Genomic DNA, 42,816 nt, shown 5'->3' on the forward strand with positions numbered 1-42,816 from the left:
AAGCGGCCCTGTTCCAGCAAGTAAAGGCCTTCATCCACCCTTTGCAGCTGCCTTTTAAAAAACATTCCTGAAACGGCTCCATAAATCAGCCCTGCCGTCATGACCAGACTTGGCAGGAAAATGACGAAGGGCAGCCCCATGACCACTTTCTCCCATAACAAGCCCCAGTCGGACAGCGGGAAAATAAAGAAAACCACCGCCGGCAAAAGAAGCGAAAGAACGAAGGAAACACCTAGGGCACTCAAGATCTGGCGTGTCACGATGCTCATACCCGCTTCACCTCTAAATCCCCAACAAGGATGGACGTGATGATATGCACTTTATGGTCCGCTTCATCGAAGCCCGCTGTTTGAAAAGAATGGATTTGATTAAAGACCCTCGATTCAGGCTTATTTTCAAAAATCCGTGCTCTCCCCGCCATGACGGAATGATGGACCCTTATTTCGATGCCATACGGGATGAGGACCGTGATATTGCCAATGATATTCCTAAGGGAAATGACGGCATCCCCTTTCGGCAGGATCGTCCGGCTCAAATCAATGACCGTATCACCGACCCCGCTTTGAACATTCACGGAATTCCATTCGTATACCTGCTCACCCGTTTGTTGATGGCCGAACAACTTATTTTGAAAGAGATGCCCACTTTTCAATAACGGCTCCTTATGGACTTGTTCTTCGTCAATCCCTTCATTGGTGATGATCGGGTTGATCCAATCGGGATTCTTTTTCGACTGATAATATAAAAGTAAGAAATAAATGAGAATGGCGAAAAGGAAAAACTTAAAAACGAACATATTCAAAACTGTGATGATCAGTGAGATCAGTCCTGTAAAAAATAAAATCTTCCCGATTGTCCGCTTAGTGAATTTCCTGCCCAAATAGATTAAGACAACCGAAAAAGCAAGCGGAAACAGTAAGCCTCCACCCTTGAAGGAAATCTCCAAAAAAAGCAAGACGATTCCGATGAGGAAGATCCAACCCATATAATCCGTTTTCATTTTGTTCAACATCGGCCCGCCTCCCTTGTAATTGATCATGATACTCTTAAAAGGCGCAGTCAACCGCGCCTTTTAAGAATACCACGAATCGATTAGGTTCTAACAGAGCGTTTTCCCTCATCCTGCGCATTTGGAGGATAAGGGATCACAGCCATGCATGAATAATATTTACGCTTCTTTCTGTTCCAATTCCTTTTCAAGCTGGGCGATTCTCGCATCGATGGTATGCCGGTTATAATCGGTATCGACTTTATGCTCGATGCGGTCAATATAGTGCTCCATCTCTTCAAACATCGCTACCGGTTTGGCCTCCGTGCGGCCTGCATCCAACACTCGATTGATCCGGTGGTTTGCCCGGGCAATATTCTCCCTGCCCATCAATTCCATCCGCTTTAAATGCATATCCTTGAGCTTATGCTTCATTTCTTCATATTTACGCTCCAGCTCAGCCAACTGAACCTCCGCACTCTTATGCGCCTCCATCAAGCTTTGCGCACGATCTTCATAGTGCAGGCTTTCCTTAAGGGCAAATTCCATTAAATCCGTTTCACCGGACTGCTTCGCAACCTCGGCTTGGTTTTTGCGTTTTTCAGCTAAACTTTGCGCTTGATTATATTCACGCGTAAACTCTTCTTTCAGAAGATATTGACGCTCAAGCAGCTTGCCGACCTTCTCCGTCTCCTGCTCACACTGCCGCAAATATTGATTCAGCATGCCAATCGGATTCTTTTGCTCCTTCTTATCAAGCAAATCATGAAAGTCCGCCGAAATCGTTTGTTTCATTCTAGAAAATAAATTACCCATTACCTATCCATCCCTTCTATTAGTTCTTATTCAAATCTTTCCACTCTCTTTCAAAATTGGAGAATGGATCATTTTCAGTTGATGCATTTTCATCATTGTCATTCCATTTTTTATAGACGAGGTAAAGTACATAAGCTGCCACCAATCCCAAAATCGCCGGAATATGGGAAATAGAAACAATCAGCACGATTACGCAAACTGACCCCCACGCGACCTTGGCCCCTGTCGAATCGGACTTCATGAACTGCTTGAACCCAAAGTATAAAATCGCCAAGCAAATCGCCAAACCGATCAATGGACCCACATTCGCCAGCAGCACGAACAATGCAATCAAACCTACAATAAACAAACCAAATTTCTTCATCGTTTTCGTCCTCCTTTCCATGTATATATCTTATCTATTTTTCCAAATTCGTATAATGAGCCTTAGCTATATTTTCATATAAGACCTAAGGCGTAGCGTATATAAGTCCCCCAACACTGAGAAGGAAAATTAAGCTGGTCCACTCACCAATTTGGCGGTCTTACTCGCGAATTCGGCGCCCGGCTCGTTTTTTGTGCTGCTTTCTATTGAGTTTGGGCACTTTATTCGTGAGTTTGGCTGGTTTTCTCGCGATTTGGGCGCTCGGCTCGTTTTTTGTACTGCTTTCATTATTGCCCGGCGATAAAGACAAAAAATCTTCCGGTTGTATTAAACCGAAAGATTTTTTGCGTTATCCATTATACATATAGGCCTTCGACGTAAACGGAGGTGATGGTTTGAGCGATTTCTTCGACAGAGCTTTGATGCTCGTTCCTAACGATTTCCCAGAGGTACATTTCATTTGTGAAAAACCAGCCTTTTGCAACAATCTCATGGTTCAATTCGGCTCTTGCCAGTCCTTTTTGCTGTGCATAGGCGACGTCCTTTGATATTCGCTGGGTGAATTTCAGGCGGATGGCTTTCCATTTATCTGAAATGGCGGCCGACATTCCTATGGCCTGTTCGAAAACCTGGAGCATATTGCGTTCAGCCTCTGCCATTAATAAAAAAGCCTTGGCTTGGTTGTTTATGATTTGTCTCGCTTCGTCTTTTGATTTCGGAAAGAAAGAGGTCTCGGCAATGTCATAGAATTGCCCCATCACATTCTCCATTAATACTATTAATAGATCCTCTTTTCCTTTAAAGTGCACATAGGCCGTTCCATATCCGATATTCGCCCTTTTGATCATCTGGGATATGACTGCGGCTTGATAACCTTCTTCAAGAAAAATTTCTTTTGCAGCTTCCAATAGCTTTTGCCGTGTCATCATCGAGCGTAAATGCCGTTTATCCCCTATTTGGCCATCAATCATGCATGCCCATCCCCCCTTATATCTAGCATAAAGGATTTCCATTAAAATAAAAACGTTTGCAGTAAATTGAAGTATTTGTTAATTATTTTAATTTTCTGATTTTTTTATTGACATGATGTCATATTCTTTGCTACGATTTTCCTAGAAAGATAAGTATTTTTATATAGGAGGTCACTATGGTTACAACATACACGTTGGATTACGCGAAACAGCTGGATGAACAAGATGCCCTTCATGCATTTAGGAATGAGTTTTATTTAAAGCCTGATTCCATCTATATGGACGGGAACTCCTTAGGTCTGCTTTCAAAAAGGGCTGAGCGCACTCTTTTGGAATCTTTATCGGATTGGAAGGAACATGGGATCGACGGGTGGACACAGGGAAAACATCCATGGTTTTTCATGGCTGAGGAACTGGGGGCAAAAATGGCCCATTTGGTCGGTGCTTCCTCCGATGAGGTCATCGTAACCGGCTCGACTACGGTGAATCTGCATCAGCTCGTGTCCACCTTTTATAAGCCTGAAGGATCCCGCACAAAAATCCTGGCGGATGAGCTGACCTTTCCGACAGATATTTACGCACTCCAAAGCCAGTTGCGCACTCATGGGCTCGATCCGGAAACCCATCTCATCCGAGTGAAGAGCCGGGACGGCCGATTCCTTGAAGAGGATGATATCATCGAAGCCATGACCGATGATATCGCTCTCATCATCTTGCCGACGGTCCTGTATCGCAGCGGCCAAATATTGGATATGAAACGTCTGACCGAGGAAGCCCATGAAAGAGGAATCATGATCGGATTTGATGGATGCCATTCGATTGGTGCGATTCCGCATTCGTTCAGGGAATGGGATGTTGATTTTGCTTATTGGTGCAATTATAAGCATTTGAATGGCGGCCCTGGCGCCGTTGGCGGCTTGTATGTAAACCGTAAACACTTTGGGACGATGCCTGGATTGGCCGGCTGGTTCGGCTCAAGTAAAGAAAAACAATTCGATATGGAGCATACGTTAACTCAAGCCGATTCCGCTGGTGCCTACCAAATTGGGACACCGAATGTGTTAAGCTGTGCCCCTTTAATCGGATCCTTGGAAATTTTTATGGAGGCAGGAATTGAAAACATCCGGGGAAAATCTCTCAAAATCAATCAATATTTAATCGACTTGGTCGAAAATGAGTTGAAGGACATGGGGTTTTTCATCGGGACGCCTAGAGAAGAAGCTCGGCGCGGCGGCCATGTCAGTTTAGAGCATAAAGAAGCTGCACGCATTTGCAAAGCATTGAAAGCTAACGGCGTGATACCGGATTTCCGGGCGCCTAACATCATTCGCCTAGCTCCGGTTGCGCTCTATACCTCCTACGCGGAAGTTTGGGAAGTCGTCCGAATCCTCAAAAAAATCATGACAGAAAAACAATATGAAAAGTTTAAAAATGAACGTGAAGTCGTGGCATGACAATAAAGCCTGGGGGACGCCCTCCCCCAAAGGTTTGATTGGCTTTACATAAAGAAAGGGGATGAAATATGGAGAACAACAATATACAATTGAATAGGAAAGATGATCCAGAAAAAGGATTGAAGCGATCATTGGAAACCAATCAGCTTTCGATGATTGCCATGGGCTGTGCCATTGGGACGGGTTTATTCCTTGGCAGCGGGCTTGCCATTCAAGCGGCAGGTCCAAGTGTATTGCTCAGCTATGCACTGGGGGCTTTCATTGTCCTGCTGTTGATGGGCTGTTTGGCAGAAATGACAGTGGCTCATCCCACTTCCGGATCGTTTGGGGCCATTGCTGAAACGTACATGAATCCCATGGCGGGTTATCTTGTTCGCTATTCTTACTGGATTAGCAATGTCTTGGCTGTTGGCGTGGAAGTTAGCGCAGTCAGCGTGTATATGAAATATTGGTTCCCTGCCGTACCGGGAATCGTATGGATTTTTCTGTTTGCAGGTGTCCTTATTTATGTAAATGCCACTAGCGTAAATACCTTCGCTACATTTGAATATTGGTTCTCCTTTCTTAAAATAAGTGCCATCGTTGGTTTTATCCTCCTTGGAGCCTATGTACTACTCGGTACATCAGAGCCACATATAGGACCGCAGAACTTCGTGAATGAAGGAGGTTTTTTCCCATTTGGCTGGTGGGGAATGTGGGTAGCCGTATTCATTTCATTATTCAGCTTTCTTGGAACCGAAATGATAGCGATTACATCAGGCGAAGCAAAAGATCCCGATGTAGCCGTTCCGAAAGCATTAAAAGCTACGGTTTTTCGTTTATCCACTTTCTATGTCCTGACAATCGGGATCATGTTGATGATCGTTCCATGGAAAACAGCTGGAATCGAGGAAAGCCCCTTCGTAAAGGTGATGGAGATCTTGAACATCCCCGGTGCTTCCGGAATCATGAATTTCATCATTTTAACGGCCGCGCTATCTGCCATGAATGCTCAGCTCTATGCTTCGACACGCATGATGTTTTCGTTGGCGCGGCGGGAAAATGCACCTAGCATTTTAGGGAAATTAAACAAAAGGAACGTTCCGGCAAATGCACTGGCTGTCTCGACAACGGGGATTTTCATTGCTGCAGGCGTTCATGCTTTACTTCCAGGTTCCTCCTATGCCTTCATGATGGGCATTTCCATGTTCGGTGCCATTTTCACTTGGTTCATGATCTTCATTTCCCATTTGTATTTCAGGGTGCAATGGGATAAATCAGGCGGCCGTAGGCTACCGGTAAGAATGATCGGCTTTCCCTATCTAACCATTTTAGGTGCAGGCCTTTTATTCTGCCTGATGATTACGACTTGGTTTACGGATTTCAAAATCATGCTCCAATTCGGGGTTCCTTGGCTGTTATTTTTATCTGTTGCTTATTTCGTTTCGAAAAAAAGAAATTCGATTCAGCATCCAGGACAGGAATCTCCCAATAAGAAGATAACTTAGAATGACATATCACCGTCTTTGTATATGAAAAGTGAGGGGATTAGCGGAATGAAGAATATGAATGACAAGGAACAAAACGGGTCTGGACTAGAAAAAAATATCCAAACCGATTTTCAAAAATCGATGTCTTACGGGGATTATCTCCACCTCGATCAGATTTTATCGAGTCAGCATAGGTGCTCCGACCATCATGATGAAATGCTTTTTATCATTATCCATCAAACGAGTGAGTTATGGATGAAACTCATTTTACATGAATTGAGGGCTGCCACAGAGTGCATCCGACATAACAATCTGGAGCCCTCGTTTAAAATGCTGTCACGTGTTTCGAGAATCCAACAGCAGCTGATTCAGTCATGGAATGTCCTTGCAACCTTGACCCCGGCTGAATACATGGAGTTCAGGGACAAACTGGGACAATCCTCAGGATTCCAATCCTATCAAAATCGCCTGATTGAATTTGCGCTGGGAAACAAAAATGCCCATACGCTAGCAGTCTATCAGCACGAGGCCGACCTCTATGAGCAAATGCAGCAGGCCCTTCATGACCCAAGCATCTATGACGAGGCGATCACCGCTCTTGTCGCGCGTGGGCTGCCTGTTGATCAAGACGCCATCAGTCGCGATTGGTCGCAAAAATATGAACCGAATGCCAGTGTCGAGGATGCTTGGCTGACCGTTTATCGCGATGTCGAGCAATATTGGGACTTATATGAGCTCGCAGAGAAGTTAGTGGACATCGGCCACCAGCAACAATTATGGCGCTTCAATCATATGAGTACCGTCGAAAGGATCATTGGCAACAAAACCGGAACCGGTGGATCATCCGGTGTTACGTATTTAAAAAGGGCTCTCGACCAACACTTTTTCCCAGAACTTTGGAGCTTAAGAACGAAGCTATAAGAAGAATAATGCTGGAGGTAACGCATGAGTACATGGATTGATATTTCACAGCGACTGGATGAACAAGTCGCAACTTGGCCGGGCGATACACCATTCTCATACAAAGTAAGCTGGAGCAAGGAAGAAAGCGGATCGGTCAATGTAGGCCAAATCAGCATGAGCGTCCATACTGGTACACATATCGATGCACCGTTTCATTTTGATAATGAGGGAAAACGGGTGATTGAATTGGATCTCGATTTATATATCGGGTGTTCCCGTGTCATCCACTTACCTAACAGGACGAACATAGGCGTCACTGATTTGGCCAATCACGACCTGCAAGGCGTGACCCGGCTGTTAATTCGGACGGATGCTTGGAAGGATAGGAGCGTATTTCCGGAAACCATTCCCCCTATCCAACCGGAATTAGCCGCTTATCTTTCAGGTCTTGGCATTCGGCTTCTTGGCCTAGATTTACCTTCGGTCGATCCATTGGAAAGCAAAGAGCTGTCTGCCCACCATGAACTTGCCGGCCATGGAATTCACATTCTTGAGGGCCTTGTTTTGGACGGGATAGATCCCGGGAATTATGAATTGGCTGCCCTTCCCCTGCCATTGGTTCATGCAGATGGAAGCCCGGTTCGTGCTGCATTGAAAAAAATCCCTTGAATGGGATCATCCGAAAAAACGGAAGTGGCTCCCGGATCATGCGGGAGCCATTCTTTTTATGACTGTCGCCGACGGGTATGGACATAAATTTTTTTGAAAATCCAGCCTTTGATTATCTCGGCTCCACATGTATAGTTAGAACTACTAAAATAACTTCAAGGAGTGTTCTTAATGTTTATAAAGCTAACAAAAGAGCAACAAGAATTAATGATAGCCGATATCCAATATTTTTTTTCGCAAGAAAGAGATGAGGAAATAACTGAATTCGCTGCAGAACGAGTATTGGACTTCGTTAAAGAATCGCTCGCCCCCCATTTCTATAACGCCGCCGTCCATGATGTCAAACATGTTGTCGAACAGCAATATTCTTCCCTTGAAGATGAAATATTAACGCTCGAACGACCGATCAAAAGATAAGCGATTTCACGAGCCTTGATTTATTGAAACTCGCGGGTAAATGGCGCCATTCTGTCATATGCCCCTTTTTCCGGCAATGAACAAAAGCGCGGGTAAACGGCTGAAATTCATAAATAAAATGCCCAATTGATGAATATTTTCCTTTCGTCGCTCCCTCAACTGTGTTTGTTTATGTTATAATCTTCTGAATTCAACAACGAGAATGGAGGTCCGTATATGGATAACTTTTATTTGTTCGTGCTTATGTGCATTCTTCTCATTCTTTTGCCTGGTCCGGATACGGCAATAGCCACTAGGAATACGGTTACCGATGGGACGAAGGGTGGGTTTAAGACGATGCTGGGCACTTGCTGCGCCCTGCTCATTCATACTTCAGCAGCCGTGTTTGGTCTTTCTGCGATCATCGTGAAGTCGGCTTTGTTGTTTTCCGTCTTCAAATATGTGGGGGCCGTTTATCTGGTCTATCTAGGGATCAAAACGTTATGGGGATTAAAGAATAATCAAGCCGACAATGGCACAGTGGTACCCGCGAAAAGCAGGTATGAGAGCCATTCATGCTTCAAGCAGGGGTTTCTTACCAATTTACTCAACCCTAAAGTGGCCGTGTTTTTCTTGACGTTCCTGCCTCAGTTCGTGGATCCGGGCAATAAGACCTTTTTGCCGTTTTTGATCATGGGGATAACGTATACCGTTTTGACGGCGCTGTGGTTCATTTTTTATATCTATCTGTTGAACCAGATCAGCACTTTTATGAAAAAGCCGAGGACGCAGGCGATTTTTGAGGGTTTGACTGGAACCGTTCTGATTGGTTTTGGGATAAAGCTGGCACTGGAAAAAGCTCATAATTAATTGGAGCTGCACATCAATTGGGACATCTGTCATAATTGGTGTGCAGTTTTTTCTCCATTTGAATGGGGGATATTTTTATAATTGCTATCGATTCAAACGCTTTGCCAAACGGAGATTGCGGCATCATCGGTCATGACGCTTTCCGTTTTCCCCTTCCCCTCTTCATATTGCCTTTCATTCAACGTATCCATTCACAAAAAAACCGATCGTTTCAAGTTCATGTTCCGTTAATTCCCGTTTTGCCTCTTTTGCCAATTCCCGCTCGATTTTGGCTCGATCTCCTCGATGCTCGACGACAGCTCTGGTGCATTGTTTCATTAATTTTAGTTCAGCCTCCATTTCCTGCTTCGTGCAAGGCTGATCATGATGGGAAAGTATATATGTATCGGCATCATAGGCTTCAATGTTCTCGACGAGCCTCGAGGCCTGTTCAGCGGTATAATTCCATTTTTCCGCATAAAGATTGGCGTAAAAGCAGTCTCCAAGAAATAATGTTTTTTCCTCTGGAACATAAATGATGCAGGAATCCTTGGCATGATCACCGCCGACGTGTTCAATGATACAGGTTACATCGCCGAGATCGATCGTCAGCTTTTTTTCAAACGTGATATCGGGCAGCGGCATGGAAATTTCTCGATTTCTTCCAAGCTCCAGCTTGATGGCATCCGCACAAAATGGTATCTCCGTGCCTGCTTCAACCCGCTGGTCAAGAGCTTGATCTTCCCAAGAGAGCGGCTGCATTTCCTTAATATGCTGATAGGTTTTTTCGTGACAAATGACTGGAATTCGGATATGCTCCAGTCCGAATACGTGGTCCCAGTGGGAATGGGTCAATACAAGCAAATCCCCGCTTATATCATGTTTAAGCAATTCGTCCTGAAAGAGCTGTGCGTGCCCCACGGAGTTACCGGCATCGATGAGGAGCGTTTTCTTGTTTCCCGTGACGGCGGCAAGAACCGGCCGATCCGTTTTTTGGACCGGTGTCAGGTAGACGATATGTTTCGAAAGGTGCTGTAAAGTTTGCATGATTGTTTCTCCTTCGGATAGATAGTGTGGATGGAAGCCTAAGTATACCAAACCCGTGCGATTCCAAGGCATTAAATGAACCTGTTGCAATATACCGTTATTTTCGAGAGAGCGTTCAAAAAGGTGGCTTTAAAGTAGGATTCATCCTTTTTTATGTCTTCCGGTGGCTCGATATATTTTTTATCAGCAGCAACTAGTGTACTATCCGCAATTTTAGAATCGATCGCCTCAATTAGCTGGGAGGCGAATGGTTCACTATCAATGATCACCATCGATTCCGTATTTAAAAAGGCAGATCGTGAATCCAAATTGAAGGAACCGACTGCACTTAACCTTCGATCATATACTACTGACTTCCCATGCAATGAATACAGCTTCGAATATTCATAAAGCCTTGCCCCCGTCTCAACGATACGATCCCTAAGCCCTAAATAACTGGAAAAAGCGATTACATTTGGAGTCGATGTCACCGAATTGGTCAATATCGTCCACTCGGCTTCAGCATCCAGTCGATTTGGCACGTACTCCTCCAACATGTCGGCCGGAACGATATAAGGGCTCTGGATGAATACCGATCGCTTCGCCTCCGCTGCAATATCCACTAATGATTTCCACACAAAAGGATATTTATAGAAACGCTCGATTGGATTATGAAGGAAAGAAACTTTTTGCGTAGTGGCTGTTGACGTGTTCCAATCGTTGGTCGGATGAACGAAATCGGCATTCGCATGCCAGGCCTCACGATATTGACTGGATAATCTCGCCCTCATCTTTTTTCCTTTTTCCGTTTGTTTCTTGGAAAGATCCGCAAAAACCTCGCTCGTATATGGATGATTCCATAATTCATTCAAATAGCCCTTCATATCAACGATGACACTGTCTTTTTCTTGTTTCGCATTAAAAATCAGGACATCGCGGTCGTAGACAAAATCCTTAGGCGGCTTGCTTGCCAAATACTTATCGGCAATATTCCTGCCCCCGATGATGGCTAACTTGCCGTCCACTGTCATGATTTTGTCATGAAGCCGATTGTGCCAGGTCCATGGCCTGAATGGCTTGAAGGTTTCGTAGTACCTTAATTCGATATTTTCATGTGATGACAATGCATAGCGGGAATTCCGCAATTCACCCCTCAGGCCATGGCAAATTCCGTCCAGGAGGATCCGGACCTTGACGCCGCGATCGGCTGCTTCGATCAAAGCTCCCAGAAGCAGTTCGCTCGTTTCCCCTTTTGCGATGGAGTAGTAGGCAACATCGATCGATTCCTTCGCTTCCTGAATCATTTGCATGCGGGCCAGTCCTGATTCATATCCGTCTTCAAGAAGCTGCACACGATCGACGGTTGATCCTTTTGTTCCCATATAGGTACTTATGTGATCCGTCATCCTGCCAGCTTCTTTTTCCTTGGGAAAGCAGAAAATGACCACTGCCGCCACCACTACATAAAGAAAATATACTAAAAGAACAAGCAAAAACCCCTTCCATGCCATTTTGGCAGCCATTGACCATCCCCCCTTACCCGATATGTTACTACTATTCGTAATAAGCAAGGCTGCTATTCAGTTTAAATAAATAACCCTTCCTGGCGGCTGAAATGCCGGAAACTTGGACATTTATTTTTCTTTTAAATGTGACAAAGTCGTGAACATGTAAGCAGTTGCATACTATTATATAGAAGGAGGGATTTTATGAATAACAAAATAAGCATCTTCAATTATTGCTTCCCATTAGGTGTGTCAGAGGTGTTCTTCTTATCCAGCTTTTATCTTTCCATCCTAGACGTCTCTCTATTTGCTTTAGCTTTACCATTTTCCGCCTTGTTTCTCCTGATATCCGTGTACCTATTCCTTCGAACGAATAAAGCGGCCAAAGCTTTACTTGACCAAGAAGAACGAAGAAGGGAGATTCATGCCTTTTACCATCAGTCCTTCGGGATTTTTGCGATCATTTTCGCTGCGTTACTTTTTGCTTCCTTAGCTTATATTCCCCTAATGGAAAACGGAGGACACTTCTACCTTCTTTATTGTTTACCCATGGCGTTATGCTGCTTGATTCCTGTAGTCACATCTTATAAAGGAATGAAACAAAATAAACTGGAAATCGATCGCAATGCAACGACGAAAATCTAGATTTTTCCAAAAAAATCGTCAAGAGCGGGAGGGACAATCAACCTCACTGCATTACTTGGTGAATAGCAACAAAGAAAATAGACATAAAAAAAGACACTGGTTTAACCAGCGTCTTGACTGAACAGCAAACTGCATAACGAGCGGCGGCTTTCCGAAGTGAGTCAGTAGCCACTAAGATCATGAAAGTAACCCAACCCTCCACGCATCTTTCCGGATGGTGTGCAGGGGGTTGCTTTTTTTTTATACCAAAACTGCTTATTGCTCCACTACTCGGCCATCTTTATATATGTTGAACCAGCCGATCGTACCTGTACCGCCTTGATCGATCCAATCCTGGTTGGCGGCTTTAAATAGGTAATACGCTTTTCCTTTGCCATCTTTCAGCAATCTGCCGTCACCGCTGAATACGATCTTGCTCCCTAGCTTTTTCTTGCCTAGCGCAATTGCATCCTTATCCGTGAACTGTTTTCTTTCGACCTTATTTTCATCCAAGGCTGCCCATGTCTTCGGCCCGACGATACCATCCGAGCTCAGATTGTGCTCCACTTGAAATTCCCTAACGACATTTTGCGTTTGCGTACCGAAGATGCCATCAACACCCACAGTATATTTAACATCCTTAAGGCTTTGCTGCAGGTCGGTTACATAGCTTGAGCGCGAGCCTTTGCGGAGGGTCGGACGCGTTTCCGCCTTCGTTTCGATTTTCTGGACTTGGCTATCCTTTGAAGCTGCGTGGGTAATTGATGCAGCCCCTGTACCTAGTGGCGCCGCCATCAAGGCAACGGCAGGAATCATGACCAATAATTTTTTCTTCACTGTCATATTACCTCCATTCATATAATCATCAGCTGATTTTCCGACTATCTTTCTATGGAGCACATTCATTATAACGTATGCGATTGATTTATTGGGTTTCAATTACTTATTTTTAATAAAATGGTAATAAGTGTTCACGAGAGCCGAAGGTCTTCTGACTGATAGTCAAGCGTTGACCTCGATTACCAAAGTATCGAATAATTGGCCATCGATATAAACCAATATCGCCCATTTACCTGCTTCCGGCAACACCACGTTAGTGGGCAGGCTGGCATCCGCTCCATTAATTTTACCGCCGCCAATCCCGTTCCTTGACCAAACTCCTTCACTGTAAACAGGACTGATATCCTTCGATTCTTTATGATAGCCGACAAGAGACAATTGCCCCTCATCAATCCCCCAAAAGTGCCACAGCCATTTTTGGATTTCGTTTGCCTTTAATTTAGGGCCGATTATGCCGACCTTGTTCTCATTTCCTGACATGGCGCTGCCTGTATCCGTGTTAAACTCAGCGGCCGTCATTTCCCAATCGACCTCTTCAAAATCCTCTTCCGCAACAAAACCGGGAGCATCATTGGAAAGATTCTGTTTAGGGGATTGTTGGGACTCCTGAACATTGGTTGCGGTACAGCCACTTACACCCATTAAACATAACAATAATAAAACCAGCCTTTTTTTCCCGCTCACAAATAAATTCCAGCCCTTCTTTATCGTTTCATTTTGGACGCCGGCTGTTGACCTTCTTAGCAACCTAGCCCTATTGGTAAATTATAACATACAGAAATGATAGACGTTTCATTCCATAAAAAAAACCGAAATCAACGATTGATTTCGGTTTTACATGAACTCATGAGTGCACTTGCTTCGTTTTTTTGACTTCAACGACGGCCTTTTGATCGATTTTTGTAAAAATGCGCTCGACCTCCGTTTTATCATGCAACAGATGCTCGCGGTTTTCATTTAACAGTTCTTTATACGATTTTCTTCTCCTAGACATTCTTTCATTCACCTCTCAAACGATTGAACTCTCTCTGCAGGACAACCATCGGCAGTTCGTAGAGCTGTTTATTATATTTCTTGAATATGCCGAATTTCAGAAGTTCTTGGATAAGTTCTTCTTTCTTCCATTCTCTCTTATTATTTAATTGGGTAATCATCAATCACCCTCCTTAATAAATAGGCAGTCTTTCGGTACTTATGGTTATTTTGCATCCGATTCCAAACGAGAAACCGCCATTTCTTCCTTTTGCTTCCCCAACTAAGAGCCCGATTTGCAAATTCTTCACATTGCCTTACCCGATCGTATGCAGGTGCTTCCTGGTCGATTTTCAATACACGATCATAAACAGCAAATCCACATTGCTTCATCTTATCGGAGAGGATATTGATGGCACCGCAAGGCTTTGGCTGGCTCAAGTCACCTGCACCGAATAATGCGACCTTCACTCCATGAAAATCGGCTTGATCGAGCTCTTCATAAAATTCGTTTGCCTCATATGGCAAACCTTCTTGATTCCATGTATATAAACCGATGAAGGACAAATCAAACTCCTTCAACGTATCCACTTCTACCGTATCCAATCTTTCCATATATACTTCACAGCCGACAGCCAGCATTCGATTCTTTATGTTTACAGCCATTTTCTCGGTATTACCGGATAAACTGACGTAACCAATGAATACCTTCATCTATATCGCCCCCTAATTGAGAATAGCTTTCATTATACTTCTACTATAAGTGAAAATGATTCTCATTGTCAATTATATCTATCTTTTATTCACTTAAAAAAGGTTGGGTGCTAGTTGTACTCCTTGCAAAATTAGGCCTACACTGAATTAACTCTCATTTACATTTCAAATTCTTTTGCCATGATTCAAAAAGAACCCACATAAAAAGAAATAGTCCTATGATAGGACTATCCCTCTCATGTTGTTATTGACTCATTCCCTCTTCTGTAATTTCGGTCGTCACTTCGGTTGTATATTTCACGTTTGGAAAGGTTTGTCTCCATGTTTTCCCAGACCATTGTCCTCTATGTACCCGACGAAATGATTCACCCATTCCAATTGCATCCAATTCTTCTTTTTGGAGCTCGGCAATTAACTGGTTCACTTCTTCTTTAAAATATTGGCTTATTCGTTTTTCCAATGTACCAGGCGCCCCGAGATTGACGGTGAGACCATCCACTTGGATATCTAGCTTAACCGTGACCTTCGGATGACTTAAGTCTCCGTTACTTATGTACCTTACTTTACTTTTCAAAGTTCGTGTATACACGTGTTTACGTTCATTCAAGTCCAATTTCATACTGAATAATTTCCCTCTTTTTTGCTTAAGCAGTTGCAGGGTATTGCTTTTATTTACGGGTAGGATATGTTTCATTTTATAATCTCGAAATAAGACATTCCCGTTAAAGGACAATTGTTGGTCTTCTTTAATAAGCAGGGGCAGTGCAGGGTCCGATGCATGGCTGGACGTCCTGTAATCCACCTCTTGAAGGTTTGTAAAGCTAGCAAATGATTTATTGAATCTTGGTGTCAATAAACTGATGATATAGTCGTTAATTTTAGGCTCATCCATATACTTTCCTTTAATAATGTTTACAGCATCCCCTTCTGTAACCGCCATCATCATATTCATCGATAAACGGGGATTGTACCTGAAGTATTCCGTTATTTCCTTCATGCCTTTTTCTTCGGCATACTTTTGGCTGATTAGACCTACCTGCAGCTGGGAAGGAACAATCATCTTATCTATCTTCATCGATAGCTTATTCAAAGCGCCTGCAACGGTATCATCTGTGACCTCATATACTTTGTTCGATTCTTTATTTCTTGTAATCACCTGGGGAACGAGTATCGAGACTTTCGTTTCTTTTGTTGATTCCATATAATCAAAAGAAATAACTTGTACCAGGGCATAATCTTCGATAGCCGGTTGCTGAAACTGCGTGCAACCGGATAATTGAACAAGACATGTAAGCAAGAAGGTGATACTAATGAAATGTTTCAAGATTTCAGCCTCCTAATTACGAGTAAAAACAAAGGGATAATAACCAATACCAAATGGAAATATATTACCGATTCTGCGATTTTCCCTACTGCTTCACCCGAACTTCCTGGCAGACAAAGAAGGATAAAAACCATTCCTAAAGAAGCGAGCACTTTCGTATTTTCATTTTTTTCATTCCTCGTTATTTGATCTAACGCATTCTTCGCAATCCAACTGTAGGTGGCAGTCGTTCCTACAATTAGAAGGAGCCATAAATTAATGAAGAGATTATCGATTCTGACGACAAAGGAAAATTGAATTTCTTGCATGAAAGTGACTAGAGGATATTGACTATGCCGTAACTCCCAATCAGAGTAATGGATGACGGATGCGATGGTAACAAAACAATACATGGATACGACAGCCCATAAAGCGATACTCGTATGTTTGAATGCTTTTTCCTGATTGTTAACAAAGGGATAAAAGAAAAGGATGAATTCAAAACCAATAAAAGAAAAGTAGCCTTTAGGGGATGCAGCCATTAAATCCGCGACCGTGAAGTTAAGGAGCGGCAGCAGGTGTGTAAAATCCCCTTTATTAAACCCGGTAATTAGAAAAAGTATGATCCATATCGATAAAAAGAAAGACAGAATATGATATTGAGCTAGTGAAATAATAGTTCCTTTACTGACAATTGAAAAAGTGACAAAGAGAAGGGCCGTTATGATCCAAAATGTGGGGTTAGATTGAAATGTCAGTAAGTTCACTAAATGAACATACGATTTCATCACTCGAAAAATGACTAAAAGGGCATAAATATAAATCATGAAATTGATGACGTTACCTGCCACTTTACCCAATAACAACGTATTCATTTCAAATAAGGTATGATTGGGATAGTATTTGAGCAGCTTGAAAAAAAACAATAAGAGAAGTTGTATCACGATTCCATAGACGAGCGGCATGACCCATACCCCATAGCCTACCCGGCTTACATCATGAGGAAATGTAATCAACCCGACTCCTGTGATGGTGTTAATTAGTAAGAAAATAACATGTACAGCATTTAGTTTTTTCTGATTAATCATTTCCATTTCACCTTTTTGTTCTGAAGCTATTTTTTATAGAATCATGCTTTGGTACCCTCAACACGCCTTTATTCGTATACCCTTTCCCTTTATCAAATCCGGTGGAAAGAAGTGGCGATCCCAAGGATTTTAATTGGACTAGATGGGATAATAAACAAGCTAAAGCAACCATCTGTCCAAACAGGCCGAACAGCCCAGCTAAAAGGATGAATCCATATTTAATCACTTGAAAGCCATTTCTCAGTAAGACATTGGATGGTAAGTAAGAGAGAAGTGTTGAAACAGCGACTAAGATAATCGTGATATTGCTAACTAAACCAGCTTCCACGGCAGCTGTTCCGATCACGATCCCTCCGACGACGCCAATGGTTTGTCCCACTTTAATGGACATACGGGCAGCAGCTTCTCTTAACACTTCAATGATGATTTCCAAAATCAGCACTTCAAGCACGGGCGGGAAAGGAACCTTAGCCCTTGAAGTAGCAATCAAGCTAAAAAGCTGCGGCGGCAGCATCTCCGGATGGAACGTTAAAAATGACACATAAGAAGACGTGATGAAAAGCGTAATAAAAAAGCCAAAAAGGGATAAGTGGCGAAGTAATGTAGCCGTCATTGAACGATTGTATTCATCGTCAGCTGCGTTCACCAAATCCATGAAGGTGATGGGGCCAACCAACGCCTGGGGTGCTCCATCGAGCAGCAACACAATCTTCCCTTCGAGTAATGAACTCATCGATGTGTCCACTCTTACTGTGTTAAGCAGTTGGGGAAATGGTGACCAAGGCACCTCTTCTATCATTTGTTGCAAAACGGAAGCCGAAGTGATTCCTTGTACGTTAATCTGATCCAATGCACGCAGCAAATAGTCAAGATTATCACGCGATACTTGGTTGTCCATATATAAAACAGCATACTGTGTTTGTGTTTCTTCTCCGATCGTACCTATAATGGTTTTTAATGAAATGTTTTTTATTTTTCTTTTAAGCAAAGATAAATTCGTCTGTAATGATTCATTAAATGCATCATGCGGCCCCAAAAGAGAGGATTCGATGGCAGATCCTTCAATACTGCGCTGAGAAACACTGTACGTTTTAAGTTTAATCAGTTCTTCACCATCAGTAATAAGTGTGAAACCTTCCAATACAGCTTGAATGGCATCACTGATGGATTCAGTCGACTCTCCAGAGATATAGACATCCTGCAGACCCTTCCATACTTCACCATCATGGAACTGAAGCGGTCGGATCACCCATTCTTCTATTGTTTTTTGTTCTGTCAAAGAATTCATATAAAATAGGCTAATTGATTTTTTATTGAGAAGGACTTCTTTTCGTACAATGTCGTCATTTCCTTGAAAAGCCGCCATTAAAAGATCCATTTTCACCATAAACGACACCTCCATATAAGCATAACCATGGACTTACAATTTGATACGATTTATATCAAGTGCGCGGACGGTCGGATTATCGCGGTAAAAGGACGGATTATCACCATAAACGGACGATTTAGCACGGCGAGCCGCATCATTTTTATATGAATCTAATTTGCACCTTTTATATCCAAAGAAAAAAGGTTTGCAGGGATTGGCATTGCCTTCCCTGCAAACCTTTTGATAAAGCTTCCTTACATTTCGGCGCTCTCGCTGACGGGCTCATTCTTATTCATTCTCTGTTTCTTTGATTTTTTGAAGTACAGCAATTCATAGATACATGGAATGACGATGAGTGTGAGCAGTGTAGAAACTGCCAGCCCGCCAATAACAACGATGGCCAGGCTTTGTGAAACGAGGCTTCCCGTTTCGGCCTTTTTATATAAAAGAGGCAGCATGGCACAAATGGTGGCTACTGCCGTCATGATGATCGGACGGAATCTTGTAGCTGTCGCTTCAATGATTGCATCACGGATGATCATACTATCTTCGTTTTGCCTGACTCGATCGAGAAGCACGATCGCGTTAGTCACGACGATTCCTATCAGCATGAGTGCACCCAAAAGCGCTGTAATATCCACGGATATCCGACTGATGACCAATCCCAGCACTGCGCCGATTGCAGCGAACGGCAATGAAAATAGAATCGCGATTGGTGCCTTCATTGACTTGAATGTAATAACCATGATTAGAAAGACAATGCCTATCGATAGTAACATCGTCAGGAACAAATCGGAAAAATCATCCGTCTGCTGAGCACTTGCTCCCCCGACATAAATATCTACATCCTTGGGAATATTAAGGCCCTTGGTCTCTTTGTCTCCAAATATCTCAGCATTGACCTTATTTGAAATATCAGACAGTTTAGCCGGATCTACCGTTGCCGTCAATCGGAGATACGTTTCTCCATCTTTATGGAACTGTGTCGTGGCACTCTCTTCGCTCGTCAATGAAGCGACTTTTGAGACTGGGACTAAACCGCCATCTGTCATAATGGGAATATTCTTTAAGTCATTGGGATTTTTCGGATCCAAAATAGGTTCAAGTATTACCGGTGTCTGCTTATCCGCAAGTTTCATATTGCCAATCGGGGTTCTATTCAGCATGACACCCAGTTGTTGGCCTATTTGTTCTGCGTTTCCTTTGGCCGGATCTACTTTGAATGAGTAAATGGTTTTCTTTTCATCCTGGTTCGTTGCAACATCTTCTATTCCCTTAATTTCTTGAATGTTTCCTTTGATCTTATTGGCGGTCCGCTCCAAATCCCCCACATTCTTGCCAATGACATCGATCGTTATGTTCGTCTTTGAAGCCCCCATCATGAATGAGGAGGCGCTGGCTGTAAGCTTTGCCTCGGGATAGTTTTCTTTTTGCTTGTCGATTTCCTCCAATATTGCATCCATGTTTGCTTCATCTTTCACTAAAATACCGAAAGTCGCTTCCGTAGGCGATGTGACGGCGCCGTATTGAGCCGCTTCGGCAGAGTTTCCTAATTGCATGAACACATTATCCACTTCGCTCAAATCACGCATTTTTTCCTCGAGTTCAATTGCCTTCCCTTTTACTTGATCAAAGGGCTCATCATTTGGATAAGTTAACGTCACGGATACATAATCAGCTGAAGAATTATCGATCGCCCCTTTTGGCATCGTAAAATATGTACCAATCGAACCGACGAACAAGAGCAGCGCAATAATCAAGACAACCCATTTATGGTTTAATGACCAAGTGACAAGCTTCGTAAAATGCTTAGCCGGTCGATGTTTTGGAAGCTTCGCCCGTTTCAGCAATCCCGCACTCATTAATGGAACGACCGTCAATGCGACGATCAAAGATGCCAGCAAAGAATACGTGACGGTTAAAGCGAAGGGAAGCAGGAATTCCTGAAGCCCGCCATTCAATAAAGCGACCGGTAAGAAAACGGCTACCGTCGTAAGCGTTGAAGCCGTGATTGCCACTCCGACCTCTTTTACCGCATCCATTACCATTTGGACCGATATCTTCTCCTGCTGCATTTTCCGGAAAATATTTTCAATCACAACAATGCTGTCGTCCACCAAGCGTCCAATCGCTACCGCAACACCGCCCAGCGTCAAGATATTCAGCGTCACCCCCGACAATGAAAGCAAAAATAAAGTAAAGCCAAGTGATAACGGAATCGATACGATCGTAATGAAGGTAGAACGTACATTTCGTAAAAAAACCATGATGACGATCGTGGCGAATAGTGCACCGAGCAGCACTTCTTTAACCATCGAATGGACGGAGGTCTCCACCATATCCGCTGTAGATAAATAGACGGTCGATTTCTGTTCCTTGTACTTTTCATTGATTTCCTTTGTTACCTTTTCAACTTCTTTACTGATTGTGACAGCATTGGATTGACTGTCCTTGATGATGCTGATATCAATGCTTTCTTTTCCGTTAAAACGGCTGATGAGGTTACCATCCTTCGCTTCTGCCACTTTTGCTATTTCTCCAAGTGTGACATCTGAAGTGACCTTCAGCGCTTTTACTTTTTCTATGCTCGTTACATCACCGATGACCTTAATATTACTTGTCTTCCCATCGATCACCTTCTCACCAACGGCTAGAGCTGCATCCTGTCCGTTCAGTACGCTCATGACATTTTGAATCGAGACGTTCTTTTTAGACAATTGTTCATTATCGACCTTGACAGAAAGAACCGATTGGGAGATTCCAAATGTCTGTACATCCGAAACTCCTTTAATATCTTTATATAGAGGCTCCAGTTCCTTCTTCGTAAGATCCAGGCTTTCAGCTGTCAAGCCATCCTTGAACGTCACAGCTATGAACGAAATCGGAATCATGGATGTATTTAACTGGGTAACGGTAGGCTTTGTCATACTTTGCGGCAATGCCACACTGCTTAAAGCCTCTTGAACATCCAGTTTTGCCTGTTTCATATCCGACCCTGATTCAAAGGTAAGATCGATTTTTGAAAATCCATCGCCAGTGGTCGAGTACATGGCACTCTTTCCTTTTACTCCCGTAACCGCGCTTTCAACCGGTTCGGTAACCTGCGCTTCCATCGTTTTCGAATCCGTGCCCTGCCCCATCGTGATAATCGTAACTTGTGGATTATCGGCAGAAGGTAAAAATTCCATCGGCAGTTTAAAATAACTGATGATTCCGATCATTAAAATAAAAATGGTTACCAATGAAACGGCAGCCTTGTTCTTGAACGACCACTTTGTAAGAAATTCCACGTACACATCACCCCTGATATCATAGTCAACTAAATTATTCCAGTTTGTATATTACCATATATTACTAATGTTGACTAAGGGTTTTTATAACAATTTACCTAAAATTTAATATTCATTAATGAAAAAATACCTACTTCGAATCGATTCGTTGACACCTATCTCTCACAATTTCAAACAATCCATGATATTCATTTCACAAATCACATCGCCCAAGATTTTCACATATAAAATAAGCATCACCAACATTAGTAAGGAGGAGATTGAACGTGAATCCTGGTTATGTTCCAGATAACAAGAACCTAAAAAAATCAAGTGGTACTCCGAATCTCTTTTTTGACTCAAGAGATAATGTTTTTTTCGAGCGCAATCCAAATAATATCGCTTATGAAGTCACCTCGACGCAGTTACCGGCGATGGTCGGCGGGGCTTTTGTGGACCTGTATCTAACCAAGGGACATATACGGGAACCTCATTGGCATCCGAATGCCTGGGAGTTGGATGTCGTGGTTTCCGGCGAGGCCCTGATCACCATCGTTGATCCCGACACGAAGAAATTGCATAACTATGTAGCCAAACCTGGTCAGGTCGTCTTCATTCCGATGGCTTGGTGGCATTGGATCAGACCCGTTTCACAAGAACTGCACCTCCACCTCTTTTTTAACAATGATCAATTCGAAACGGCGGAAGGATCCGACATGTTGCGTCTGACGCCGCCAGAGGTGTTCCAGCTTTCCTATGGCGTCAATGCCGAGAAAATCGCCGATTCATTGGCGCCCATTAACGAGTCGGTGGTCATCGGCCCCCCTGCCAGCCATACGAAAAATCAGACTCCACACTATCCGGACCGGAACGAACCAACATACACGGAAAGACCCCATGGAAAAGGGGAAAGTATAACGATTAATATCAATGATAAACCGATCGATTACTAATGGAATATATTCGGTATGGCAGTGTAGGACTACAACAGAAAAAAGGCTGCCGCTGCAGCCCTCAACTTTTTGGCCATCACCTGAAACCTCTGAAGAAAAGCAAAATGATCGCCGAAATGATCAAACCGATAAATAATAAAGGCCCGATCCCTGAACTATACACGAAGTATACCGTAATATGGCGAAAGGCCATCACTACAAGGTAGAGGAATAGCAGGATGCACAAAATGATGACCAGAGCGGCATTTTTATTCCGATACAACGTAACCAGCCCCAATTTACAAGCATTATTTACAAGAAGGGAAACAGCAGCATTCCGTTAAGAAATGATATGCCTCCACCATTTTGTACTATTCTGTAAAAATGAATGATTTCAGCTTTGCTTCCCTTCAATAAAAAAAGGGCTGCCGCAGCAACCCGTGTTCATTCATTACAATCTAGGATCTACAGGGTCCGACTCCATGGCCAGCGTCCCCAAGACACATTCATGCACCCGCTCGATCGATTCACCTTTAACATATCGTTGAATGCCCTCGATTCCCAGGGAGAATTCTCTCAGAGCCAATTTTTGCTTTTTGCCCGTATTCCTGTTTTTCAGCCTCTCCAGGTTTGCCGGAAGCAAATAGTCCATGCCATAAATGATGTTCAGATATTTTCTTCCCCTTACTTTAATTGCAGGCTGCAGAAGCTTGCCTTTATTTCTTGCCATGAAGAATTCAGGCTTGATGACAATCCCCTCATGGCCCTCGCTGGTGATATCCTCCCACCATTTAATGACCTCTTCTTCACTCGCTTCATCCGTGATCAATTTATATTCGGTTTCGACGAATAAACTTGAACACTTTGCGAACTCCCGGTTTCTCTCCATATGCCAAGTATGGGGCTTATCGAAGAAGGCTTGATCACTATGGGCGAGCACATGGAATGGTGCGATTTGGATCGAATCCATATCCTCAATGTCCCAGCAATATTTTTGAAAGACTTCTTTGAATGTATGGGCGTTTTCCAGTTTCAGCTCATACTCCTCCAGCCAGCCTTGTATATCGGCATTTTCCAGAGACGCTGCCTCCAGTTTGCCCTTTAGCATCGTGCGGTCAAGAATCGCATTTTCGGATACATGGGCATATTGACGGCTGATGAGCTCTTTTGCCTTTAAGTTCCATGGCATGATTTCAGCATCGAGTAGGAGATAATCCGTATCATATGTTTCAAAATAGCCGCTTTCATGCAAATCTTGGTTGATTTTGAAGAGAAGTTGTTCCTCCGTCTGAACGTCGAAGAAACGTCTTCCCGTTCTCGTATGGATAACTCCCAATGATTCAAAGCCGGTATAGGTTTTTGATGCTTCCTTATCCCGGAATAGGAAAAGGATGGCACGGCTGCCCATATGCTTCTTTTCCGCAATCATGGTTTGGATCCCATTGCTTCTATAATAGTCGATCGCCTCTCTTGGATGTTCCAAATAGTGAGCGGCTGAAGATGGACTCGGTGTCGGGCTCATCGTCGGCGGGATATAGATCAATTGTTCAATTGGTATCGTATGGTGGGACAGCTTATCGATGGCGGATTTTACGATGTCCTGCTGGACCTTGATCTCACCCATTTTTTCTGTCAAGACCGAATAGCCGTTGATGAATCTCCCGATATTAGGCGGATTCAGCCTGTTTCTTTCCCATTCTTTCAAAGGGTTTTCGTCATCGCCGGAATGGTTTTGACTCGCTTGTACGGATATGACTTCCCCTTCCGGATAGCGGAAGGCGGTAAGTGCCCCGCCAAAGACGGCACCTTGATCAATATTGATGGTATTGTTAATCAAAAGCGGCTGCGGCTTGGGATCGTGGCCCCAGACGATAAGCGTGCTTTTCTTATGGGAAATATACCAATCCTTGCGCACGGGCTTTCCTCTTTCATCGAAACCATCCGTATCGCCATACCGGCAAAAGTCGCTTATCGCTTCGGATTGTTTTCCGATGAATGCGTCCTTGATTCCGGCATGCACACAAATCACGGTCTGCACACCATTCTTGGTGAACACGTAATGCGAAGGAGCCTGCAATAGGAATTTTTTAAGCGCCTGCTTCGTTTCCGCCGTTTTTTCGCTGCCATGCTCTTCTTCGTACCTTTTGAAGTCTTCTGCCACCTTTTCATCGCCATGATGTAAGGTGACGTTTCTTCCATCCAGCCATCTGGCAATCTTCCAGCCGTGATTACTGTCAATCATGTAGGCAACGCCCTTTTGAACATGTTCATGGAAAAAGAGCATCGTTCTAAGCGACTCCGGCCCCCTGCTCATGACATCTCCCACTGAAACGAACTTCCGTCCATCCGGATGCAGATAAAGACCTTCCTGATTTTTTTGATAGCCAAGCTTATCAAGCAGGAGGATCAACTCTTCATGGCAGCCATGAATATCTCCGATGATATCGATACCGTGCCCGATGTCTTTCTCAAGAGGATTCGTATTCCTGCTGACCTCTATGTTTTCTGCTTCCTTAATCGTGTAGATTGATGAAAAGTCTTCTTTTTTCAGATTTCGCTTTTCTCTTTTGAACGTTTGGCATTGCTGTTTGATACGCCTTTTTCCCCTTGGATGCTCTCTTCCCTCATCCCTTGCAAGCAATATTTCTTCAGGGGTATCGAGTACAATCGCCTGAACGGGTACATGATGCTTTTGGGCGATCGCGATATATCGCTTCCGATCGTCTGGGTGAAGATTGGTTGCATCGAGCATGGTCAATTTATTCAAGCGGCATCTAGACTCAATGACGGCATCCATCATGAAAAAAGCTTCCGCTGAAATCATTTGATATTCGTCCATCAGGCTGTCCGCTTCGTCCTTTGCCCGATCACGCCAATCAATGAATTCGATATCACTGACCATAATCCTGAAATCATCCGAACTTATGACCTCCGAGGGTACAATCTCTTCTTTTTCGATCATGCTTTTTAATAAAGTTGTTTTACCGCTATTGGATGGACCAACCAACAAGACAATTCCTGCATATGGCAATACGATAGGCATTATTCGTCCACCTTCCTTTCAAAAATGCACATTTGAGTCGGACAGCCTTGTGTGACATGATCATCACCAATTCCTTCGAAGCGAAGGTCGTAGTAGCCGCGATGATTCCGCGCTGTACACCATTGCTGAAATTCCGCCCTTGTCCACTCGAAACGATGATCCGTATGTCTAAGAACGTCCTCCATATCGTACACCTCATTATATTCCCGGTTTGGCGTTGTAAGGATCAGGGCTTTCGGCTGATAATCGTGTAAGATCGTATCCATCACCTTAGGAAGGCGGTGCTCGTCGATATGCTCGATGACCTCGCATAAAATGATGACATCCTTGTCCTTCAATCTTTCATCATAATAAAAAAGTGAGCCCCATAGTGTCTCGGGCACGACAAATTTCTCTTGATCCTTCACTTTATCGAATCGACCTAATGCTTTGAGGGATGCGGACTGGGATGGCTCGACGGCGAGGATTTCCTTAATCCCCTCGACAAACCCGAGCCGTACGGAAAGCTTTCCTTCGCCTGATCCAAAATCGACCACGGTTCTTGAATTCATTTCACTTACCGTATCAACGATTTTTTCATAGCGAAGGTCATTCAACCGAACCTTGCTTTCTTTTTCAGCTATCTTCTTTTCAGGTTTCTTGTTCTCGACAATGCTGTATACTTCCTTGAATCTAAGGGATTGGCGATAGATAAAATCGCGCATGGGATGATTCTCTAGCCAGCCTTCACCATATCTTTCAAGTTTTTCGATTTCCTTTTCGTCAATGTAATAATGCTTGTAATCGTCGATGACCGGAATCAAGACAAACAAATGCCTCAACCCTTCCTGTAACGTCTTCAGGCCCTTCAAGGAGATAAACCTTGCCGAACTCTTATCCTTCATATCGAAGGAATATTGGATTTCGGGACGCGAAATTTTAACTTCATAGCCAATCGGCTCGAATAGATCACATAATTGCTGGTCAGAAAGAGCAGAAACGACCGGGCCGAAGTCGAACTGGAACGCAAACGGCTGTGTCACCCATTCTGCGTATTCCTCCTTCGGCTGTCCATTCAATGCTGTCCCCAGTGCAGACCTGATCAATGAGCAAAAAATGCTGCTAACCGCAAATTCGCGATCATTTATGTAGTGGGTGATATCATACGAATTAGCATCGCTTTTCACTAATTCCAAGGGGTCGGGAGTAACAAAGATGGTCGCCTCCAATTCCGTTTCCGAGCACTTACTATAAAAAAGGCGCACTAAATGCCCTTTATGATTTCTTTCATAAAGGTTATTCGGGTTCTTCGACAATAAGTAAGAGATTGCCTTAACATTGTCCCCTGTCGCCATAATCGTTAACTGCATGTAAAACACTCCTTTCAAAAAAACAATCCATCAACTTCCAAATTCATCGCTTTCTGCAAAAAACATACTAGCAACCTTAATCTTACCATAAAGTGAAGGTGTGTTTCCGATATGTTGGCGTTTTCCGTGCCTCAAATGTAAGGACGACTAAACGTACAGGAAAATGATAGATTGTCAGATTGACCACCCATTTGACTAGAAAAAAAACAACATAAGCACCACCGACTAAAGAATCGGATCTTTAGACCTATTGTTTGGACAGCACCCTAAATTATTATCGAAAATTTAATAGAGACGCTTACGTAAAGCGATGAGAACTTTTCCAGCGATGAGGTGAAATGTTTGAAGAAAAAAAATATATTCATTGTCGGAATATTATTTTTTGTGATCTTTGTAGGGCTTTATATGTATAGTTCTTCAGGAAAAATATCGGGGAAGTCTGAGAATGGCATGTGGAAAGCAACCTACAAAAAACTTAGAGATCCTAGTGAAGGGTATGGATGGGTGGCTTCTATTAAGCAGAGCAGCAAGAATAAAGATGCCATAGTTAAAAAGGTGATTTTCCAGGAAGATGATAAAGTCTTAGTTAAGGTAACCGACTTTGCTCCTAGTAAAAGAGAGGATGGTAAAGTCAACAAAATTAACCCTTTAGACTACCCTGACTTTTACCAAGCAGATGCTCCTAAAAAGGGATTAACCTATAGAATTTCCGTAACATGGGAAAAGAATAACAAACAACACACGGATACATTTATTCTCGATTAATTTAGAAAGAAGGAGCAGGTCAGGTCCTGCTCCTTCTTTTTTTGTATCGTCCATCATCAGGCTTTCAGCGTTCACTTCACATGTATCAGTTCAAACCGCTCACAAACGAGGAGCATATCTTCTTTAAAGGTGTGGCCGATTTTGTGCAGTTCTTCTTTAAAAAAATGTTCATGTGCATTCCACCAGTATGTATACGTTCCATCGCCTTCACCTTCTGCAATCGCGAACTCCTCACTCACTTCATTCATCGGCAACTTTTCGACATTCACTGTTCGTATGATCGCTAAAGGAATTTCCTCGCTGCTTAAAATAATGCTATAATCGCCTACGGAAGGCAATGGTTCATTTTCCTCTTCATAAAAAATATGACCGGAGCACGTTGCCGTTTTTATCCCGTCGATCACCAATTGAGCCAACTGATCGGGATCAGCGCCGAATTGCCACGCACTGACTGACTTTGGCATTTCTGCGCCTTTCTTTTCCCAAAATTCATTCCAATATAATTCCGCTTTCTGATTCATTTTATGAGCTTCCTCCTTGATTCGCATGGAAGTTATCCTTCCTGCATTCGTTCCCATTCACTTAGATACATCCGTGTCATGATCTTTTTGCGGTTTTCCAGCTTGCAAATGAGCTCCAAGCTATTGCCGTCCGGATCATTGAAATGGATTTTTGCATGCGCATATTCCCCATGAGGCATCACGAAAGGCTCGACCGGTTCAAAGCCAAAAGGCCTCCCTCGGCTTATACCCCTTGCCTTCCAGCCATGCGACAGAGCGTTTCAAATCTTCCAAGGATACTTGAAAAGCAATGTGGCGCAATGAAGGATGATACTCAACCTCCGCTTTCTCCGTTTCCCATAGACCGAGCCAGCTTTTATCTTTTTCAATCCATAAAAAAGCCAAATCGTCCGCCACCTTGTGATCCAGCTGCAAGCCAAGTGCTTCATAAAATGCTATCGAACGAGTCAAATCACGCACGGGTAAATGCGCTTCATATAATCCTTTTATCATGCAATCACCCCCTTAAAGCTTCAGCTTCAGCCCTTCATGAGTGGCCGTGAATCCTAAGCGTTCATAAAAACGCAGCGAATCTTCCCGCTTTTTATCTGTCGTCAGCTGAATGATAGAACATTCACGCGCTTTCGCACGCTCGATTGCATATTGAATCAACTGGCTTCCAATGCCCTTCCCCCGCTCTGAAGCTACTGTCCTCACCCCTTCGATCGTAGCTCGCCAGCCGCCTTGATGCGTAAGATATGGAGTGAAGGTAATCTGTTGCACCCCGACGATTCGCCCATCGAGGCAGGCAACGATCAATTCATTGTTCTGATCGGAATCAATGGATTGAAAGGCATCGATATAGCTTTCTGGAAGCGGGTTTTCATATCGCTCCCGCTCCTGACCTAATACATCGTCGGCGAGCATTTTCACGATTTCGCTTAAGTCCGTCGTTTCTGCATTCCTGAATGTGACCATATGATCCCTCCGTTCAGTTATAACTTCTGCTAATGGTCCGCCGTTCCCTCTTTTTCCTCCTCTCTTCCATAAAAAAAGACTTCTGCACTCCGTAATTTGCAGAAGTCTTTATAATTGATCACTCGTTTAATAGGCGCTCCACCCTGCATCCGCTGTAATGACGGTGCCATTGACGAAGCTTGAATCCTCAGAAGCCAGGAACAAAGCGATTTTCGCGATTTCCTCAGGTTTTCCATTGCGGGGATTGATAGCCATTCCCAATTGCTGACGAGATGCACCGAATCCATTGATATTCGTCATGCTTGAGCCGATATTGGTTTCAACTCCACCCGGTGCTATCGCATTGCAGCGTATGTTCTTGTCCGCGTACATGAAGCCCGTGTTTTTCGTGAAGCCCACCACTGCGTGCTTCGATGCCGTGTATGCTCCCCCTGCACGAGCGCCATGTAGACCGCCGGCGGAAGCGATATTGATGATCACGCCTGTTTGTTTTTCCAAAAAGATCGGCAGCACCTTTCTGGTCGCGCGCATGACGCTCGTCGTATTGATGGCAAAAATCCGCTCCCATTTAGCATCTTCAATATCACCTGCCGGTTCCATGCCATCCATGATGCCGGCGTTATTGACGAGGATATCGACCGTACCGAACGTACCAACCGTCGTATCGATCAAATGCTGAATATCTTCTTCCAATGCCACGTTCGTTTTAATCGCAAGTGCCGCCCCGCCAGCCGCTTTAATTTCTTCGACCGTTTCATTCGCGCCATCTAGGTTCACATCCGATACGACGACTTTGGCACCTTCTCTTGCATAAAGCTTTGCAATTTGTTTACCCATACCTGAAGCCGCACCTGTGACAACGGCAACCTTGTCCTGTAATTTCATCTAATCTCCCCCAATGAATGATTGTTATAAAAATGTAACTTAGTGTACAGATGTTCATTAACTACCTTCCTTTATAGTATAATTAGTTTCCATAACGTTATTCAATCAGCAAATGCAGCTCAAGATGTTGAACAATGAACAGTCAGGATGCATTTTGATCATTAACGGAACAAGGGGTGTTGAAAATGACTAATCAAAACATGGGGATTGATAGAAGAATCAGGAAAACCAAAAAGACATTAAAGGCTTCCCTCATATCGTTGATGCAGAGGAAGGATTTCAGGGAAATATCGATTACAGACATCGTAGAGCTCGCCGACCTGAATCGCGGTACCTTCTATAAACATTATCAATACAAAGAGGAGCTGCTCGAAGAAGTGATGGAGGACGTCATCGCAGACTTGATCATCTCTTACCGCGAGCCTTATAAACATGTCGATGTGTTCACGATCAATGAGCTCACGGCTTCAGTGATCAAAATATTCGAACATGTCGCTAACTTTGCCGACATTTATACACTCGTCCTAAAGTCGAACGCATTGCCGACTTTACATGATCGAATTTGTGAGGAATTAAAGAAGCTTCCATTGGAGGACCTGGAGGATTATCGGCCGAACCCTAAAATTAATAAAGAACTTGCCTCCAGCTACCAAGCCTATGCCATTTTGGGCATGATCATCGAATGGGTCCACACTGGCTTTGAATATAGTGCAGACTATATGGCGGAACAATTACTTGAGATCATCACGAACAAACCAGTTGATGCTGTCTATAAAATAAGCAATACATTTAAAGAGGGCGGACAGGAATAAGAGGCATGCACCGGGCACCCCTCTTGTTCCTTCCAATACTAGACACGAACCTTTTTTCCGACCATGAACGATAGAAAAGCAAATAAAATGAGGAAAAAGGATAGAATCCCGTATGCTGCCCCCTCAAATCCCCTAATATGGACATATCCGATATAAAATAAAATGAAGGCAGCCATCATTGATACGGTCCCTGGCAGCTTTATTATGAAGGGCGAAAAACCTCTTTTACGAAGCCACCAAGTGAGCGTCAAAACAACCATTCCCGGTATGAAAGCGATCAGCAACGGCACTAAAATCAGCATGAAATCCACTCCCCTCCTCCAGTTTAACATATTTTACCTTCTAGCTGTCATAGGCCTATGGGCGGCCATCCATTCCCTTTTATAATTGTTGCTGATTTTTCACAAAAATGGAATAGCTGCTAGGATCATGGAATCCCAATCGATCTGCCAGCTTCATGGATGCAAGATTTTCAACTTTGCAATCCCAGCGAGGTATCATCCCATTTTTTAAGCAATGATCAATAAAGGCTTGGGCCGCCTTCTTGGCTACACCCATTCCCCTATATTCGTCATTGGTGTAAATATCGATTTCGGCATAAACCTTTCCCCTGAAAATCGACGTGCACTCACCTGCCAGTGCCGCATCCCCCTTCATCACGGAATAGCCAAATCCCTTTTCCAGAAAATGTTCTGCCGAACCCCAAAAACGCTCATAGTATTCAAGGTTGAACTCACGGCTGCTCCTTATCGTTGCTTCATCAAGTCTGTGTACAGTGAATGATTCCTGCAGATGAATCTCTTCGACATCGTACTCTTCGGGATGAAAGGTAAAGGAATATCGGCTGCTTTGTTTCAGTTCTTTATTGAAGCAATCCAAGATACGCCCGTCCCAACCACCATTCCCTGAAAAAAGCGTGAACCGCCTTCCTTCTTTCAGCTTGCTGCTGCAAAACTTCAAAAAGTGCTTATGGAACTCATCATTCGAATCCGCCCCGCCAACAAAATACAAACCCGAATCCGTTCCCACAAAAATCGTTCTGGGCGAATCGGAATCATCGGCATAAACAAATCCCGGAATGAACCGTTCCAGGACCGAGAAAGCAAATGTCGGGCATGGTTCCTTACTTTTATATAGGTAAGGCAACAGCTTTCCAAATTCACTTTTTTCTATCTTCTGCAATCGTCTTCCCCCTCCTTCGGCCTTCATGCCATTTAATTCGTCCTTACACACCCTTTTTTCGGCCGTCTCACCCTTTTTTTCGACCCTCACGCCATATTTTTCGGCCGTCTCACCTTTTTATTCGTCCTTCTTCTTCAGCCTAAGGGTGTTGACCGTTGAGAAGTAGTCGATGACAAATAGGCGGAATTGCTGGGCTGTTGGGGTGAAGTAGCGTTTTTCCGACCAGCACAGGCCGATTGTCCTTTGGCACATCGGCTCGGTTATCCGGATTTTATGTGATGAGGATCCCGTTTGATGCAGCCAGGTGAGTTCGGATACGAAGGCGACGCCCAGTCCTTTTTTGACCAGGTCGGAGATGACAGCCGGTTCATCGCCTTCAAACGCGATGTGCTGGACAAAACCGGCCTCCAGGCAAAATTGGTCGGTTAGGCTGCGAAATCCGAAGCCTGTGTTCATGCTGATGAACGGTTCATCCTTCACTTCATGCAGTTCAATACTTTCCCTGCCTGCCAATCGGTGATCAGGTGGCACGATCAAGTATATTTCTTCAGTGATCAAGGGCTCCCACCTAATATCTGCTCCTTCAATCGGGACGGACGAAATGCAATAATCGATTTCTCCTTCAATGAGCAGCTGCTTCATGGAAGTTATCGATTTCAGGAATTGCTGAAAGCGGACATCCGGATATTTGGTTAGAAAAGTGCCCAATAAATCAGGCAGGACCCTGGGAATGGTGACGGCCAGCGTGATGTTCTTTTGGCCTTGATCGGTTAATTCCTCGATTTCACGCCTGCCTTCATTCAGTTCGGCAAAAGCCCGGTCGACCCTGTTCAAGAATTTTCTCCCGGCTGCATTGAGCCTGATTTTCCGGTGTTCCCTATCGAATAGTGATACTCCCAAATCTTCTTCAAGGCGAGATATCGTTTTACTAAGGGAGGGCTGGGCTATTTGAAGCTTTTCGGCGGCCTTCGTCATATGTTCAAGGCGCGCTACGGTTTGAAAATACAGAAGCTGCAATAATTCCACTTTCCCCACTCTTTTCATATAGATTTAAATCTATTATTACATAATGAATTATGTATTATACAGCATTAAAAAAAGCCCTTATGATGAAATAATCTTATTTAGTTGGAAAGGGCAGGTTCGATAATGAAAGGTATACAACTTGTATTACATGATATTAAAGCAATGTGGATGCACAAACACGGGAGAATCGCGTTGATCTTCCTTTTGGTCGTTCCTTTGATATACTCAGGTTTCTTCCTGGCAGGCTATTGGAATCCTTATGGACAGTTAGATCAGCTCCCCGTAGCTGTGGTCAACCAAGACAAAGGCGCGATGATGGACGATAAGCCGATCGAAGCGGGTGAAGACTTCGTCAAGGAATTGAAAAAGCAAAAAGAATTGGACTTCCACTTCATCTCGCAAGAGGCGGCTGATACCGGCCTTAATAAAGGCACCTATTATATGGTCGTGACGATTCCGAAGGATTTTTCCGAAAACGTCACGACATTAATGGATGAAAAACCGGAAACGGCCAAGCTTTTATATACGGTCAATCCTGGCAAGAACTTCGTTGCCTCACAGATCAGCACAACAGCGGTTGAAAAGATGACGACAAAAATCAATGCAAGCATAACAAAAGTCTATTCGGAAGGCATCCTCTCGAAGTTCCAGGATGTTTCAAAAGGCTTGGCCGACGCCGGGGTTGGGGCGGAAAAGCTTCATCAAGGAACGGTGGCTGCGAAAAGCGGCAGTGAGAATTTATCGGACGGCATTCAAGCTTTGAATAGTGGTGCCGAGAAGCTGCAATCGGGAAGCAACAAGCTTGTGGATGGGCAAGATGCCTTGGCTAACGGGGCCGACGGGATCTCGGACGGTTCCCAGAGCTTGTATTCCGGGATGAAGCAGCTTTCGACTGGACATCAATCATTGGAAAATGGGATGAACGATCTTAACCGAGGGGTGAAGAACTGGTCAGCCGGTAATGAAAAATTAAGCCAAGGCCAGGACCAGGCAGCCGAAACGGCGAATACGCTAAAAAAACAATTGGCTGAGTATGGCAAGAGTCATCCTGATGCAATAAAGGATCAAGACTTCAAGCAGATTCTTGCCCTATCGGATGGATTATCCAAAGCAGCCGCCACGTTACAGTCCGGACAAAAGCAGCTGGGCGAGGGCGCTGCCAAAGTGGCTGATGGGCAAGATGCGATTCAGGCCGGGATGAAAACCTTCGGCAATAAAATGACACTAGTCCAGTCTGGAGCTAAGCAATTACATGACGGGTCTGTTGATTTTGCCAGTGGGTTCTCGCAATGGTCAAACGGCTTCACCAGTTTACAGGGCGGAATCGATTCACTTGCAAGCGGAAGCAACAGGCTCGCACGTGGCTCGATGGATTTTCAAGACGGACTGGCTTCATTGGAAACCGGATCGAAGCAGTTATCGACGAAGCTAAATGATGCCGCCGACAAAACCGCCAGTTTGCAGTATGATGATTCGACCACGACGATGTTCTCTGAACCTGTTGAATTGGTCCAATCCAATCTTTCCGAGGTTCCTAATTATGGAACGGGAATTGCACCCTATTTCCTGTCTTTAGCCTTTTATGTTGGAGGCATCATGGCTTCAAATATCTTGCCGCTCGGCCGCAGACAGAATCTCAAGGTGACCGGAACGGTCCATTTTACGAATAAGCTGGGGCTTGTCTATGTAATCGGCTTGATCCAGGCACTGCTGGTGGATGCAGTCGTCCTACTTGGCTTCCACTTGCATGTCGCAAGCGTCCCTGTATTCATCCTATCAAGCATCATCGTTTCCTTTACCTTCATGACGTTCATTCTCATGCTGGTCACCGTATTCGGCGTGGTCGGGAAATTCGCAGCCGTCACCCTTCTTGTAATCCAATTGGCTACCTGCGGCGGAACATTCCCAGGTGAGTTGGGCATGTCATTATTGACGCAAATCGGTCAATTTTTACCTATGGCCCACTCCCTTCAGGAGCTTCAAGAAGTCATTTCATTAGGCAACTGGGAAAACCTGCAAACACAAATAGTGATCTTGCTTGCTTATCTCGTTATTGCAGCGGTCATCGGCTGGATAACCAGTCATATCCAGCATGCTAAAGTGGCTCACGACGATGTGACCTCATGATCTAAGAAGGTACCGTGTCGTTCCCAACAAAATGGCACGGCTCTTCGCCTTTTTGTATAATGGTCATAAAGTGCAGATGGAGGGCGAGTGGAGATGCTAGTGCAGCGATACGAAGTGAAATCATTGAATATGGGGAAAACGGAAACCTACCAATTCGGAAAAAAGGTGTACCGATCCGCAATTAAAAAGGAGCCAGTGAACGGTCCAGTATTTTTAAGCAAGGTGGGTTTTGCTGGAGATGAACAAGCCTATGAACATCACGGCGGGGAAAATAAGGCCTTATGTTTATATCCGTTAGACCATTATGAACATTGGAGACCTGCTTTTCAAAATATGGTCGATACCGCCCTTTTTGGCGAAAATCTCACCGTCAGCGGCCTGACGGAAGATATAGCCCATATCGGTGATATTTTTTCAATTGGCGAAGCCCTTGTCCAAATATCCGAGCCGCGTAATCCCTGCTATAAACTTGCGGCCAAATATGAGGTGCCCAGCTTGATCGTCCAAGTTAGAAATACGGGCTACACAGGATTCCTGCTAAGGGTGCTGAAGGAAGGGATGATCTCGCCGCATGACGCGATGGAATTGATCGAGCCCCATCCGCAGCGGGTTTCGGTCGCTTTGGTCAATGACGTCAAATTCCATGACCGTTTCAATCGTGATAAAGTGAACCGGGTGTTACAAGTCAAAGAGTTATCTGAAACCCTTCACCTTGCCATTAAAGAACAATTCGATTCCGGACGGAAAAATGGCTGGGGATGATGGCCTGGAACTTTTTTGAAACGGCATGGAAAAAGCCCCCATATGGCTGCCGAAGCAGATCATATGGGGGCTTTTTCACATTAAGCGGTTTGTTCTTTTTTCTCGGCTGGCTTTTCTTCAGCCGGCCAAGCACGCTTGATGAATATGGTCAAAATCAGCGCCACGCCCGCAATGAAGGTAGAAACAAGGAAGGAGAAGTTAATTCCATCCAGCATGGCCTGCATCCCGATTTGGGCTTTCATTTGTGCCATAACCTCAGCGGAGGGCTGGCTTGTTAATTTGCTCATTGCTTTCGTCATTAGTTCCTCACCGGTTGAAGCTGCACGGTTAGACATGACCGTAACAAGCAATGCTGTACCGATAGCACCAGAGATTTGGTTCAGTGTATTGTTCATGGCTGTACCGTGCGGGTTCATACGGGCTGGCAGCGAGTTCAATCCATTTGTCATGATCGGCATCATGGACATTGACATCCCGAATGAACGAACGGAAAACAGAATGACAATTTCTGTATAAGAAGTTTCCATTGATAATTTACTTAAATAATACGTAGTTGCTACAGTGATGAGCAAGCCGATTGAAGCAAGGATGCGGGCACCAAACTTATCGAAAAGCTTACCGGTAACCGGTGACATCAAGGCCATTAATAAGGCACCTGGCAGCATCAGTAATCCTGAATCAAATGGTGAAATGCCACGCACTGTTTGTGTATACATCGGGATTAAGATCATCCCAGAGAACATTGCCATGTTCAGCACGATTGAAATCGTTGCGGATAGCGCGAACATCGGGTGCTTGAAGATCCTGAATTCAAGCATCGGCGTTTCCATTTTCAGCTGGCGTGTAATGAAAAGAACCAGGGAAACGGCACCGACTAAAAGTGTCCCATATACCCATGGGCTATCCCAGCCCTTGCTGCCGGCGGAACTGAATCCGTAAAGCAAGCCGCCGAAGCCCAAGCTTGAAAGGATGACCGATATTTTATCAATGTGAATATCGACTTTATCCTTATGGTCTTTTAGTTTAAAGAAACCAAAAATGAGCACGAGTAACGCAAGCGGAGTAATGAAATGGAACAGCATTCTCCAATCATAATGTTCAATGATCCAGCCTGAAAGCGTCGGCCCGATTGCAGGGGCAAACATCATGACTAAACCGAATAATCCCATGGCCGATCCCCGTTTTTCGACAGGGAAAGAAGTTAACAGCACGTTCATCAATAGCGGCATCATGATTGCCGAACCCGCAGCCTGAACCATACGAGCCCCCAATAATAATGGGAAGACTTCCGCTACACCGGCAACGATCGTCCCGATGGAGAATAGCAGCATGGCTGTCAGGAAGAGATTGCGTACCGAATATTTCCTTATTAAGAAGGCTGTTGTAGGAATCATGATTCCATTGACGAGCATATAGCCCGTTGTCAGCCATTGGACTGTTGATGTCTCAATTCCCAAGTCCGTTTTAATTGATGGCAGTGCAATATTTAAAAGGGTCGAATTAAGTATCGATATGAACGCACCGATCATCAGGATGATCAAAATGCCATAAGAGCCCTTTTGTTCTTTTGTTTGTGCAGTACTCACTTTTTATCTATTCCTCCATTCAAACAATTGGTTCATTTAATTATACGACTGGTACACCCCAATCTCATAAAATCAATAATATACCTCTGGTCTATTTTTTGCAATAAAAATTTCATGGTATAAATAAGGGTTTGTGCTGTGATTAAAAATAGAGTACGATTACATTTATACAAGCAGTATAAAGAAATTAAGGTGATACGATGAAGAATCGAAGGCAGAATGTCATCGATACGGCTCATAAGCTATTTATTGAAAAGGGCTACCAAGCCACGTCCATCCAAGATATTTTAGACGGCAGCGGCATTTCAAAAGGTACATTTTATAATTATTTCCCTTCGAAGGGTGAATTATTTATCGCCATTTTTCGATCCTTCTACAAAAGGATCCGCCATGATCGGGAAAAACTGCTGGATGGTCAAGATTCAGCCGATATTGAAATTTTCATTCAGCAGCTCGAACTGCAAATGATGGGCAACAAGCAAAGCAAATTACTGATCCTGATCGAAGAAGTCCGCGTTTCCAACGATGAAGAATTAAAGCAATTCATCAATCAAATCCTTTTGCTGAGCATACGCTGGATGCATGGCCGTTTCCTCGATATATTCGGGGAAAGCAAAAAAAACTATCTTCTGGATTGCGTCATCATTTTCCACTCGATGATGACCCATATGAATTACTTCAATCATAAGGCGAATGAAGTCCCGAAGCCGGAGATACAAATTATCCGCTACTGCATGAACCGAATCATCCAAACAGTCGATGAGGCGGCAAAAAGCAAGGAACAGATTCTTGACCCCGACTTAATGGATACGTGGTTCCCGAAGTTTGAAAACAATCTTTACCCTTGCCATAATGATTTATTGAAGGCAACCTTGGAACTAAAAAAGGCGATCAACACAGCTTTTCCCTGCGGTGAAAATCGGATAAGGGCCATTGAGCTGGTCGACTTTATCCAGGATGAGCTGATGCAGTCCGACACTCCACGAAGATTTTTGATAGAAAGCCTGCTGCTCACCCTAAAGAATCAATATTCGGAGCAAGTTCAAACATACATGAAGGACTTTGAGGAAAGCATTAACGCTTGTCTGGTTCAATGAAAAAAGAAGGCAGCCATTTGGCTGCCTTCTCCAGGTTTTAATAAGACCATTTCTCTTCATCCATGATCCAATCATTTTTCTTTAAATCGAAGGATTCCGTATCATCGTGGATGGAGAAGTAAGCGGGCAGCGGCACCGATTTTCCGTTTGCTTTTTCCCAGCAATCTGCGAACCAATTTGCAAATGCCCGCTTCTCTTCTTCCTCGATTTCTTCACCATTCGCTTCGTAAAATTTCCAGAACTCATCTGATTGGCCGCCAAAGCGTTCCCCATAATTCACACCTTCGATGATGCTCAGACTCCCCCCAAATATGGCAGGATCTTTCCCGTCGTAAAACACTTCATTCGCCTGTCGATCCATCGAGAACATGGTAATCGACAGCTCCGAGGATTCTGGAAAGGATACGAAATCCAATAATTCCACCTGTGAATAAAAGGTGTATGTATGCAATTTCTGAAGGGTGTTGATCAAGGTTTCGGATTGCAATTCCAGATTCGAATTCACCTCAGCTATATAGCCTTCGACCGAATAAGTAGATTTAGCCGTTTCTTTCACCGGTTCAACCTTGTCGCCTTCCAATGTTTCTTTTTCAGGATGCTCGTCCGTCTCATCCCGACTCACTGGTGCACACCCCATCAGTCCCACCACCAGCATGGTAAGTAAAATAATGCCTATTTTTTTCAACCGCTATCCTCATCTCTCTTGATACTAGCTCATTTATTTTAGCGCCCCTATACTTACGTTCCTTCCACCAAAAGGTTTCGGTTGAAAGAATAAACCCCGACTACTTTGCAGCCGGGGTTCCGTCCGTCAATCCAGTTCCGATTTCCTCATTTTCGCCGCCATCGCCTTGTTCTTGTTCCAAACCTTGAACTTCATGAAAATGGCCGCAAGTCCGATTATCACCACGAACAACAGGCTTATGAAAAATCCGGGACGGATCTCCTTTTCGAGCAAGGTCCCACTGACCGCAGCAAAAATCAACAGCATGCCAAAAACGCCTGTGGCCTTGCTCCACGCTTTGCTTTCCAAGATCTTGAAAGAAGAAAGGATGATGAAGGACCAGTTATATAATAGTAAAATACCGGCAGCTGTCGTGATGTATTCATAAATCTTGCCTGGCAGGAGCAAGGCAGTGATGATCGAGCCTAAAAGCCCCAGCACCCCAAGACATAGTGACGGCAATGGCAGATCCTTGAGTTTTTTAATCTTTTGCATGAATAACGAAGGGGCATTCCCATCATCGGCAATCGTTACCAATAGATTGGTCACACCGAATAATGAAGCCGTCATCGTCGAAAATCCAGCCACGATGATGGCCCCGTTAAAAACATGAGGAAAAAAAGCCAGATGATAACTATCCAACGCGGTTACAAAAGGGCTCTCCTTCTCACTGAACGCCCCTAGCGAAACCATCGTCACAGCCAGCCCCAATGAGACTACATAGATGATCGTCAGTCCCAACAGCATGATCGTCCCTGCCTTGGGTGCCTCTTCTTTCTTTTTAAGCTGCATCGCCATCAGTCCGATCACTTCAATGCCGCCAAATGCATAAAAGGCATAAATGAGCGATGTCCAAAACCCTTTCAGCCCTTTTGGAAATAATTCGTTATACGTATTGGGAAATGACGGCGGCTTCTCTCCATCGAGACCGAACCAACCGAGCACGGCACATGCTGCAATGATGATGAACATGACGATTGCAGCCGTTTTTATGATTGCAAGGAGGTTTTCAATCCTATCGAATCCTTTTGTTCCCATCAATACCACAACGATTGAAACAAAAGCAAACCCGGCGGAAAATAACCATAGCGGTACACTCGGGAACCAAAATTGCGATAAAAGCGACAATGCGGTCAACTGGCTGCCCATGATCAAAATATTCGAGGACCAATAATTCCAGCCGCAGCTAAAGCCAGCCCAACGGCCGAATGCTTTATTGGCATAATAACAAAAGGAGCCCTCTTGAGGGTCTTCTGCCGTCATTTTGGCAAGCAGGTTATACACGATATACGTACCAAGGGCAGCCAATATAAAGGAAAACACTATCGATGGACCCGTTGTGATAATCCCGATTGTCGATCCAAGAAAATATCCAGTACCGATCGTGCATCCTACACCGACCAATGACAGCTGCCACCATTTCATATCGCCAGTTTGCCCGCCTGAATCAGATGCCTCCATGCCTTTCTTCCCTTTAGCTGGAGTACAATTGGCTTTTACCATGACGCTCCCCCTCCATCCTTCATAGTGTTGATAAAGCGGAATCCGACTTATTACTGGGCCGCTTCTTTTTTATCCGAACTAATGAATTTCAGCACGATCAATACGATGCAAATGCCCATGATTCCAGAGATGATATAACTCATATTTATATAGTTCTTCATCACAAGTGACATGACAGGTGGGCCCGCTGCGACTCCGATGAACCTTGAGGACATATAAAAGGAGGTTATCGTCCCCCTCTGTTCCTTTTCGATATTTTGGGTGATGATGGCATCGAGCGTCGGCAGTAAAGCACCAATTGCGATGCCCACCAGACTCGTAACGAGCAGGAGCAGGAATACCTTATCCTTAGTGAATCCGACAAAGACCAGGCTGATCGACAGCGTTGCCAAACTGATCATGATGATCTTTTTCATGATCGGTAATTCACCTTTGATCTTCTTTCCTGCAATATAGGAAGAAACACAAAGAAAAAACAGCGGAATCGCGATGACGAAGCCTTTCTTGACTCCATGCAGATGATGTATTTTCTCCAGGTTTTCCGACAAAAAGAAAAGGACCCCGAACAAAACCAACATAACAAATACACCAATCAGGAATACGGTATACAGCCATTTGCCTTCCTTCTTGAAGATTTGTTTCGTATCATGCCAAAATTCCTTTAATTTCTTCGGTTCGTCCTTTTCTTTTGGTACCTTAATGAAGAAAAAGACTAAGACGATTGATATCAAGCTGAAGAAGGAAATCGAGAAAAAGGGTAAAAACCATATAAATGCGGCAAAAAGGGAACCTAATATCGGGCTCAGCACTTTTCCAAATGTATTCGATGTTTCGATGATGCCCAAGCACGAACTCGTTTTTTCATCATCATCCTTGTATAAGTCCCCGACTAAAGGCAGGATGATTGGCGAGGCTCCAGAAGCACCGATCCCTTGCAGCACTCTCCCAATGATGATCCAAGTATATGGATCATCGATCTTCCACGATGCATATCCTGCAACCAAACCGCCAATCAAAGCAAGAACCAGACTCGGCAGGATGACCATTTTCCGTCCGAAACGATCGGATAAATAACCTGCGATAGGGATTAAAAAAATGGAAGCTACCGAATAACTTGTAATGACCATGCTTGATTGAAATGAAGATATCCCCACCTTTTTCTCAAAAATGGGCAATACCGGGATAAGCATTGAATTTCCAAGTGTCATAACTAATGGGATTGACGCCATACTGATCAAGCACCATATGCTGACATTATTTTTCTCATGACCTTCCATACCTACACTCCTCATCCATTATAAACACGACTTTCAGCATACAAAGGCAAAAAAAAATTGATGACTCAATCGTCCTTCATTGAATTTTGATGTCTTTAATTAATATGTTGTAGGTCGGAAGGATTTATTCAGCGCCTAGCCATGATAATGAATGGCTCGTTTTCCAAAACAAAAAAAGTGGTACAAGTCCATTTTCGTGAATACATTCAAATAAGCAGATGTATTTCATGATGAGGTGATGTTGTATTGGGCATTTTTTTTAGCTATGTATTGCTGGGTCTATCCTTAGCGGCACCAATCGGCCCCATTAACGCCGGGCAATTGGACAAAGGAATCAAGAAAGGGTTTTGGCACGCCTGGATTTTCGGCTGGGGTGCCATTTTAGCGGATGCTGTCTATTTGGTCCTTGTCTATTACGGGGTCAGCCGCTTTCTGGAAAACTCCTTCATGCAAACATTTTTATGGCTTTTTGGCTTTTTTGTCCTGACTTATACCGGTATTGAAAGCCTTTTTAGTGCAGGTAAAATAGAAGTGAATGCACGGAATGTGAAAGAATCCCACTTTTCTTCTTTTGCATCAGGATTCATCATGGCCCTCTCGAACCCTTTATCCATTTTGTTCTGGCTCGGTATTTACGGCTCGATCCTGGCAAACACCACGACTAAATACGACTTTCATC

The 42,816-nt window shown here is 44.0% G+C and carries 42 protein-coding genes and 2 pseudogenes; 14 read left to right on the forward strand and 30 right to left on the reverse strand.

Features of this window, described 5'->3' with window-relative positions; all coding sequences use genetic code 11:
- The 5 genes and pseudogenes from CVN76_RS06590 to CVN76_RS06610 all read right to left on the reverse strand — a co-directional run.
- A pseudogene (locus tag CVN76_RS06590) lies at nucleotides 1–269 on the reverse strand (sensor histidine kinase); the annotation flags it as partial.
- Complete coding sequence (gene liaF / locus CVN76_RS06595; RefSeq protein ID WP_100530096.1) at nucleotides 266–1,012, reverse strand: cell wall-active antibiotics response protein LiaF; 747 nt, start codon at nucleotides 1,010–1,012, stop codon at nucleotides 266–268. The gene liaF and the pseudogene CVN76_RS06590, both read right to left, overlap by 4 nt.
- 156 nt (nucleotides 1,013–1,168) lie before the next feature.
- A complete protein-coding gene (locus CVN76_RS06600; protein ID WP_100530638.1) occupies nucleotides 1,169–1,804 on the reverse strand; it encodes a PspA/IM30 family protein in 636 nt (211 codons plus the stop codon).
- A gap of 19 nt (nucleotides 1,805–1,823) precedes the next feature.
- Entirely contained in the window at nucleotides 1,824–2,168 is a 345-nt protein-coding gene (locus tag CVN76_RS06605) for a lmo0954 family membrane protein (RefSeq protein WP_061141897.1), read from the reverse strand.
- Between the two features lie 356 nt (nucleotides 2,169–2,524).
- Nucleotides 2,525–3,139, reverse strand: a complete 615-nt coding sequence (locus CVN76_RS06610; protein WP_100530639.1) for a TetR/AcrR family transcriptional regulator — start codon at nucleotides 3,137–3,139, stop codon at nucleotides 2,525–2,527.
- Nucleotides 3,140–3,315: 176 nt separating this feature from the next.
- Here CVN76_RS06610 and kynU point away from each other — a divergent pair, with 176 nt between their 5' ends.
- The 6 genes from kynU to CVN76_RS06640 all read left to right on the forward strand — a co-directional run bounded on the left by kynU (nucleotide 3,316) and on the right by CVN76_RS06640 (nucleotide 8,900).
- Nucleotides 3,316–4,593, forward strand: a complete 1,278-nt coding sequence (gene kynU / locus CVN76_RS06615) for a kynureninase (RefSeq protein WP_100530640.1) — start codon at nucleotides 3,316–3,318, stop codon at nucleotides 4,591–4,593.
- 68 nt (nucleotides 4,594–4,661) lie between these two features.
- Nucleotides 4,662–6,080 (forward strand): amino acid permease, encoded by a 1,419-nt coding sequence (locus tag CVN76_RS06620; protein ID WP_100530641.1) that lies wholly within the window; start codon nucleotides 4,662–4,664, stop codon nucleotides 6,078–6,080.
- Between the two features lie 57 nt (nucleotides 6,081–6,137).
- Complete coding sequence (gene kynA, locus CVN76_RS06625) at nucleotides 6,138–6,983, forward strand: tryptophan 2,3-dioxygenase (protein ID WP_100530666.1); 846 nt, start codon at nucleotides 6,138–6,140, stop codon at nucleotides 6,981–6,983.
- Between the two features lie 24 nt (nucleotides 6,984–7,007).
- Nucleotides 7,008–7,634, forward strand: coding sequence for an arylformamidase (gene kynB / locus CVN76_RS06630; protein ID WP_100530642.1), 627 nt, complete (start codon nucleotides 7,008–7,010; stop codon nucleotides 7,632–7,634).
- A 171-nt stretch (nucleotides 7,635–7,805) separates the two neighbouring features.
- A complete protein-coding gene (locus tag CVN76_RS06635) occupies nucleotides 7,806–8,051 on the forward strand; it encodes a DUF2164 domain-containing protein (protein WP_061141891.1) in 246 nt (81 codons plus the stop codon).
- Nucleotides 8,052–8,267: 216 nt separating this feature from the next.
- Nucleotides 8,268–8,900, forward strand: coding sequence for a LysE family translocator (locus tag CVN76_RS06640; RefSeq protein ID WP_061141890.1), 633 nt, complete (start codon nucleotides 8,268–8,270; stop codon nucleotides 8,898–8,900).
- 174 nt (nucleotides 8,901–9,074) lie between these two features.
- Here the strand turns inward: CVN76_RS06640 and CVN76_RS06645 are convergent, their stop codons facing one another.
- Together CVN76_RS06645 and CVN76_RS06650 are read right to left on the reverse strand one after the other, a co-directional pair.
- Nucleotides 9,075–9,926: an MBL fold metallo-hydrolase gene (locus CVN76_RS06645; RefSeq protein WP_100530643.1), complete on the reverse strand. Its 852-nt coding sequence runs from the start codon at nucleotides 9,924–9,926 to the stop codon at nucleotides 9,075–9,077.
- Nucleotides 9,927–9,997: 71 nt separating this feature from the next.
- Nucleotides 9,998–11,428, reverse strand: a complete 1,431-nt coding sequence (locus tag CVN76_RS06650) for a phospholipase D-like domain-containing protein (RefSeq protein ID WP_100530644.1) — start codon at nucleotides 11,426–11,428, stop codon at nucleotides 9,998–10,000.
- 186 nt (nucleotides 11,429–11,614) lie between these two features.
- Here CVN76_RS06650 and CVN76_RS06655 point away from each other — a divergent pair, with 186 nt between their 5' ends.
- On the forward strand, nucleotides 11,615–12,055 hold the full coding sequence (locus CVN76_RS06655) for a hypothetical protein (RefSeq protein WP_100530645.1): 441 nt from the start codon (nucleotides 11,615–11,617) through the stop codon (nucleotides 12,053–12,055).
- Between the two features lie 255 nt (nucleotides 12,056–12,310).
- Here CVN76_RS06655 and CVN76_RS06660 read toward each other — a convergent pair whose 3' ends face one another.
- The 9 genes from CVN76_RS06660 to CVN76_RS06700 form a co-directional block, all read right to left on the reverse strand.
- Nucleotides 12,311–12,877: a peptidoglycan-binding domain-containing protein gene (locus tag CVN76_RS06660; protein WP_100530646.1), complete on the reverse strand. Its 567-nt coding sequence runs from the start codon at nucleotides 12,875–12,877 to the stop codon at nucleotides 12,311–12,313.
- Between the two features lie 159 nt (nucleotides 12,878–13,036).
- Nucleotides 13,037–13,621 carry a DUF4871 domain-containing protein gene (locus CVN76_RS06665; protein ID WP_100530647.1) on the reverse strand — a complete coding sequence of 195 codons (585 nt, stop codon included), beginning with the start codon at nucleotides 13,619–13,621 and terminating at the stop codon, nucleotides 13,037–13,039.
- Between the two features lie 97 nt (nucleotides 13,622–13,718).
- Nucleotides 13,719–13,868 (reverse strand): FbpB family small basic protein, encoded by a 150-nt coding sequence (locus CVN76_RS06670; RefSeq protein ID WP_100530648.1) that lies wholly within the window; start codon nucleotides 13,866–13,868, stop codon nucleotides 13,719–13,721.
- 4 nt (nucleotides 13,869–13,872) lie between these two features.
- A complete protein-coding gene (locus tag CVN76_RS06675; RefSeq protein ID WP_100530649.1) occupies nucleotides 13,873–14,028 on the reverse strand; it encodes a Fur-regulated basic protein FbpA in 156 nt (51 codons plus the stop codon).
- A complete protein-coding gene (locus tag CVN76_RS06680) occupies nucleotides 14,009–14,560 on the reverse strand; it encodes a flavodoxin domain-containing protein (RefSeq protein ID WP_100530650.1) in 552 nt (183 codons plus the stop codon). The genes CVN76_RS06675 and CVN76_RS06680 overlap by 20 nt, the downstream gene beginning before the upstream one ends.
- Nucleotides 14,561–14,804: 244 nt before the next feature.
- On the reverse strand, nucleotides 14,805–15,884 hold the full coding sequence (locus tag CVN76_RS06685; protein ID WP_157805578.1) for a Ger(x)C family spore germination protein: 1,080 nt from the start codon (nucleotides 15,882–15,884) through the stop codon (nucleotides 14,805–14,807).
- The gene (locus CVN76_RS06690) at nucleotides 15,881–16,951 is read right to left on the reverse strand and encodes a GerAB/ArcD/ProY family transporter (protein WP_157805579.1); all 1,071 of its coding nucleotides are present in this window, start codon (nucleotides 16,949–16,951) and stop codon (nucleotides 15,881–15,883) included. Before CVN76_RS06690 ends, CVN76_RS06685 begins: the two co-directional genes overlap by 4 nt.
- Nucleotides 16,952–16,958: 7 nt before the next feature.
- Nucleotides 16,959–18,338, reverse strand: coding sequence for a spore germination protein (locus CVN76_RS06695; protein ID WP_157805580.1), 1,380 nt, complete (start codon nucleotides 18,336–18,338; stop codon nucleotides 16,959–16,961).
- A gap of 236 nt (nucleotides 18,339–18,574) precedes the next feature.
- A complete protein-coding gene (locus CVN76_RS06700; protein ID WP_100530654.1) occupies nucleotides 18,575–21,610 on the reverse strand; it encodes an efflux RND transporter permease subunit in 3,036 nt (1,011 codons plus the stop codon).
- 266 nt (nucleotides 21,611–21,876) lie between these two features.
- On the opposite strand from CVN76_RS06700, the gene CVN76_RS06705 reads away from it, so the two are divergent.
- A complete protein-coding gene (locus CVN76_RS06705) occupies nucleotides 21,877–22,542 on the forward strand; it encodes a cupin domain-containing protein (RefSeq protein WP_157805581.1) in 666 nt (221 codons plus the stop codon).
- A 76-nt stretch (nucleotides 22,543–22,618) separates the two neighbouring features.
- On the opposite strand, the gene CVN76_RS06710 is transcribed toward CVN76_RS06705, so the two are convergent.
- From CVN76_RS06710 to CVN76_RS06720, 3 genes are all read right to left on the reverse strand, one after another.
- The gene (locus CVN76_RS06710) at nucleotides 22,619–22,804 is read right to left on the reverse strand and encodes a hypothetical protein (RefSeq protein WP_061141883.1); all 186 of its coding nucleotides are present in this window, start codon (nucleotides 22,802–22,804) and stop codon (nucleotides 22,619–22,621) included.
- Between the two features lie 168 nt (nucleotides 22,805–22,972).
- Nucleotides 22,973–25,564, reverse strand: coding sequence for a polynucleotide kinase-phosphatase (locus CVN76_RS06715; protein WP_100530656.1), 2,592 nt, complete (start codon nucleotides 25,562–25,564; stop codon nucleotides 22,973–22,975).
- The gene (locus CVN76_RS06720) at nucleotides 25,564–26,913 is read right to left on the reverse strand and encodes a 3' terminal RNA ribose 2'-O-methyltransferase Hen1 (protein WP_100530657.1); all 1,350 of its coding nucleotides are present in this window, start codon (nucleotides 26,911–26,913) and stop codon (nucleotides 25,564–25,566) included. The genes CVN76_RS06715 and CVN76_RS06720 overlap by 1 nt, the downstream gene beginning before the upstream one ends.
- Before the next feature lie 342 nt (nucleotides 26,914–27,255).
- Between CVN76_RS06720 and CVN76_RS06725 the strand changes: the two genes are divergently transcribed.
- Nucleotides 27,256–27,678 carry a hypothetical protein gene (locus tag CVN76_RS06725; protein WP_100530658.1) on the forward strand — a complete coding sequence of 141 codons (423 nt, stop codon included), beginning with the start codon at nucleotides 27,256–27,258 and terminating at the stop codon, nucleotides 27,676–27,678.
- A gap of 71 nt (nucleotides 27,679–27,749) precedes the next feature.
- On the opposite strand, the gene CVN76_RS06730 is transcribed toward CVN76_RS06725, so the two are convergent.
- The 4 genes and pseudogenes from CVN76_RS06730 to CVN76_RS06745 all read right to left on the reverse strand — a co-directional run bounded on the left by CVN76_RS06730 (nucleotide 27,750) and on the right by CVN76_RS06745 (nucleotide 30,041).
- Complete coding sequence (locus CVN76_RS06730) at nucleotides 27,750–28,199, reverse strand: ASCH domain-containing protein (protein WP_100530667.1); 450 nt, start codon at nucleotides 28,197–28,199, stop codon at nucleotides 27,750–27,752.
- Between the two features lie 32 nt (nucleotides 28,200–28,231).
- Nucleotides 28,232–28,691, reverse strand: a pseudogene (locus CVN76_RS06735) (VOC family protein).
- 12 nt (nucleotides 28,692–28,703) lie between these two features.
- On the reverse strand, nucleotides 28,704–29,156 hold the full coding sequence (locus CVN76_RS06740) for a GNAT family N-acetyltransferase (RefSeq protein WP_100530659.1): 453 nt from the start codon (nucleotides 29,154–29,156) through the stop codon (nucleotides 28,704–28,706).
- 126 nt (nucleotides 29,157–29,282) lie between these two features.
- Complete coding sequence (locus CVN76_RS06745; RefSeq protein WP_100530660.1) at nucleotides 29,283–30,041, reverse strand: SDR family oxidoreductase; 759 nt, start codon at nucleotides 30,039–30,041, stop codon at nucleotides 29,283–29,285.
- Nucleotides 30,042–30,226: 185 nt separating this feature from the next.
- On the opposite strand from CVN76_RS06745, the gene CVN76_RS06750 reads away from it, so the two are divergent.
- Complete coding sequence (locus tag CVN76_RS06750) at nucleotides 30,227–30,853, forward strand: TetR/AcrR family transcriptional regulator (RefSeq protein ID WP_061141876.1); 627 nt, start codon at nucleotides 30,227–30,229, stop codon at nucleotides 30,851–30,853.
- A gap of 38 nt (nucleotides 30,854–30,891) precedes the next feature.
- Here CVN76_RS06750 and CVN76_RS06755 read toward each other — a convergent pair whose 3' ends face one another.
- The 3 genes from CVN76_RS06755 to CVN76_RS06765 all read right to left on the reverse strand — a co-directional run bounded on the left by CVN76_RS06755 (nucleotide 30,892) and on the right by CVN76_RS06765 (nucleotide 33,061).
- On the reverse strand, nucleotides 30,892–31,155 hold the full coding sequence (locus CVN76_RS06755) for a YesK family protein (RefSeq protein ID WP_100530668.1): 264 nt from the start codon (nucleotides 31,153–31,155) through the stop codon (nucleotides 30,892–30,894).
- A 79-nt stretch (nucleotides 31,156–31,234) separates the two neighbouring features.
- Nucleotides 31,235–32,035 (reverse strand): GNAT family N-acetyltransferase, encoded by an 801-nt coding sequence (locus CVN76_RS06760; protein WP_157805582.1) that lies wholly within the window; start codon nucleotides 32,033–32,035, stop codon nucleotides 31,235–31,237.
- A gap of 117 nt (nucleotides 32,036–32,152) precedes the next feature.
- The gene (locus tag CVN76_RS06765) at nucleotides 32,153–33,061 is read right to left on the reverse strand and encodes a LysR family transcriptional regulator (protein WP_100530662.1); all 909 of its coding nucleotides are present in this window, start codon (nucleotides 33,059–33,061) and stop codon (nucleotides 32,153–32,155) included.
- 123 nt (nucleotides 33,062–33,184) lie between these two features.
- On the opposite strand from CVN76_RS06765, the gene CVN76_RS06770 reads away from it, so the two are divergent.
- Both CVN76_RS06770 and CVN76_RS06775 read left to right on the forward strand, forming a co-directional pair.
- Nucleotides 33,185–35,188 (forward strand): YhgE/Pip domain-containing protein, encoded by a 2,004-nt coding sequence (locus tag CVN76_RS06770; protein ID WP_100530663.1) that lies wholly within the window; start codon nucleotides 33,185–33,187, stop codon nucleotides 35,186–35,188.
- Between the two features lie 93 nt (nucleotides 35,189–35,281).
- Entirely contained in the window at nucleotides 35,282–35,950 is a 669-nt protein-coding gene (locus CVN76_RS06775) for an MOSC domain-containing protein (RefSeq protein WP_100530664.1), read from the forward strand.
- A gap of 80 nt (nucleotides 35,951–36,030) precedes the next feature.
- On the opposite strand, the gene CVN76_RS06780 is transcribed toward CVN76_RS06775, so the two are convergent.
- Nucleotides 36,031–37,536: a DHA2 family efflux MFS transporter permease subunit gene (locus CVN76_RS06780; RefSeq protein ID WP_061141870.1), complete on the reverse strand. Its 1,506-nt coding sequence runs from the start codon at nucleotides 37,534–37,536 to the stop codon at nucleotides 36,031–36,033.
- 200 nt (nucleotides 37,537–37,736) lie between these two features.
- On the opposite strand from CVN76_RS06780, the gene CVN76_RS06785 reads away from it, so the two are divergent.
- On the forward strand, nucleotides 37,737–38,633 hold the full coding sequence (locus CVN76_RS06785) for a TetR/AcrR family transcriptional regulator (RefSeq protein ID WP_100530665.1): 897 nt from the start codon (nucleotides 37,737–37,739) through the stop codon (nucleotides 38,631–38,633).
- A 37-nt stretch (nucleotides 38,634–38,670) separates the two neighbouring features.
- Here the strand turns inward: CVN76_RS06785 and CVN76_RS31720 are convergent, their stop codons facing one another.
- From CVN76_RS31720 to CVN76_RS06800, 3 genes are all read right to left on the reverse strand, one after another.
- On the reverse strand, nucleotides 38,671–39,318 hold the full coding sequence (locus CVN76_RS31720; protein ID WP_232732129.1) for a hypothetical protein: 648 nt from the start codon (nucleotides 39,316–39,318) through the stop codon (nucleotides 38,671–38,673).
- Nucleotides 39,319–39,444: 126 nt separating this feature from the next.
- On the reverse strand, nucleotides 39,445–40,818 hold the full coding sequence (locus CVN76_RS06795; protein ID WP_100530670.1) for an amino acid permease: 1,374 nt from the start codon (nucleotides 40,816–40,818) through the stop codon (nucleotides 39,445–39,447).
- A gap of 92 nt (nucleotides 40,819–40,910) precedes the next feature.
- Complete coding sequence (locus tag CVN76_RS06800; RefSeq protein ID WP_232732130.1) at nucleotides 40,911–42,137, reverse strand: MFS transporter; 1,227 nt, start codon at nucleotides 42,135–42,137, stop codon at nucleotides 40,911–40,913.
- Between the two features lie 246 nt (nucleotides 42,138–42,383).
- On the opposite strand from CVN76_RS06800, the gene CVN76_RS06805 reads away from it, so the two are divergent.
- Nucleotides 42,384–42,816, forward strand: a 433-nt coding sequence (locus tag CVN76_RS06805; RefSeq protein ID WP_157805583.1) for a LysE family transporter, incomplete at its 3' end; no start/stop codon positions are given.

It is taken from the genome of Bacillus sp. mrc49, assembly GCF_002803435.1.

Coding starts and splice junctions, on each gene's coding strand:
- liaF (WP_100530096.1), bottom strand. CDS start 1,012: ATGTTGAACAAAATGAAAACGGATTATATGGGTTGGATCTTCCTCATC.
- CVN76_RS06600 (WP_100530638.1), bottom strand. CDS start 1,804: ATGGGTAATTTATTTTCTAGAATGAAACAAACGATTTCGGCGGACTTT.
- CVN76_RS06605 (WP_061141897.1), bottom strand. CDS start 2,168: ATGAAGAAATTTGGTTTGTTTATTGTAGGTTTGATTGCATTGTTCGTG.
- CVN76_RS06610 (WP_100530639.1), bottom strand. CDS start 3,139: ATGATTGATGGCCAAATAGGGGATAAACGGCATTTACGCTCGATGATG.
- kynU (WP_100530640.1), top strand. CDS start 3,316: ATGGTTACAACATACACGTTGGATTACGCGAAACAGCTGGATGAACAA.
- CVN76_RS06620 (WP_100530641.1), top strand. CDS start 4,662: ATGGAGAACAACAATATACAATTGAATAGGAAAGATGATCCAGAAAAA.
- kynA (WP_100530666.1), top strand. CDS start 6,138: ATGAATGACAAGGAACAAAACGGGTCTGGACTAGAAAAAAATATCCAA.
- kynB (WP_100530642.1), top strand. CDS start 7,008: ATGAGTACATGGATTGATATTTCACAGCGACTGGATGAACAAGTCGCA.
- CVN76_RS06635 (WP_061141891.1), top strand. CDS start 7,806: ATGTTTATAAAGCTAACAAAAGAGCAACAAGAATTAATGATAGCCGAT.
- CVN76_RS06640 (WP_061141890.1), top strand. CDS start 8,268: ATGGATAACTTTTATTTGTTCGTGCTTATGTGCATTCTTCTCATTCTT.
- CVN76_RS06645 (WP_100530643.1), bottom strand. CDS start 9,926: ATGCAAACTTTACAGCACCTTTCGAAACATATCGTCTACCTGACACCG.
- CVN76_RS06650 (WP_100530644.1), bottom strand. CDS start 11,428: ATGGCTGCCAAAATGGCATGGAAGGGGTTTTTGCTTGTTCTTTTAGTA.
- CVN76_RS06655 (WP_100530645.1), top strand. CDS start 11,615: ATGAATAACAAAATAAGCATCTTCAATTATTGCTTCCCATTAGGTGTG.
- CVN76_RS06660 (WP_100530646.1), bottom strand. CDS start 12,877: ATGACAGTGAAGAAAAAATTATTGGTCATGATTCCTGCCGTTGCCTTG.
- CVN76_RS06670 (WP_100530648.1), bottom strand. CDS start 13,868: ATGTCTAGGAGAAGAAAATCGTATAAAGAACTGTTAAATGAAAACCGC.
- CVN76_RS06675 (WP_100530649.1), bottom strand. CDS start 14,028: ATGATTACCCAATTAAATAATAAGAGAGAATGGAAGAAAGAAGAACTT.
- CVN76_RS06680 (WP_100530650.1), bottom strand. CDS start 14,560: ATGAAGGTATTCATTGGTTACGTCAGTTTATCCGGTAATACCGAGAAA.
- CVN76_RS06690 (WP_157805579.1), bottom strand. CDS start 16,951: ATGATTAATCAGAAAAAACTAAATGCTGTACATGTTATTTTCTTACTA.
- CVN76_RS06695 (WP_157805580.1), bottom strand. CDS start 18,338: ATGGTGAAAATGGATCTTTTAATGGCGGCTTTTCAAGGAAATGACGAC.
- CVN76_RS06715 (WP_100530656.1), bottom strand. CDS start 25,564: ATGCCTATCGTATTGCCATATGCAGGAATTGTCTTGTTGGTTGGTCCA.
- CVN76_RS06720 (WP_100530657.1), bottom strand. CDS start 26,913: ATGCAGTTAACGATTATGGCGACAGGGGACAATGTTAAGGCAATCTCT.
- CVN76_RS06730 (WP_100530667.1), bottom strand. CDS start 28,199: ATGAATCAGAAAGCGGAATTATATTGGAATGAATTTTGGGAAAAGAAA.
- CVN76_RS06740 (WP_100530659.1), bottom strand. CDS start 29,156: ATGGTCACATTCAGGAATGCAGAAACGACGGACTTAAGCGAAATCGTG.
- CVN76_RS06745 (WP_100530660.1), bottom strand. CDS start 30,041: ATGAAATTACAGGACAAGGTTGCCGTTGTCACAGGTGCGGCTTCAGGT.
- CVN76_RS06750 (WP_061141876.1), top strand. CDS start 30,227: ATGACTAATCAAAACATGGGGATTGATAGAAGAATCAGGAAAACCAAA.
- CVN76_RS06755 (WP_100530668.1), bottom strand. CDS start 31,155: ATGCTGATTTTAGTGCCGTTGCTGATCGCTTTCATACCGGGAATGGTT.
- CVN76_RS06770 (WP_100530663.1), top strand. CDS start 33,185: ATGAAAGGTATACAACTTGTATTACATGATATTAAAGCAATGTGGATG.
- CVN76_RS06775 (WP_100530664.1), top strand. CDS start 35,282: ATGCTAGTGCAGCGATACGAAGTGAAATCATTGAATATGGGGAAAACG.
- CVN76_RS06785 (WP_100530665.1), top strand. CDS start 37,737: ATGAAGAATCGAAGGCAGAATGTCATCGATACGGCTCATAAGCTATTT.
- CVN76_RS06795 (WP_100530670.1), bottom strand. CDS start 40,818: ATGGAGGCATCTGATTCAGGCGGGCAAACTGGCGATATGAAATGGTGG.
- CVN76_RS06800 (WP_232732130.1), bottom strand. CDS start 42,137: ATGGAAGGTCATGAGAAAAATAATGTCAGCATATGGTGCTTGATCAGT.